Source organism: Bradyrhizobium sp. CCGUVB23 (assembly GCF_024199885.1).
Classification (GTDB): domain Bacteria; phylum Pseudomonadota; class Alphaproteobacteria; order Rhizobiales; family Xanthobacteraceae; genus Bradyrhizobium.
The window spans coordinates 9973665-10030207 of the sequence record NZ_JANADQ010000001.1; the positions used below are offsets into that span (position 1 = coordinate 9973665).

A 56543-nucleotide genomic window follows, 5' to 3' on the forward strand; every position below is an offset into this window, starting at 1 on the left:
GGCAATTGCGCGAGCTCTTCGTCTGGCGGCGCGACGTGCGGCGCTTCCGTAGAGATCCGCTGCCCGAGGGCACGCTGGAACGGCTGATCGACATCGCCTGCCTGTCGCCATCGGTCGGGCTCAGCCAGCCCTGGCGCTTCGTGATCGTCGAGGATGAGGCACGGCGCCGCGCTATTGTCGACGACTTCAAGCTCTGCAATGCCGATGCGCTCAAAGCCTATTCCGGCGAGCGCGCCGCGCGCTATGCCGCGCTCAAGCTAGCTGGCCTCGAAGAGGCGCCCGGGCATCTGGCGGTGTTTTCAGAAAACGCCTGCAAGACCGGACATGGCCTTGGCCGCGCGACGATGCCGGAGACGCTCGACTATTCGGTCGTCGCGGCCATCGTCTCGGCCTGGCTCGCCGCGCGCGCCGACGGCATCGGTATCGGCTGGGTGTCGATCCTCAACCCGCTCCGCGTCCGCGAGATTCTCGACGTGCCGGAGACTTGGAAATTCATCGGCTATCTCTGCATCGGTTACCCCGAGGCCGAGCTCGATCGTCCCGAGCTCGAGCGCGCGGACTGGGAACACCGGCGGCCATCGGCGGACGTCACGATCCGGCGCTGAGGTGCCCGGCTACGGCAGATTGTCCCGCAAGAAGATGTCGATGCGGATACGCTCCTGGTCGGCACTGATCGGCTCGCCCGAGCAATGCGCGAGCAAGACGCGCGCAGCGGAGCGCGCTTCGTGGCCGGGATCCTGGTTGATGATCGCATCGATGGTGCCGCGCACCAGAAAGCGCCCCGTGAACTGGGTGAGTTCGTGGGCAATCCAGACCACATCGCGGGCACGACCCGAGGCTTCCAGCGCCTCCGCGATGCCGCGATTGCCTGCGCCACAGGAATAGATGCCAAGCAGATCGGACCGTCGCGACAAGAGCTCTGCTGTGAGGACGCGCGTGCGCTCGCTGTCGTCGCGCCCCTCCAGCACCGGCAGCACAACCAGATCCGGATATTCGCTCGTCAGAATCTGGTGAAAGCCAAACTGTCTCTCGGTGTGATCGCGTAGCGACAGCGAGCCGGCAATGACGGCGACGCTGCCTTTGCGTCCCGACAGGAAACGTCCCATCAGGGTTGCGGCCGTGCGACCGGCGGCCGGATTGTCGATGCCGACATAGTGCAGGCGCCGCGCGCTCGGCGCGTCCGAGACCAGTGTCACCACGGCAACGCCGCGGGCCGCGAGATCATCGATCGCCGCGCGCACCCGAGGATGATCGAGCGCGATGACGGCGACGCCGTGATAGGCCGGCGACAGCTCCTCCAGCGTGTGGGCCAGCACGTCCGGATCGAGCACGTCGACGTGCAGGATATCGATGAATCCGCGCTGGCTGGCGAGCCACTCCGCGGTGCGCTGCACCTGCTCGGTCAAGTTGGTCATGAAGCTGTTGCTGCCGGTCGGGAGCACGAAGGCGAAGCGAAATGTCTGGCCACGGGCGAGCCGTGCGGCGGCGATATCGGCGCGGTAGCCGAGCTTTGCGACCGCCGCCTCCACGCGCGCCACCGTTTTGGCCCGCACGCCTTCGCGACGGTTGACGACGCGATCGACCGTTGCGAGCGACACTCCGGCCATGCGCGCGACGTCTTCCAGCGTCGCGCGCATGGCCGGATGTATCTCGCCGCCCGTCATCCGCGCGCCGCCCACAACATGCCGCGGATCATCATGGTCCTGATCTCGGGCACGTCGAGTTCATAGGCACGGTGGCCGAGCGAGGAATAGAACACCCTGCCCTCGCCGTAGCGCTTCTTCCAGACCACCGGCATCACCACGCCCTCGATCCAGGGCGCGTGCTCGCCGGAAAACGTCGTCGTGGCCAGCACCTCGTTGGCAGGGTCGACATGCATGTAATACTGCTCGGATCGATGCTCGAAGCTCTTCAGGCCCTTCATGATGGGGTCGTCCGGCTTCGTCAAGTCGACCCTGTAGTCGATGATGTTGCCGGGATGGGCAACCCACTGGCCGCCGCAGAGGAATTGATAGTCGACCGATTCCCGGAAGGCGTCGCACATGCCGCCATGATGGCCCGCGAGCCCGACGCCGCCGCGCACGGCCGCGCAGAGGTTGAGCGCCTCCGGCTTCTCGATCTTCGACATGGTGTAGATCGGAATGATCAGCGAGAGATCGTGGATCGCGGGATCGGCGAACGCCGCCGTCGTGGTCTCGATGCGGACCTCGAAGCCTTCCTGCTTCAGCCAACCTCGTATCATCGAGGCGCAGAGATCAGGATCGTGTCCCGGCCAGCCACCCCAAACGATCATTGCCTTGCGCATTGTCATCATCCTCAGTCGATCTGTCCGGTCTCACGTCCGGCCGGCAACATCGCCGGCCGCTCGGCGCGGCTCTCGATTTTGACGCGGCGCCCCTCATCGGCGGAAGTCTGGAACGCTTCCATCACCTCCAGGACGTGGAAGGCGAGCGCGCCGCTGGCGCGGTGCGGCCGGTTGGTGACGATGGCGCTCGCCATATCGGCGACGCCGATCGAGCGGAATTCACCTTCGACATGACCGTGGGTCAGCGGCACTGTCTCCCACTCGCCGCCGGTCTTCGCCACCTGCACCTCGCCGCCGAAGCGGTTGGGATCGGGGACCAGCATGCTGCCCTTGTCGCCATAGATCTCGATCGGCGTATGCCGGTGCTTCGGCACGTCGAAGCTCATGGCGATCGAGACCACGGCGCCGCTTTCGAATTCCAGCGTGCCGGCCACGTGGGTTGCGACCTCGACCGGGATCATCTGGCCGTTCATCGGCTGGCTGGTCACGAGACGCTCGGATTTCGGCCGCGCGGTCGAGCCCATCACGCTCGCGACGGGGCCGAGCAGCTGCACGAGGTCGGTGATATAGTATGGCCCCATGTCCAGCATCGGCCCGCCGCCGCGCAAGTAATAGAAGCCCGGGGCCGGATGCCAGCGTTCGTGGCCGGGGCACATGAAGAACGCGCTGCCCGCGACGGGCGTGCCGATGGCGCCGTCGTCGATCAGCTTGCGCGCGGTCTGATGGCCGCCGCCGAGGAAGGTGTCGGGCGCGCAGCCGACGCGCAGGTTCTTTTGCGCGGCGAGATCCATCGCCTTCCGCGCCTCGGCCACGTTGACGCCCAGCGGCTTCTCGGAATGAACGTGCTTTCCTGCGTTCAGCACCGCGAGGCTGACGTCGGTGTGCGCGAGCGGAACCGTGAGATTGATCACGATCTCGATATCGTCGCGCTTGAGCAGCTGGTCGACGCGCATCCCCGGCAGCCCGAACTCGGCGCCGCGCTTTTCCGCCACTTCGCTGCGCATGTCTGCGAGCGCCTTGACATCGAGGACCGGGAAGCGCTGCGAAGCCTTGAGGTACGCGGTGCTGATATTGCCGCAACCGATGATGCCGATGCCGACTTTTCTCATTCTTGTCTCCGTGAAGTGTCGTTCATCCCTTGACTGCGCCTGCGGTGAGACCGGCGACGATGTGCTTCTGCGCCAAGAGGAAGAGGATGATCGTCGGCAGGATGGTCAGGGTGATGAAGGCGAGGATCAGGTGCCACTCCGACGAGTATTCGCCCTGGTAGACCATGATGCCGAGCGGCCATGGATACAGCGCATCGGTGTTGAGCATCACCAGCGGCAACAGATAGGCGTTCCAGCTATTGACGAAGGTGATGGTGCCGACGGTGGCCAGGATCGGCCGCGACAGCGGCAGCGTCACGTAGCGGAAGAATTTGATGTAGCTGCAACCATCGACCAGCGCCGCCTCGAGCAGCTCGTAGGGGATATCCTTGAAGAAGCGTCTGAGCAGCAGGATGCTCATGGCGAGGCTGAAGGCGACCTGCGGCAGCACGACGCCGAGATAGGTATCGAGCAGCCCGAGATCGCGTACCTTGATGAACAGCGGCAGCACGGCGGTTGCGGCCGGAAACAACAGTCCCAGCGTCAAATAGCTCAGCAGCATCGAGCTGCCGTAGAACCGGACATGGGCGAAGGTGAATGCCGCCATCGACGCGACGATCAGGGTCAGGGTCACCGTCAGCGTCGATATGATGAGAGAGTTACGCAGGAGCTGCCAGTAGCGCTGCGAGAACAGGATGTCGGCGTAGTTCTGCCATTCCCAGTGCCGCGGCAGACCGAACGGATTGACGCGCAACTCGCCGAGCGTCTTGAAGCCGCCGAGCACGGTCGCAAGCAGCGGCACCGCGACGAAGATCGCGACAAGGCTGAGGAACAGCGCCTTGTACAACACGGCGGGATCGAACGGCGCGCGGGTGATCTCGACATTACTCATCGCGCATGAACCATCGCTTGTAGGTGAAGGCGAAGGTGACACAGGTCATGAACAGGATGACGCCGATGGCGCTGCCAAAGCCGACCCGCATGCGCGAGATGCCGTTGTTGTAGAGGAAGCTCACCATCGTATTCGAGGAATCCGCCGGCCCCCCGCGCGTCAATGGCATCACCAGGTCGAACAGTTGCAACGACCCTATGATGGCGAAGAATACCGAGAGGCGAATGGTCGGATAGAGCAAGGGAATCACGACGTGGCGCAGCGTCTGCGAGCGCGTTGCGCCGTCGATGCGCGCCGCCTCGATCAGGCTCTTGTCGAGACTCTGGAGCGCGGCGATGAAAAGCATCATGTGGAAGCCAAAGTACTTCCAGACGATCACGATCAGCACCGCCAGCATCGCGGTGTCGGTCGAGGCAAGCAGATGCGGGGCCTCGCTACCGAAGGCGCGCCAGATCGAGGCGACGAGGCCGTAATCGCCGTCATAAACGAATGAGAAGATCAGCCCGGTCGCGATCTCGGCGAGGATGTAGGGCATGAAGAACAGCATGCGCAGCGCGACCGCACCGCGGAAGCGCTCGGCGAGCATGAGCGCGAGCGTCAGCGCCAGCGGTAACTGGACGAGCAACGAGACCGCGATGATCAGGCCGTTGTTGCGCAGCGCAAGCCAGAAGGCGCGCGTCTGAAACACGAAACGGTAGTTGTCGAGCCCGATCCAGTTGGTCGGCCGGCCAAAACCGTTCCAGTTGAAGCCGGAATACCAAGCCGCCTCCCCGATCGGCACCACGACGAACAGGGTGAACAGCAGCAGCGCCGGCGGAAGGAACAGCACGAGCACGGTGAGCCGGCCGTCCCAGCTCGGTCCGCGCGCCGCGATTGGCGCAATCGCGGGCTCGACCGCGTCCATGGCGGGCGATGTCGCCATCCGCCGCGCCACGGTCAGTTGCCCTGCTTCCAGGCTGCCTCGATCGCCTTGGCCGCGTCCTGCGGGCTCATGCTGCCGCCGGCAATCTCCGCCGTGACGTCGTTGACGACGCGACCGACGGAGGGACCGAGGCTCTGGTCATAGAAGTTCTGGTGGTAGTTCGATTTCGCGAGATTGTCCGCGATGCGCTTCATGAACGCGTTGTTGAGCCCGACCTCGGCGCCCTTCACCACGGGAATAATATAGTTGCCTGCGGCAAGGCGCGTCTGCACGTCTTTTGAGACGAAGTATTTGAGGAAGTCGACCGCCTCCTTCGGCGAGCCCTTGGTGACGAGCCAGCCGGTGATGCCGCCGAGCGTATCTGATGGCGCGCCCTTGCCGCCGGGCACCACCGGGAAATCGAACCAGCCGATCTTGTCCTCGCCGAGGCCCACCTTGTCGGCGGCAAGTGCGCGCTGGAGATGATAAACGCTGCTGATCGCCAGCGTCATCGCCGCCTTGCCGTCGCCGAAATAGCCTACGGCTTGCGGATTCTTGAAGCCGAGGAAGCCGTTCTGGAACGGCTGGAGGTCCACGAGCTGCTTGAACAGCTCGCCGGATTTCTGGAACGTCTCGCCGGCAAAGCCGCCGTTTTCGCCGCGCAGCGCGGCATCGAAGGCCGGCTTGCCGCCGATCCGCACCGCAAGGTGCGTCCAGTAGAAATGTAGCGGCCATTTGTCGGCGCCGCCGACGACGATCGGCGTCACGCCCGCGGCTTTCAGCGTCTTCACCGCCGCGAGCAGATCGTCCCAGGTCTTGATGGAGGCCGGATCGACATTAGCCTTCGCCATCAGTTCCTTGTTGTAGAGGAAGCCGACCTGCGACAGCGCCGTCGGCAAGCCGTAGACGCGGCCATCCCTGCTGAAGGCGGCAAGCGCCGCCGGCGTCAGCGTGTCGGAATAACCCTTCACCTGGTCGGTGATGTCGTCGAGGACATCAGCTTCGATCTGTGCCTTCAACACGCCGCCCGACCAGCTGTAGATGATGTTGGGCCGGTCCTTGGACTGGAGAATGGTCGGAAGCTTCGCCTTGTACGCCTCGTTCTCGAGGAACTGCATCTCGATCTTGACGCCGGGATGAGAGGCCTCATAGGCCCGCGCCACCTCTTCCCAGATCTTGACCTGCGCGGGATTGACCTCGATGTGGAGCCATTTCACCGTGGTGTCGGCCATCGCCGCGCCTTGCGCGAGAAGCCATGCGGTAGCAGCGAGTCCCAGCTTCCTGAGCAGCCTCATCAGCATTCCTCCCGACTGTTTTGGTCTTGCTTATGTCGTTGGGCAATGCTGCCCTCATTTTTTGAGGTACGCAACTAAAATTCTGATCTATGCACCTCACCGACGGTGTGGCTAAGGTTCCTGGCGAGTCGTTTTTGCCGGGCGAGCGCTGCCCGGATAATAGTGCCGGGAGGACAATCATGGCCGCCATTTATCCGGACCTTGCAGGCAAGGTCGTTCTCGTCACGGGCGGCGCGTCTGGCATCGGCGAAGCGATCGTGCGGCGCTTTGCGCAGCAAAAATCCGTCGTCGTGTTCTTCGATATCAAGGCCGATGACGGCACGCGGCTGGCGCGCGAGCTTGCTGACCAGGGCCTCGCGGCACATTTTTGGCATGTCGACCTCACCGATATCGCGGCCTTGCGCGCCGGCGTCACGGAAGCCCGCAAGGCGCACGGCCCGATCAACATCCTCGTCAACAATGCCGCGCATGACGAGCGACATCCGACCGAGGAGGTGACGCCGGAATATTGGGACGACCGCATCGCCGTGAATCTGAAGCATCAGTTCTTCGCGGCGCAGGCGGTCCTGCCGGACATGAAGGCGGCTAATGCCGGCGCCATCATCAATTTCGGCTCGGTCTCCTGGATGGCAGGACAAGGCGGCATGGCCGCCTACACCGCCAGCAAGTCCGGCGTGATCGGCCTCACCCGCTCGCTCGCGCGCGACTACGGCCCCTACAACATCCGCGTCAATGCAATCGCGCCCGGCTGGATCATGACCGAGCGCCAGGTCACGAAATGGCTGACGCCGGAAGGCGTGGAAGAGCTGATGCAGCGCCAGTGCCTGAAGCGCAAGCTGATGCCGGACGAGATCGCGAAGGTGACGGTGTTTTTGGCCTCCGACGAAGCCTCGGCCTGCACCTCGCAGCATTACGTCGTGGATGGCGGCTGGGTCTGATCGAGCGATCCACCTTGCCGAGGATGGGATGAGCCCGCACATGGATACGTCCTTTCTCTCTCGTGCGCCCTTTGGTCTCGATGCGCGCGCCGTCGCGTGGGTCGAGACCACCTATCGCGCGCTGAGCCTGCAAGACAAAGTGGCTCAGCTCTTCAACCTTCTGTCGCGCGGCACCGATCCCGGTGAGCTCGACAGGCTCACGCGATTGCGACCGGGCGGAATCACGCGGTACTTCGGTCGCGATGGCGAGGCCGAGCGCGCGCGACTAGTGGCCGCTCAGAAGGCCGCACCGATCCCGCTCCTGGTCAGCGCCGATCTGGAAGGCTCGCGCATGAGCCTTCCCTTTGGCACACAGCTGCCGAACCCGCTCGCACTCGCGGCGATCGATGACCCCGCGGTGACCGCGGATATCTCGCGTATCATTGCCGAGGAGGCCGTCTCCCTCGGCGTGAACTGGTCATTCGCTCCGGTGATCGACATCAATCACGCGTTTCGCAGTTCGATCGTCGGCACGCGAAGCTTTGGCTCCGATCTCGAAACGATCCGCCGTCATGCGCTGCCCCACATCGAGGTCCTGCAAAAGCATGGCATCGCCGCGACCGCCAAGCATTGGCCCGGCGAAGGCTACGACGACCGCGACCAGCATCTGCTCACCACGATCAATCCGCTCTCCATGGAGCAGTGGGAGGCGACGTTCGGCAGGCTCTATCGCGCGGCGATCGACGCCGGCGTGCTCTCCATCATGTCCGCCCATATTGCGCTGCCTGCGTACGTCAGGAGCCAGCTATCCGATCCGGGCGTCGAGGCTTTCAGGCCGGCCTCCATCAGCAGGCTTCTCAATATCGAGCTGCTTCGTCACAAGCTCGGCTTCAACGGCCTGATCGTCTCGGATGCCAGCGAGATGGCCGGCCTCACCTCCTGGTGCCGCATCCGCGCGGCCAAGTCGCAGATCATCGCCGGTGGGTGCGACATGATCCTGTTCTCGCGCGCGCCGGAGGAAGACATGGCGGAGGTGCGCGCGGCTGTCGAGGATGGCCGCCTGCCGGCCGAACGGTTCGAGGACGCGGTGCTGCGTGTCCTCGCTCTGAAGGCGGCGCTCGGTCTCCACGAGATGGCAACCGTTGGGCCGACCGGAGCGATTGCGCGGGCTTCCGACAAGGTCATCGCCGACGCGGCCTTGCGGCGGGCGCCGACCCTGGTCAAGGACACTCTGGGCCTCCTGCCCATCAGTCCGCGGCGGCATCGGCGCGTGCTGGTAATATCCGGCGGAATCATCAGTCCGCTTCATGACTCACCGCACGAATTCAGCCTGCCGGATATGCTGGCCAGGGAGGGATTCGAGGTTACGCTGCACACCCAGCAGCCCGCGGTCGATCCGGCCGGTTTCGATCTCGTCCTCTATCTCCTTGGAGAAGAGACGTTGCTTACGCGCGGGCGCATTTTCCTCGATTGGGCACGGCTTGGCGGCGATTTCGTCGGTGCCATGCGGCGCTATTGGCACGACATTCCGACCATCATGGTCTCGTTCGGCTATCCCTATCACCTCTATGACGCGCCCCGCGTGCCCGTCTACATCAACGCCTATTGCACGATCGACGAGATGCAGGCAGCCGTCATCGACCTGTTGATGGGACGACATCCCTGGAACCGGAACAGTCCCGTTGATCCCTTTTGTGGCCTCGAGGACGCGAAGTACTAACCTCTATTTCACTCCGCGTTCGCCCGCTCCAGCGGCGCTGCTGCAACGCTCGCCTGCGGCCGCGCCTTCGCCGTCGTCGCGCGGCGACGCTGCATGAGATACTGGTCGCCGAGCACGCCGATCAGGATCACCGTGCCCATGACGGCAAAATTCAGCGAGCTCGGAATGCCCAGGAGATTGACGAGATTCTGCAGCACCTGGAGCAGCACGGTGCCGAGCACGACACCGATGATCGAGCCCTCGCCGCCGCGCAAGGAGCAGCCGCCGAGCACGGCGGCGGCAATCGCGTACAGCTCGTAGAAGGAGCCGTGCACCGCCGGCGAGATCGAGCGGGTGTACATCGCGATCAGGATCGCGGCGAACGCGGTCAGCCCCCCGCAGATGATGTAGGCGGAAATCACGACGCGATCGGAACGGATGCCGGAATAGCGCGCCGCCTCCTCGTTCTTGCCGACGGCGTAGAGATAGCGGCCGAACACGGAACGGTGCAGCAGCACCCAGGCGATGGCGGCGACGATGAAGAGCGCGACCACGCTGTGCGGCAAGGGAAAGCCGAGCACATTGGTGCGGCCCGCGGTCAGCCATTCCAGCGTCGGAAAGCTCGCGCCGAAGCCGAAGCCGGCGGTGGCGTCCTCGGTATAGTAGCGCGCTGCGCCGCGATAGATCAGAAGTCCGCACAGCGTCACCACGAAAGGCTGGATGTGCATCCGGGTGACGAGCGTGCCGTGCACGAGGCCGATCGCGAGCCCACCGGCGATGATCGCGGCAAAGGCGAGCATCCAGTTGACGTCGTGATTGACGATAAGGTCGATGAAGAGCACCCCTAACAGCGCGATGACCGAGCCGACCGAGAGCTCGATTCCGCCGATGATGATGACGAAGGCTTCTGCGATCGAAAAGATGCCGAACATCCCGACCTGGTTGGCGGTGTTCGAGAGATTGCCGACCAGGAGGAAACGCGGGTTGATGAAGGTGACGACCGCACCGACCACGAGGATCAGGATCAGGAGGCTCAGATCTTTCTTGTTCAAGGTCCCCTCGCCTCAAATTGTGTGGCCGACCGCCAGTTGCAGCACATTGTGCTCGCTGAACTGGCTGCGATCAAGGAAACCCGAGATCGCCCCCTCATGCATGACGGCGATGCGGTCGCTCACCCCGATCACCTCCTCCATGTCGCTGGAGATCATCAGGACCGCGACGCCCGCATCGGTCAGGCGGCGCAGCATGTCGTAGATCTCCTGCTTGGCGCCGACGTCGATGCCGCGCGTCGGCTCGTCGAAGATCAGGACTTTCGGCCGCATCGACAGCCATTTGGCGAGCACGACCTTCTGCTGGTTGCCGCCGGACAGTGAGCCGACCGCGGTTTCGACGTCGGGCGCGCGGATCTTGAGGCGCTCGCGCTGGCGACGGGCGTTCTCGGTCTCGCGCGCGGTGTTGACGAGCCAGAGGCGCAGATATGAGGACAGATCCGGCAGCGAGATGTTTTCGGCGATCGAGAAGTCGAGCAGGAGGCCGGAACTCTTGCGGTCCTCCGGGACGAGATAAATACCGTGCTCGATCGCGGCGCGCGGGCTGGCAATGCGGATCGGCTCGCCCTCGAGCCTGATCGCGCCACCGCGCAAGGGATCGACGCCGAAAATGGCCCGCGCGAGTTCCGTGCGTCCCGAGCCGACGAGGCCGGCAAGCCCCAAGATCTCGCCGCGGCGCACCGACAGGCTGACGGCGCGCTCCGGATAGGTGCCGGTGACGGCTTCGACGATGTCGAGCACGGCCTCGCCCGGAGGCGCTGCCGGCGGTACGTAGAGCGATTTGAGGTCGCGTCCGATCATCAGGCGGATCATCGCCGCCGGCGAGAGCTCTGCTCGGGTCAGCGCGCCGACCATGCGCCCGTCGCGCAGCACCACCGCGCGGTCAGCGCACTGCATCACCTCGTTGAGGCGGTGCGTGATGAAGATGATGCTGACGCCGTCGGCCTTGAGGCCCGCGATGACGCGTATCAGGCGGTCCGTCTCGGTCAAGGTCAGGCTCGAGGTCGGCTCGTCCATGATGACGAGGCGCGCATCGAGCGAGAGCGCCTTCATGATCTCGACGAGCTGGCGCTGGGCGAGCGACAGCTCGGCGAGCGGCGCGTCGGGTTCGAAATCGGCGCCCAGCCGTTCGAGCAGCGGTCGCACCTTTGCATAGAGAGCCTGCCGGTTGATCAGCCTGAGCGGCCCACCATGCACCGGCTCGCGGCCGATGAAGACGTTGCCGGCGACGTCGAGATTGTCGAAGAGGTTGAGTTCCTGGTGGACGAAGGCGATTCCGGCCTGGATCGCCTCCGCCACGGTGAACCAGCCCCGCTCGACGCCATCCACCCGGATCAGGCCGCCACTCGGCTCGACGACGCCGCCGAGCACGCGCATCAAGGTCGACTTGCCTGCGCCGTTCTCGCCGATCAGCGCGATCACCTCGCCCGGCGCGACCTTGAGGTCGACGTGGTCGAGGGCGACCACGCCGGGATAGGTCTTGCTGATGTCGACCAGCTCGAGGAACGGCTCAGGCATTGGCGGCTGCGAGCAGCGCTGACACTCCTACTTCTTGAGCATCGCTTTCATCGAGGCCATGAAGTCGTCGACGTTCGCCTTGTCGATGACCTTCCCGGGAACGATGATAATGCCGTTCGCCGGAATCCCCGACTTGTCGCCGCCGATGTAGGCGGCCATCAGCTTCATGCCCTGATAGCCCCACTCGAACGGCTGCTGGACGACGGTGCCGGCGATGCTGCCTTCCTTGACGCCGCCGAGCGTGATCGGATCCTCGTCGAAGCCGATGATCTGGATCTTGCCGAGCTTGCCGGCCTCCTTGAGCACCTCGTAGATGCGCGGCGTGTTGTAGGAGTAGAAGCCGACGAGGCAGCTGACGTCGGGCATGGCGGCGAGGATGTCCTCGACGTTTCGCTTGGCCCGGGTCTGGTCGATCTCGTCGCCGCGGACGTCCACGAGCTCGACCTTCGAGCCCTTGATCGTCTCCTTGACGCCCTCGATGCGCTCGCGGGCGTTGTCGGCGCCGGGCAGACCGACGAAGCCGACACACTTGCCGCCGCTCGGCAGCGCCTTCAGCATCAGCTTGCCGGCTTCCTTGCCGAGATCGGTATTCGACGAGCCGATATAGGCCACTCTCTTCGAGGCCGGAGCGTCGCTGTCGGTGGTGAACAGCACCGTCTGCGAGGCGACCTTGTTCAATTGCTCGGTCTGGTTCTTGGGATCGACGGCACTGACCATGATGCCGGCAGCACCTGCCGCGACGAGGTCGTCCATCACCCGCTGCTGCACGGCAGCCGCGGCCTGTTCCGGGTATTTGAACTGAAGCTCGAAATTGGGCAGTTCGCCCTGCGCCTTCTTCACGCCGGCCTCGGCGATTTTCCAGAAGTCGGACGCGCCGTTGACGACGAAGGCCAGAACCTTCTTGTCCGCCGCGTTGGCCGAGCCGAGACCCAGCGCGACCGCGAACGCAACGGATACACCTGCAACCAAGAGACGCTGCATACATCCCTCCCTTTTAAGCGGTTGACCGTCGATCGCGGCCAACTCTTCATGTCATTTACGCAATCGCCCTGTTTCCCCCGCCACTGGACCAACGAAGCCCGGCTCCGGATCAACGGAGGTCGCGGCGCCGTCGGCTTCAGCCTTCAAGGAAGAAAAATGAGGCACGCACCTCAAACGTACCAGAAACCCTCCGGACGTGCAACCGAGGGCCCGTTCGCTTTGATCGGAGCAGGCAAATCAGCCGAAAGCCCGTAGCCCGGGCGAGCGAAGCAACACCGGGACGATCACACGCGGAATCCCGGGTATCGCTTCGCTCACCCGGGCTACGATTTCTACTTTGCATGGGGTTGTTTTCGCGAAATGAGAAATCGCGTGCGCCGCCCGGCCAATCCCGCCAGCACCGGGCAATTCGCGTCACCCAAAATATTCATATTGACGGAATTCGGAATTATCGTATTCTAGGTTCACTTGGCGTCCGACACGCCCCGATAGCTGCGAACGAACATTCACAGGCGCGATCCCCCACCATTTGTTATCACGGCGCTTTCGCGCTATTCACTCCGGCTGGAATAGGCCATCGTGCAACCCATTACATGATCGGGCAGTCCGCGCGTCCCCTCGCCCCGGTGGCGGTCGACCGCCGAAACTTCATTCGCCTCGCCGGAGCATCGGCCGCGGGATGGTTTGCGCTCGGCGCATCGCCGGACCGGGTCCGCGTCGTCGCCTCCCTGATCGGATTGCCGCTCGGCGATCCCCTGACCAACCGGAGTGCGCCGGAGAGCGCGACCTCGCGACTGAGCGCGCTGATCCAGGGCATGACCGAGCGCGGATGGGTGGAAGGCGTCAATGTCCGCTACGAGACCCGTTCGAGCTTCGGCGGCCCGGCGCAGCAGGAAGCTGCGATCCGGGAAATCCTAGCACTCAAGCCGGACGTGATCCTGACCTCGTCGACGATCGAGACCGCAGCTCTGACGGCGGCCAACAAGACGATCCCGATCGTGTTTGCCACCGCCAACGATCCCGTCGGCAACGGCTTCGTCGAGAGTCTCGCGCGCCCCGGCGGCAACGTCACCGGCTTTACCAACAGCACCGCCGAAATGGGCGGCAAATGGCTTCAGCTCCTGCGGGAAGCAGCTCCCGCCATCGAGCGCGTCGGCGTGCTTTTCAATCCGGAGACCGCACCGCGCGCAGGGCGCTTCTTTCTCGACTCGATCGAATCCGAAGCCGCATCGACGGGCGTGACTGTCACGCCGGTGCCGATCAACGACGCAACCGGAATCGACCAGACCATCCGCGGCTACGCCGGTGCGCCCGCGGGCGGGATGATCGCGCTCGTCGACAGCTTCCTGGTCATCAACCGGCGCGCCATCGTCACCGCCGCCGCGCAGCACCGCGTTCCGGCAATCTATCCCTTTCACTATTTCATCGACGTCGGCGGGCTGATGAGCTACGGCGCCTCCCTCGAGGTGCGCTCGGCGGACTATGTCGACCTCATCCTGCGCGGGACCAGGGCCGGCGACCTTCCGGTGCAGTCGCCGCGCAAATACGAGCTTTTGATCAACCGCAAGGCTGCCGATGCCCTGGGGCTGAAGCTGCCAGCCACTTTGCTCGCCCGCGCCGACGAGATCCGCGAGTGAACGAGCCGGCCGACCAGGACACCTCGCGCACGCCTCCGAGCCGGCTGTTCCGCAAATATCTCTATTCGTTCGTCGCGCTTGCTTTCGCGGCGCTCGCCGTCAACACCGCGCTCGAGGTCTGGTTCTCCTACCGCGAGCAGCAGCAGCTCCTCGCGGCGACCCAGCGCGAACAGGCCGCATCGGCGGCGATCCAGATCGGCCAGTTCATCGGTCAGATCGAGAGCCAGCTCAGATGGCTGTCGCGTCTGCCGCCGGATCTGTCGGCGCAGGAGGACGAGCGGCTGAACGCCATCCGCCTCTTCCGCCTCTCGCCCGCCATCGCCGAGATCGCAACGCTCGATGCCCTCGGACGCGAGCAGGTCCGCGTGTCGCGCCGCCTCGCCGACAAGGTCGGCAGCCAAGCCGATCTTGCGGCCTCGCCGGCCTTTCTCGGCGCCAGGGCGAGCGGCATCTATTACGGACCTGTCTACTTCTTCGGCGATACCGAGCCGTTCATGACGCTTGCCGTTCTCGGCGGCGGCAACGATCCGCAAGTCACGGTCGCCGAGGTCAATCTGCGCTTCATCTGGGACCTCGTCGCCAGGATCAAGGTGGGCAGCACCGGCAAGGCCTATGTCGTCGACCGCAAGGGACAGTTGATCGCACATCCGGACTTGTGGCCGGCGCTACGCCACACCGATCTTTCCGGCCGTCCCGACGTCCAGGCGGCGCTTGCCGGCACCCCGCCCGCCGCGGGAGGACTCGTCAAGGAAGACCTGTCGCAACGGCGCGTGTTGTCGACTTACGCAACCGTCCCTCCGCTCGGCTGGCTCGTTTTCGTCGAGCTGCCGATCAGCGAAGCCTATGCGCCGATCTACGCCTCCATCGGGCGCTCGACGTTCTTGCTGGTCGCCATGCTCGCATTCGCCGTTCTGGCGGCGTTCCTGCTCAGCCGGCGCATGACCGTCCCCATCCAGATGCTGACGCAGGGCGCAAAACGGATCGGCAGCGGCGATCTCTCCTTACGGCTTGCCATCAGGACCAATGACGAGCTGGAGGCGCTCGGCGACCAGTTCAACGTGATGGCCGCGCATTTGCGCGATTCCTACGCGACGCTGGAGCGCAAAGTTGCAGAACGCACGGCCGAGCTCGAAAAGGCCCGCGATCATGCGCTCGCCGAGCACGATGCCGCCGAGCGCGCGCGCAACGCCGCCGTAGAGGCCAACGAGACCAAGTCGCGCTTCCTGGCCGTCGTCAGCCATGAGCTGCGCACACCGCTCAACGGCGTCATGGGCGTGTTGCAACTGCTCGACGACGGCAGCCTGAACGAGGCGCAGCGGCGACACCTCGCGACTGCGGCCGGATCCGGCGAAACCCTGATCGCATTGGTCGATGCGATCCTGGAGTATGCGCGGCTGGAAGCGAGCACGGAAGCACTTGAGACCCGCGATTTCCGCCTCGATCAGCTCATCCAGACGGCCGCTGAGCTGATGCGTCCGCAGGCGGTGGCGAAGGGGCTGGCATTCGAGCTGTCTTGCGATGCGAGCCTCAATGCGCATGTGCATGGCGATCCGGTGCGGCTCAATCGCGTGCTGCTCAATCTCATCGGCAACGCCGTCAAGTTCACCGCGAAGGGCAGCATCACGCTCAAGGCCGCGCTCGCGCAGCAGCAGGATGCCCTGCTGCTGCGCGCGTCTGTCGCCGATACCGGCATCGGCATCGCATCCGCCATGCACGAGCGGATCTTCGAGGATTTCGTGCAGGCCGACGACAGCATTGCACGACGCTTCGGTGGCACCGGGCTAGGACTTGCGATCGCCCGCCGCCTGACGCGGTTGATGGGCGGGGACGTGACGGTGGAGAGCACGCCAGGCTCCGGGAGCGTGTTCCACCTCGCCGTCCCGCTCGGACTTGTCGAGTCAGCGACCTCACAGGGTGTTCCACGCGCGCCGTCGCGCGCGCTGCGCGTGCTGCTGGTCGACGACGATCCCGTCAATTGCGAGATCGGCGAAGCCATGCTCGGGCGGCTCGGGCATCATGCCGTGATTGCCACAGACGGCGCGTCCGCGGTCGAGCGGGCCCGCGAGGCGGCGTTCGACGTCATCCTGATGGACCTGCACATGCCCGACATGGACGGCGTGGAGGCCGCGGCGCGCATCCGCCAGCTTCGATTGCAGCAGACACCGCGCATCATTGCGGTGACCGCGGATGTGTCGCGGAATGCGCGCGAGCGCCTCGCCGGTGCCGGGATCAACAAGATCGTCGGCAAGCCGATCCTGATCAAGAACCTGTGCGACGCGCTCGAAGACGATCCGCAAGAGGGATCGGAGACAGCCCGGCTGGCCGCGGGCACGCTGATCGACGAGCGCTTCCTGAGCGATCAAAAAGAGCTGCTGGGCGCACAGCAGATCGCCAAGCTCTGCGAGCTGCTCGAGGAGACGAGTGAGACGCTCGCTACCGACATCGCCAGGGCCGCAGCCGCAGATGATCGCGCGCAGCTTGCGAAATGCGCGCACCGGCTTGGCAGCGCCGCCAGCGCGCTTGGCCTCGTTCGCCTGTTCGAAGCCTGCAACGCGATCGAGCTTGCGGCCGCATCGATGTCGATTGTGGAGTGCCGGACCGCAGGCCGTGAGCTGGACACGCTCCGGCAGGCATCCCTGCACGCGCTGGCCGGTCTGATCGGCCCCGAAAGAGAGCGCACCAGCGCCGGAGCCCCAGCGGTCCAAAAAGAGGCCCGCCAACCGGGGCGGGCAGGATTTTTAAGGGAGGAAGCGCCCTGACAAGGGAGCGCTATGCAATCTCTGCGATTCGATTGGAAACGGTAAGATCGTATAACTACTGTCATCTGCGTCTGCCTTGCTGCTAGCGGGCCGGCCGCAGGACCATCGCGACTGCCGCGCAGGCCGGATCGGTTCCGCGGGCTCAACAGGGGATTTTCATGAGTTTTTCCAGCGTGTTCGCGCGCATCGTCGCGCTGATCGGCGGAGCTGCGCTCGTCTGGCGGCGGATGTCGGAGACCCAACCACAACCGGCCTGGGGCGGCGCGCCACAGATTCCGGAAGCCAAGCCGCAAGGCGCCATCCCGACGCTGAAGATGCCGACCGCGCGGGGCTGGCGCGATGGCGAGAAGCCGGTCGCCGCGCCCGGACTGAAGGTCAACGCATACGCGAGCGGGCTCGACCACCCGCGCTGGATCAACGTGATGCCGAATGGCGACGTGCTGATCGCCGAGGCAACGCAGATCGCGGGCGCGCCGAGGAGCGTGTTTCACTATGCGATGCAGGCGACGATGCGGCGCGCCGCAGCGCTCGGCGTCAGCGCCAACCGCATCACGCGGCTGCGTGATGCGGACGGCGACGGCGTTGCCGAGCAGCGCGGAACGTTCATGGAAGGACTGAGCCAGCCGTTCGGCATGGCGCTCATCGGCGACACCTTCTATGTCGGTAACACCGACGGCGTGGTCGCGTTTCCCTATGTCGCGGGCGCGGAAAGCATTAAGGCCTCGGGACGCAAGCTCATCACCTTCAAACCAGACGGACACTGGACGCGCAGCCTGCTGCCGAGCGCGGACGGCAAGAAGCTCTATGCCGGCGTCGGCTCGCTCAGCAACATCGCCGAGATGGGCATGGAGGTCGAGGAGGGCCGCGCCGCCGTGTATGAGCTCGATCTCGTGAACGGCACGAGCCGCATCTTCGCCGGGGGCCTACGCAATCCCGTCGGCCTCGCCTTCGAGCCGAACACCGGCATGCTCTGGACCGTCGTCAACGAGCGTGACGGGCTGGGTGACGAGACGCCGCCCGACTACCTGACCTCGGTGCGCGACGGCGGCTTCTACGGCTGGCCTTACTGCTATTGGGGCCAGACGGTCGATGATCGCGTGCCGCAGGATGCAGCGATGGTCGCAAAAGCGCTCACGCCGGACTATGCGCTCGGCGGGCACACGGCCTCGCTCGGCCTGTGCTGGATGCCGGCCGGCACCCTGCCCGGTTTTCCCGACGGCATGGTCATCGGCCAGCACGGCTCCTGGAACCGCTCGACGCTGAGCGGCTACAAGGTGGTGTTCGTGCCGTTCGAGAACGGCAAACCTTCTGGTCCCGCGCGCGACATCCTGTCGGGATTCCTCGCACCCGACGAGAAGGAGTCCTATGGCCGGCCGGTCGGCGTCGCGCTCGGGCCTGACGGCTCGCTGCTGGTGGCCGACGACGTCGGCAACGTCATCTGGCGCGTGACGGGCGCGTAAGCGCGCTCACGTCCCCACGCTGAGCGTGGCGCGCTGCTTGCGCAACAGGGCGATCACGGACAATGCCGTGATCATGCCGGTCTTCGGGTTCTCCGAGGGGATGTTCTCGATTCCCATCGAGAAGCGCGCGGAATCCGCCTCCACCTCGATGCGGTGCACGTTGCGCGTCACGCTCGGATCGGCCCAGATCTCGACCATGGTGCGATCGGGACCGACGCCCGCCAGCGACAGCGCGACCGCGACGTTGAGATTGGCCGGAAAGCCCTTGGCCGCCTCTCGTGCCGTGCCCGCGAACAGCCTGAGCGGCTCGCGCAAATTGTCGATGTCGATGCCGTTCTGCACGATGAACGGCGCGCCCTTCAATCCGTCGATCGGCTTGCGCGTGACCATCTTGACCGAATGGATGGTGCCGACGGCTGCCGCATTGACCGCATCGAGCCCAATCAGCGCACCGGTCGGCACGATGATGCGGCCGCGATTTGCCTTGGCGAGATCGATGAGGTCGGAATTGTCCAGGAGCGCACCGACGCTGACGACCACCGCCGCCTTGCCTCGCCTCACCACCGGCTCGACGATGCTGCGCAACAGATGGCTCGGCGCGCACTCGACGACGATGTCGGCGGCCTCGGCGAGCTGCTCGATCGGCAAGATGGCCGGCGGCTGGCGCAGGCTGCTCAGAAATGCGCGGTGCTTGTCGGGGTCGCGTGCTGCAATCGCCGACAGGACGAGACCCTCGATGCCGCGATCGAGCTCGACGGCGATCTTCGTGCCGATCGAGCCCAATCCAGCGATCGCAACCCGCACGTCCTGCTGCTGATGATCGGCCATGCGCAACACCTCTCTGCCGCGCCTTTCATAGCCCGGCAGCCTCATGCGCGCAAAGTCGCTTCAAGCGGCCTCGGCTCACTGCTCGAAGGTACGCACGCCGTGAATGCCGGCATCGGTGCGGATCATCCGCCCTTTCTTGCCGTCGGACGTGACGAAGATATCCCAATGCGCGGTGCCGCCGGGCTGGCCGTCCATGATCAGGGCGCCGGTACAATCGGCGTTGATGGTGTACGTGCCCTGAAGCGTTTCGCGCACCGGGCTGTTGGTCTGGCGGATCGAAGTCTGCTTGCCCGAGAACCTGCCGCTGCCGTCGAAATTGAAGACACCGTAGTGCACGTTGGTGCCCTGTCCGTCGAAGACGTAGGCGCCCTGCAGCTTATCCACCGCGCATCCAGCAGCGGCGTAGGTGGGAGAGATCGAAGCGCACGCCAGGATCAGGCCGCCGACCGCGCCTGCCAACATTCGATTGAACTGCATGTTTGCCCCACTGCTCAGACGTTGAGAGCGCAAGCACACGCGCAAATTGAGGCGCAAAAAGGGAGACCACTCGAAGCCCGCAGATTTGCGGACAACGCAGCGCAGTGCGCGTGTCAGTTACGCCCCGACAGCGCGCGCAGGCGCGCGTAGGCCGGTCGCGCGAGGCAGCCGTCGAGCCACCGCGCCAGATGCGGACAGGCCGACAGATCGAGCCGGGAAATCCTGCCCCAGGCAAGGATGGAGGCGACGTTGAGGTCGGCAACCGTGAAGCCGTCACCAGCGAGATGGCCGCGTGCGGCGAGCGCCTTGTCGAGGATGCCGAGCGGCCTTTTCAACAGGAGTTCGGATCGCGTGGCATGCGAGGGGTCGCGGCAAAAGTCCGGTAACAGCGCGCGATGCATCAACAGATCGAGCAGCAGGCCATCCAGCTCCAGCATCGCCCAGATGCTCCACTGCGAGGCAAGGCCGGTGACCTCCGGCCCGCAATGCATGGGCCCACCATACTTCTGTGCGAGATAGAGATTGATCGCCATGGATTCCCACAGCACGAGATCGCCGTCGACAAGCGTCGGTATCAACGCGTTCGGATTGAGACGGAGATAGTCCGGCGTTTGCAGATCAGCGGGGCTGGTGCTCCTTTCGACCAGCTCGTAGGGCTCTCCGATCTCCTCGAGCATCCAAAGGCAGCGCGTCGCGCGCGATCGCAGATTTCCGTAGAGCTGAAGCATCGTGGCCTCCACTGGCGGATGGAACGCGTCTTGAATAACGGATCGACCATATCCGAGATCGCACGAAAGGCGTATGCTCCTCCCGCACCTGTTCGGCCGAACAGTTATCGCAGCGGGAGGACCTCAATGCCCGAGAGCGTGATGTTTCACGATGGAAATCGGCAGTTGCAGGACCAGTTCGACAGCCGGCGGATTTCCGACCGGCTGGAGGAGAAGTTGACGCGGACAGAATTTTCCGACGACGACAGGCTGTTCATCGGCAGCCTGCCCTATTTCTTTCTGGCGACAGCGGATGCGAAGGGGCAGCCGGATTGCTCGTTCAAGGGCGGGCTTCCCGGCTTCGTGCGCGTGACCGGGCCGTCGGAGATCGCCTTTCCGGACTATGACGGCAACGGTATGTTCAAGAGCCTCGGCAACATCGTCGTCAACGCGAACGTCGGCCTGCTCTTCATCGCCATGCACGACAAGCCGCGGCGCCTGCGCGTCAATGGCACGGCGAAGGTGAGCGATCGCGATCCGCTTCTGGCCGAGACCGTCGGCGCGCAGCTCATCGTGCGCGTCACCGCGCGCGCGATCTTCCCGAACTGTCCGCGCTACATTCCGACGATGCAGCTCACCGGGCCATCGATCTACACGCCGCAGGCCGGGTGCGACGCTCCGGAGCCGAAGTGGAAGGGATTTGCGGACTTCAGCGATGTCGTCCATCCGCGTCAGCCGACGTTCAAGGGCTGATGACGGGCGATGATGGCCGGGACAAGCCCGGCCATGAAGATCACATCAACGTCGGTGTGCGAGCGCTACTCCCACGACCAGGCCGAGAAATCGTTCTCGAACTGCGGGACTTCCTTCCAGACACCCTTCAGCTTCTTGCTGGTAACGGTGACCCATTGCGGCTGGAACAGGAAGCCGGCAACCGCATCGGTTGCCAGCATGCGCTGCGCATCGCCGAGCAATTTTGCGCGACCGGCCTCGTCCGGCGTCGTCACGATCTGCTTGTAGAGCGCGTTAAAGGCCTCGTTGTTGTAGCCGAGATAGTAGTCGGGCTCGGTCAGCTTCACGAGATCGAACGGCTCGACATGGGAGACGATCGTGAGATCATAGTTGTGCGGCCCGTTCGGCGCGAACACCTGGGACAGCCACTGCGCCCACTCGACGTTCTCGATCTTGGCGGTGATGCCGACCTTGGCGAGCTGGGCCGCGAGGATCTCGCCGCCCTGCCGCGCGTAAGGCGGCGGCGGCAGCTTCAGGCTGATTTCGAGCGGCGCGGTGACGCCGGCTTCCGCCAGCAGCTTCTTCGCCTTCTCGGGGTCGTGAGGATTGACGCCGGTGGTGTCGACATAGCCGAGCGAACCCGGCGTGTAGAAGCTGCCGATCGGCGTGCCGTAACCTTCGACCGAGCCGTCGATCATCGCCTTACGATCGATCGCGGCGAGGATGGCGCGGCGCACCCGCACGTCGTCGAGCGGTTTCTTCTTCTCGTTGATGGCGACGATGGTCTTGGCCTTGGAGCCACCGACCAGCACGGTGAAGCGCGGATCGGACTTGAACTGAGCGACGCCGCGAGTCGTGACGCGCGGAAACGCGTCGACGTCACCGGACAGCAGGGCAGCAATCTGCGCCGCGGGATCGCCGATGAAGCGGATCGTCACCTTGGAGAGCTTGATCGCCGGGGCATTGCGATAGTCCGCCCATTTGTTGAGCGTGATCGAGGAGCCCTTGACCCAGGCGCCGAGCTGGTACGGCCCGGTGCCGACCGGCTGGGTCACGTTGGTCGCCGCGCTCTTCGGCTCGACGATCGAGGCGCTCGCCTGCCCGAGCAGGAACGGCAAGTTGGGCTCGGAATATTTCGCCGCGAGCACGACTGTGTCGGCGTCCGGCGCGTCAACCTTCTCGAAGCTCTGGAACAGGCTCTTGTCCTTGTTGGTGCTGTTCGAGGCCGCGTTGCGTTCGAACGAGAACTTCACCGCCGCGGAATCGAATGGCTCGCCGTTGTGAAACTTCACGCCCTTGCGCAACTTGAACGTATAGGTCTTCAGGTCGGGCGACGCCGTCCAGCTCTCGGCGAGCAGCGGCGACACCGAGCCGTCCTCGTTGATCTTGGTCAGCGTCTCATAGATGTTGTAGAGCGTGACTTCGGCAATCGCCGCCGCGGCTGCGTTGGTGGGATCAAGTCCCGGCGGCTCCAGCGTCATGCCCATGACGACGCTGTCCTTCTTGCCCTGCGCCAGAGCCGGCAGCGACGCGGCGGCGAACGCGGCAGCTAGTGCGACGATGGTGAATCTCTTGAACATATTTTCTCTCCCCGGCCGGTAACCCGATCAATCCATGCCAATCCGCAGCCTGACGCTAACCGACCTCCGCGGTCACGGCCGGCAGCGCCATCACCTGTTCCGCCTTGTGGCAGGCCGCAAGATGCGTCTCTCCGACCCTGCGTAGCGCAGGGGCGGCCTCGCGGCAATGCTGGTCGGCGAGCGGACAGCGGGAAATATAGGGGCATCCGGTCGCAGCTGATGATTGCGAGGCGATCGCCTGCGCGCCGCGGCGGCGGCGCACACGCCCGGCGCGCGCGCGCGGCACGGCATCCAGCAGCGCGCGCGTATAGGGATGGGCGCAATGTTCGAACAGGTCCTCCGGACGGCCCTGCTCGACGATCCGGCCGAGATACATCACCGCGACCTCGTCGCAGAGATAGTCCACGACCGCGAGATCATGGCTGATCAGGATGTAGCTCAGGCCGAACTGCTCCTGGAGGTCCTGCATCAGGTTCAGGACCTGCGCCTGCACAGAGACGTCGAGCGCGGAGACCGGCTCGTCGGCGACGATCAGCTTTGGCTGGGTGATCAACGCGCGCGCAATCGCGATGCGCTGGCGCTGGCCGCCGGAGAATTCGTGCGGATATTTGTCCATGTCCGCATCGCGCAGGCCGACCTGCCGCAGCACCGCTGAGACCCGCGCGCGCAGCGTCGCACGATCGGTCCGCTCCAGTGCGGTGAGCGGCTCGGCGACGATGCGCGCGATCGTCTGGCGCGGATCGAGCGATCCGTACGGATCCTGGAACACCATCTGAAAATCGCGCCGCGCGCGGCGGAGCTCATCTGCGGGCAATTGATTGAGGTCGCGGCCGAGCAGCTCTACCCGCCCCGACGTCGGCCGCTCGAGCGCCATCACCACGCGGGCAAAGGTCGACTTGCCCGAGCCGGATTCGCCGACCACGCCGAGACTTTTCCCCGCCTCGATCCGTACGCTCACGCCGTTGAGCGCCAGCACCTGGCCGGGCGGCCGGAACAGGCTTTCGCGCGGCAGCGTGTAGCGCTGCACGAGGTCGTTCACGTGGAGAAGCGGCTGTGAGGTGGCGGTCATGCGGACACCGCCCCTACGCGATCAGCCATCGATACGTCCGTCCTGATGCAGCGCACGCCATGGCCGGGGCCGACGTCCACCACCGGCGGAGGCGCCGCGCGACAACGATCGATCACCAGCGGACAGCGATCGGCGAAGGTACAGCCGGACGGCAGATCGGCAAGCTCGGGCACCGTGCCGGTGATGGTCTTCAGCCGCGTTCCCTTCCGCGCGCCGAGCTGCGGCCGGGCGCGGAACAGGCCTTGCGTGTAGGGATGACCCATGCGCCTGAACACCTCGTCGGTCGGTCCGCTCTCGACCACGGTGCCGCCATACATCACCATCATGCGCCCGACGTTCTCGGCGATGACGCCGAGATCATGCGAGATCAGGATCATGGACATGCCCCGCTCCTCGACGAGCTCGGCAATGAGGTCGAGGATCTGCCCCTGGATGGTGACGTCGAGTGCCGTGGTCGGCTCGTCCGCAATCAGCAGATCGGGTTCGCAGGCGAGCGCCATGGCGATGGTGACGCGCTGGCGCTGGCCGCCGGAAAACTGGTGCGGATAGGCATCGACGCGCTTTGCCGCGTCCGGAAGCCCGACGCGGTCGAGCAAGGCGATCGCCTCGGCGCGCGCCTGCGCCGCCGAATAATTCTTGTGGCGCCGGAGCGGCTCGGCGACCTGATGCCCGATCGTGTGCATGGGATTGAGGGCGGTCATCGGCTCCTGGAAGATCATGCTGATGCGGTTGCCGCGCAGCTTGCAGTAATCCGCGTCCGAAAGCTTGACGAGTTCGCGGCCATCGAGGCGGGTGCTGCCGGTGACCACCGCGCTATCAGGCAACAGGCCCATTAGCGCGAGCGCGGTGACCGACTTGCCGCAGCCGGATTCGCCGACCAGCCCCAGCGTCTCGCCGCGCCTGAGAGAAAAGCTGATGCCGCGCACGGCCTGCGCCGGGCCACGGCTCGTGTTGAGACGGACGCCGAGATTGTCGACGTCGATCAGCGGCGCGTTTGCGGGATTGCCCATCGTCACCGCTCCCGCGCTAGACGGGGATCGAGCAGATCGCGCAATCCGTCGCCGAGGATATTGAGGCCAAGGACGGCGACCGCGATCGCCGCGCCCGGATAGACCGCAAGCATCGGCGACTGGAACAGCAGCGTCTGCGCGTCGTTCAGCATGCGACCCCAGGACGGCTGCGGCGGCTGCGTACCGAGCCCGAGATAGGACAGCGCAGCTTCGGCCAGGATCGCGAGCGCGAACTGGATCGTCGCCTGTACGATCAGGATCGACAGGATGTTCGGCAGCACGTGCTCGATGGTGATGCGAAAAGCCCCCTTCCCCGACGCGCGCGCCGCCAGCACGAACTCGCGCGCCCAGATCGCGTTGGCCGAGCCGCGGGTGACGCGAACGAAGACCGGGATCTGGAAGATGCCGATCGCGGTGATCGAGGTCAGCATGCCGGGACCGACCACCGCGGCGAGCATGATCGCCGACAGCACGGCCGGAAACGCGAAGGTAAAATCGCTCATGCGCATGATGAGCTCTTCCGTCCAGCCTTTGCGCGCGGCGGCGATCAGTCCGAGGCAGACACCGAAAGTCAGCCCGATTCCGACCGCGATGATGCCGACCAGGATGGTCGAGCGCGCACCGACCAGCAGCAGCGAGACGATATCGCGGCCGAAGGAGTCGGTGCCGAGCCAGTGCGAGAACGACGGCGGCTTGAGCTTCGAGGCGATGTCGATTTCGTAAGCCGACCAGGGCGTCCACACCAGCGAGAGCAGCGCCGAACCGATCACCAGGAGAACCAACGCGCCGCCCAGCACGAAACTGCGATGGCGGAACGCGCGGCGCCAGAAGCCGGTCGCGGGCCGCGAGGGAGCTGAAGTCGTCGGCAGGCCGACGGCAGCGGTCAGTGGATCGCTCACAGGTCGTGAACCTTGATGCGGGGATCGATGAAGGCATAGAGCACATCGACCACGAAATTGACGATGACGACCATGGCAGCCAGCAGCATCACGCAGTTGCGCACCACGATCAGGTCGCGATTGGCGATCGACTGGAAGATCAGCCGGCCGAGGCCGGGCAGATAAAAGACGTTCTCGATCACGATGGTGCCGGCGAGCAGATTGGCGAATTGCAGGCCCATCACGGTCATCACGGGGATCATCGCGTTGCGCAGCACGTGGCTCCAGAGCACCTCGCGCTTGCCGAGCCCCTTGGCGCGCGCGGTGCGGACGAAATCCTCGCGCAGGACTTCCAGCACCGCCGAGCGCGTGACGCGGGCCAGGATCGCGGCCTGCACCACGGCGAGCGAGATCGCCGGCAGCAGCAGCGATTTGACGCCGGGCCAGATGCCGTCGTCCCAGCCGGCAAAGCCGCCGGCCGAGAGCCATTGCAGCTTCACCGAGAACAGCAGGATCAGCAGAATAGCGAACCAGAAGTTCGGCAGCGCGATGCCGACCTGGGTCAGCGACATCACGCCGACATCGCCGAGCCTGTTGTGGTTGGCGGCGGTGTAGATGCCGGCGGCGAGCGCGAGCGTCACCGTGATCAGCATGGACATGATCGCGAGCGGAATGGTCAGCACCAGCCGCTCCCCGATCAGGCCGGCGACGGGCGTGCCGTAGACATAGCTGTTGCCGAGGTCGCCCACCGCCATGCCCTTGACCCATTGCAGGTAGCGCACGGTGAGCGGTTGATCGAGGCCGAGCTTGATGGTCAGCGCCCGCACCGCATCCGGCGAAGCATCGGCGCCCATCAGCATCTGCGCGGCGTTGCCAGGAAGCGCGTCCAGCACCAGGAAAATGATCAGGGATGCGCCGACCAGCGTCGCCAGCAAGGTCACAAGCCGCCTTAGGACAAATACGCTCATGCGCTCTCAGGTTCAGGCTCGGGAATTCAAGGCTTCCCCCGGCACGATCAACATGTCCCGGCGCCGGACGCAAGTGCCTTGGTGCAAGTGTCTTGGTGCATGTGTCCCACCTCAGCCGGGCCGGCGGGACAAAAGATCGTGCGAGGCCTCGAACAGCGCGCTCACGCGCAACAGCTCGGCATCGTCGCGGAAGCGGCCCACGAGTTGAAGGCCGATCGGCAGCCCGTCCCGGCCGAACCCGCAAGGCAGGCTGATCGCGGGGTGACCGGTCATGTTGAACAGCATGGTCCAGGGGAACCAATGCGGCCGGACGCTGTCAAAACTCCGGCCGTCGATCTCGATGGTACCGAACAGGTCCTGGTCGATCGGCAATGCCGTCCGGGTCAGGGTCGGCATCGCCAGCAAATGGCCCCGCGTGAGCAGCGATTGCACACGGCGGAATAACGCCGTGCGCGCGAACATCGCCTCCTGGTAGTCGACGCCGCTCACCTTCGTCGCGAGCGCGAGTTGCTTGAGGAACGCTTCGCTCAACTCGTCCTTGTGGTCGGCCGCGAGCTTGGAGAAACGCGTCCGCCAGACGGTGTGGTTGATCGCGCGCCAGATCGGCTCGATGTCGAACCCCTCGCCGGAGAACTCCTCGAGCTCCGCGCCGAGACCCGCCAGCTGGTCGAGGCTTGACTTGAAGGCATTGGCGACATCGGCCGAGACAGGTCGTCCGGGCGGCGACAGGCAGTACATGATCCTCTGCCCGCGCAGATCGCCGAGCTGCGCGGCCGTACCAATGAAATCGGGCGCGGGAAGACCGATCGACCAGGGATCGCAGGCATCCTCCCCGGCCATGGCCCGCATCATCAAAACGGTGTCCGCGACGGTCCGCGTGGTCGGCGTGACATAGGTCTGGTTGCCGAAGGCATCCTGCACCTGGCTGTGCGGAATGACGCCATTGCTCTGCTTCAGGCCGACGACGCCGTTGCAGGCCGCGGGAATCCGGGTAGAGCCGCCGCCATCGGTTGCGATCGCCAGCGGCGCGATGCCGCCAGCAACCGCCACCGCCGCGCCGCCGCTGGAGCCGCCAGAGGAGCGCTCGGCACTCCAGGCGTTGCGAGTGCGGCCGAACAGCGGCGAGTCGGTCAGACATTTCGAGCCGAATTCCGGCGTCGTGGTCTTGCCGATCAGGATCGCGCCGTGGGCGCGCAGCCGCGCCACCGCCACGGCGTCCTCCTCCGGCACATTGTCCTTGTAGGGAACGGCGCCGAAGGTGGTCTTCACGCCCTTGGTGTTGACGATGTCCTTGACGGTAACGGGAATGCCGTGAAGCAGGCCAATCGGGTCGCCCGCCATCACCTTGCGCTCCGCCTCGCGCGCCTCGACAAGCGCCTCGTCGGCGCACAGGGTGATGAAACAGTTCAGCTTCGGCTGCAATGCTTCGGCGCGGGCGAGCACAGCCTTGACGATCTCGACCGGCGAGGCCTGCTTGCGGGCAATGAGGTCGCGCAGATCAACCGCGGACAGCAGGCAAAGGTCGCCGTTCATTATCAAACCATGCTCCGGAAAGCCGGCCCGCGTTGGCCGATGGCATTGACAGCGAGAATGGCACCCATGTTAACTCGCCGTCCAATACGATTTTGACGGCCAACCCATACGTTTTCAGTATGCCTATGGATCTTCGCCGGCTCCGCTACTTCGTGGCGGTGGCCGAAGAGCGCAGTGTCGGCAAGGCCGCGGAGAGGTTGCGGATGGCGCAGCCACCGCTCTCGGTGCAGATTCGCAAGCTCGAGGCCGAAATCGGCACGCCTCTGTTCCATCGCGGCACGCGCGGCATGGATCTGACCGAGGCGGGGCTCGCGCTGTTGTCGCGGGCAAGCGAAGCCCTTGCGCTCGCCGCCGAGGGCGTCGAGGCCGCGCGCGCCGTGGCGGCCGGACGGCGCGGTCGCCTCGCGGTCGGATACATGTTCGTTCTTGCGAATGCAGTCCTGCCGCGACTCGTTCCGGAATTGCGCCGGTCGCTGCCGGGGGTCGATCTCGACTTCGTCGAATTGAGTGCATCGACGCGCGAGAGCATGCTGCTCGACCGGACCGTCGCCGCCGCCCTGAGCATGCCCGCGATCCGCCATCCGGAAATTCAGGCAAGCCAGATCGGCAGCCAGCGGCTGATGCTTGCGGTTCCGGCGCGTTCGCCGCTCGCTCGGCTTGCGACCGTGCCGGTGACGAGATTGCAGGGGCGACCACTCATCGCGCTGCCGCGGCCGGATGAAGAGCCGACCTCCTCTGCGGTCGCGGCGCTCTTGCGACGGCACCAGGTGGTGATGCCGATCGCGAGCCGGGTCGAAACCGTGTACTCCGCGCTCAGCCTCGTTCTGGCCGGCGAAGGCGTTGCGATCCTGCCGGCCTGCGCGCAGCTTGCTTCGCCGCGCGGCATCGTCTTCAGGCCATTCCTCGACGCCGCCGATGCCATCGAGATCGCAGTCTGCTGGCGGCGGGATTCGCTGAGCCCGCTCATCCAAAACTTTCTCAAATGCGCCGAGAAGGCGGTCGCGCGGATCTGACGCGCGAAGAGCTACCAGCGCCAGTCGATCTCGCTCAGGCGCGGCGGATCGGCGCCGGGCCGAGTGCAGGTGAAGCCGGCGCAATTGGCCGCGAAGGACAGCGCGCGGCGCAGCTCATCGGCGCCGATGTCCGCGAGTTGCTGCCGACGCAAGCGCGCCTGCTTGTGCAGGGCGAACAGCAGCGCCGCTTGAAAGCTGTCGCCAGCGCCGATCGTGTCCGCGACCGTCACCTTGGGCGCGGCGACATCGATCTTCCCCGCCGTCTTGTGCCAGGCGACGGCGCCGTCGATGCCACGGGTAATGACGACGAGGCTCACGCCTTGCCCAAGCAACGTATCGGCCCTCTGCTGGTACGGCTCGTCACGATAGAGATAGGTGAAATCGACGTCGGACATGCGGACGATATCGGCGTTCGCAGCGAATTCGGCCATGCGCGCGGCATAGGACGGCTTGTCCTTGACGAGGTTGGGCCGGCAGTTCGGATCGAACGAGATGGTGGAAGACGCCCGCGCGTCTGCAATCAGCGCCCCGGTCTCGGCCGCACCGGTGTCGTTGACCAGCGTCGTCGAGCCGACATGGAGCGCTTCGATGGTCTCGAACGGAATGGACCCGCGCCGATAGGTCCAGTTCCGCGTCGCGGTCTCGGCGTCGTAGAAGGCGTAGTGCGACTCGCCGGCAACGATGCGCACGAAAGCGAGCGTTGTCTGATGATCGCTGCGCGCGGCGTAGCGGAGATCGACGTCGGAGGCTTCGGCATGCGCCGCGATCATCTGCCCGAACATGTCGGTCGAGAGGCCGCCGACGAAACCGGTCGGCGCGCCCAGCCGCGCCATGCCGATCGCGACGTTGAGACAGGAGCCGCCGACCGCAGGCATCACGGCCTCGCGGCCGTCGGCTGCGCGCGTCGGCACGAAATCGATCAACGCATCGCCACAACTGAGCAGCATCACCCGTACCCTTATCCCGCCCTTATCCCGGCAGCGTCAGCTCGAAGCCGGCCATAGCTTCGCGGCTGCCGCAGTCGACCTCGCGCAGCATCTTATAGGCCTTTCGCTTGCGGCTGTGAAACTCGGCCATGCCGGGCGCTGTAGGCTCGCTGAGGCGGCCGAGCGCCGACATTTTGGCCATGGTCTCGCCGATCGAGGCGAAGGCGCCGCCGGCGACCGCGCCAAGCATGGCGGCACCGAGCAGCACCGGCTCCCTGGTCTGCGGCAGCGCGACGGTCAGCCCCGTTGTATCCGCCATGATCTGCCGCACCAGCGGGCTGCGGCTCGCCCCACCGCCCATGATCATGATGCTGGAGTGAACACCGTGCGCGGCAAAGGCCTCGTTCACTTCGGCAAGACCATAGGCAAGGCCGCAGAGCCCGGCGACGAACAGGCGCTCCATCGCGCCGATGTCGGTATCGAGATCGAGGCCCGCGATCACCGCGCGCGTATCGGGATCGGCGTAGGGCGAGCGGTTGCCGATGAACTCCGGAAGAACGTGGATATCGCGTGCCAGCAGCGCGGCACGGCTCACATCGCCCGCGCGCGCGATGATGCGCTTCTCCAGGAAGTCGATGATATCAAGCCCGTCCTTGCGTGCGGCCGTGCTTGCCTCGGCATATCCCGCATGGGACCTGAGAAGGTGGTCGATTGCAGCTCCCGCAGCCGACTGCCCGCCCTCGTTCAGCCAGAAATTCGGCACCATGCCGGAGTAATAGGGCCCCCACACGCCGGGAACGAAGCACGGCTCCGTGGTCGTCGCCATGATGCAGGCGGATGTCCCCATGATGTAGGCGAGGCGGTCGCAGACATCGGCGGTGCCGCCCGAGACATCCCGTCCGCCGATCGCGCCGATGCCGCCGGCGTGGGCATCGATCAACGACGCGCCGACCGGGGTTCCGGCACTCAATCCCAGATCAGACGCCGCCGTCCGGGTCAGGCCCGTCCCGAGCCGCGTCCCGGGCGCGACGATCTCGGTGCCGATGCGGGCGTATTTCTCGGCGACGAAGTCCGACAGACCGATGCGCTGGAAGAACGGCGCGCTCCAGCCGCCACCGTCATGCGCCAGGTAGTTCCATTTGCAGGTCACCGTGCAGGTCGAGCGCTGGAGCGAGCCGGTCGCGCGCCAAGTCAGATAGTCCGCAAGGTCGAAAAAATGGCCGGCGGCATCAAAACTCTGGCGCAGATGCCGCTTCAGCCACAAGAGCTTCGGCATCTCCATCTCGGGCGAGATCGAGCCGCCGACATAGCGCAGCACATCGTCCTGCGTCTCATTGATCAGACGCGCCTCGGTCGTGGCGCGGTGGTCCATCCAGACGATGACATTGCGCTGGCTGTCGCCGGAGGCGCTGACCGTGACCGGCTCGCCGTCCTTGCCGAGCACGACCAGCGAGCAGGTGGCATCGAACCCGATGCCCTTCACGGAGTCGGGCGTGATGGCGGCCTCCGCCATGGCTGCGCGGACGGATTTGGAGCAAGCGTCCCAGATGTCCGACGACGATTGCTCGACGATATCGCCGGCCTCGTGCCAGATCCTGATCGGATGCCGCGCGGTCGCCAGCAGATTCCCGGCCTCGTCAAAAACCCCTGCCCGCGTGCTGGTCGTCCCGACATCGACACCGATATACGCCTGCGGCATTGTCGCTCCCGTCAATTTTGACGAGGAGCCTACCAGCAAGTGTAACCGCCATCCACTAGCACGATGCTGCCCGTCATCAGGCTCGCGGCCTCGGAGCTCAGAAACAGCACGACCGAGGCGATCTCCTCCACCTGCCCCATCCGCGCCATCGGAGTTCCACCGATCCAGGCGTCATACATTCTGGGATTGCTTTTCACGAAGGCGTTCAACGGCGTTTCGATATAGGTCGGCGCGACCGCGTTGACGCGGATGCCGCGCGCCCCCCATTCCGCGGCAAGCGATTTTGTCAGATGATGCACCGCGGCCTTGGAGGCGTTGTAGAAGGACTGCTCCTGCGGCTTGTTGACGATGAAGCCCGACATCGAGCCGACGTTGACGATGGTTCCCGCTTTTGCTTTCAGCATGTGCTTGCCGAATTCGCGGCAACACCAGAAAGTCCCATTGAGATTGACGTCGATGACGTTGAGCCAGTGCTCGTCGGTCACGGTCTCCGCCGGGGTCTCGCTGCGGGCAATGCCGGCATTGTTGACGAGGATATCGACCTTGCCGTGACGGGCGACGAGATCGTTCGCCACGTCGGCGACGCGCCTGGTGTCGGTCACGTCCATGACGACGGTCTCGGTATCGTAGCCCTTGGCCTTGAGGCCGGTTTGAGCGGCCTGGGCAACCTTGCCGTCACGGTCGGCAATGATCACCTTCGCGCCGGCTTCCGCCAGCGCCTCTGCGCAGGCGAGCCCGATGCCCTGCCCGCCGCCGGTAATGATCGCGGTCTTGCCGTTCAGCTTGAATTTTTCCAGGTACATGTTGCTCTTCCCGTTTCTTGTTCGCCCAGCTTGTCAGCCCCGGATCGCGTTGCCGCTCTCGTTGAAGCGGTGAATGCGCGCAGGTTCGGGCACCAGCGACACGCGGTCGCCGGCATGCAGGCTCAACTCGCCGATATAGCGGGCGGTGAGCATGCCGAGCTGGCCGGCGTCGACATAGAGAAAAGTGTCGCTGCCGAGATGCTCGGCGACCGCAATCGTGCCCGGCCAGCCGCCTGCACCATCGCGCTCGATCTTCAAATGCTCGGGCCGCACGCCGATGGTGAACGCGCCGCGCTGAAGGGCAGACTCGCCGGTGACGAAGTTCATTTTTGGCGAGCCGATGAAGCCCGCGACGAACAGGTTGGCGGGCTTCTCATAGAGATCGAGCGGCGAGCCATATTGCTCGATTTTTCCGCCATTGAGCACCACGATCTTGTCGGCCATCGTCATGGCCTCGACCTGGTCATGGGTGACGTAGATCGCGGTGGTGCCGAGCTGCTTCTGAAGCCGCGTCACCTCGATCCGCATCTGCACGCGCAGCGCGGCGTCGAGGTTCGACAGCGGCTCGTCGAACAGGAACGCCTTGGGTTCGCGCACGATCGCGCGCCCGATCGCGACGCGCTGGCGCTGGCCGCCGGACAGCTCGCGCGGCTTACGCTCGAGATAGGGCGTGAGGTTCAGGGTCGCGGCCGCCGCTTCGACCTTGCGGTTGATCTCGTCCTTTGCGAGGCCCGCCATCTTGAGTCCAAAGCCGATATTGCCGCGCACGCTCATATGCGGGTACAGCGCGTAGGACTGGAACACCATGGACAGACCGCGCTTGGCGGGCGGAACCGCGACGACGTTCTTGCCGTCGATCAGGATCCGTCCATCCGTCACGTCTTCGAGCCCGGCGATCAACCGCAAGAGCGTGGTCTTGCCGCAGCCGGATGGACCGACGAACACCACGAAGGAACCGTCCGCGATATCGAGGTCGGCGCCCTTGATAATGTGCACGGGCCCGAAGGCTTTCTGCACGCCTTGAAGTGTGATTTGACCCATGATGCGACAGCCCTTTCGCTACTTGACCGCGCCAAAGGTGAGCCCGCGCACGAGCTGCTTCTGGCTGAACCAACCGAGGACGAGAATAGGCGCGATTGCCAGCGTCGAGGCGGCCGACAATTTTGCCCAAAACAATCCCTCGGGACTCGAATAGGAAGCGATGAACACCGTCAGCGGCGCCGCCTCTGATGTCGACAGGTTGAGCGTCCAGAACGCCTCGTTCCAGGCGAGGATAAGGTTGAGCAGCAAGGTCGACGCCAGGCCAGGGATTGCCATTGGCGTCAACACATAGACGAGCTCGCGGCCGACGGTGGCGCCGTCCATGCGCGCCGCTTCCAGGATGTCGCGCGGAATCTCCTTGAAATAGGTGAAGAGCATCCAGATCACGATCGGCAAATTGCCGAGGCACAGGATGAAGATGAGGCCGATGCGTGAATCGAGCAGGCCGACGTTCTTGTAGATCAGGTAAATCGGCACGAGCACGCCAACCGGCGGCATCATCTTGGTCGAGAGCATCCAGAGCAGGATGTCCTTGGTGCGCTTTGTGGGCGAGAACGCCATCGACCACGCGGCCGGAATGGCGATCAGCAGCGCGATCAACGTCGAGCCGCCGGCGATGATGATCGAGTTCAGCGCATGGTGGAGGTAGTCGCTGCGCTCCTGCACCGTCGCGTAATTTTCGAGAGTCCAGTGGAAGAACAGGAATGAAGGCGGAATGGCGAAGGCCTCCAGCTCGGTCTTGAAGCTTGCGAGCACCATCCAGAGGATCGGGAAGAAGATCAGGAAACCGCAAAGCCAGGCGCCTGCCGTAGAGACCGCGACCCGCTGCGTCGTTGCGATGCGTGCCATGGTCTAAGCCTCCAGATTGCGGCCGACGATGCGAACGAGGAAGAAGGCGACGATGTTGGCGATCACCACCGCGACGAGGCCGCCGGCCGAGGCGCTGCCGACGTCGAACTGGATCAGCGCCTGCGAGTAGATCAGGAAGGCTATGTTGGTCGTCTGGAGGCCGGGTCCGCCGCCGGTGGTGACGAAGATCTCGGCAAACACCGTGAGCAAAAAGATGGTCTCGATCAGGACTACCACCGTGATCGGCCGCGCGAGATGCGGCAGCGTGATGTAGATGAAGGTCGAAACCCCGCTCGCGCCATCCATCTCGGCGGCTTCCTTCTGCTCCTCGTCGAGCGATTGCAGCGCGGTCAGGAGGATCAGGGTCGCGAACGGCAGCCACTGCCAGGCGACGATCAGGATGATGGCGAACATCGGCATGTCGTTGAACCAGTCGATCGGCGTCAGCCCGAACACTTTTGCAAGCCAGGCAAACAATCCGGAAACCGGATGCATCAGCAGGTTCTTCCAGACCAGCGCACTCACCGTCGGCATCACGAAGAACGGCGCGATCACCATCAGCCGCACGATGTTGCGACCGACCACGGGCTGATCGAGCAGGAGCGCCAGGGGAATGCCGAGCAAAATGGTCAGCACCAGCACCGAGCCGACCAGCACCAGCGTGTTCTGGAGCGAGGCCAGAAAGGCCGGATCGGTGAGAAAGTAGCGGAAGTTTTCCAGACCGACGAACGCTTCGGAGCCGGGATCGAGCAGGCTGTAATGCAGCGTCGAGAAATAGAGCGTCAGCGCGAGCGGGACGATCATCCAGATGAACAGCAGCCCGACGGCCGGGGCCAGGAGCGACCGCGCAAGATACTGCGTCTGCCGGGTTGCCATTGTCAGCTTCTCCTCTTCCGGGAAGAAGGCGGCCATCCATCCCAAGAGGTGGATGGCCGCAGGTTAGGCTCTCAGGAGGGTGAGCCTTGGTCTTACTTGATATAGCCGGCGCGCTTCATCTCGCGCTCGGTCGTTGATTGCGCCGCCGAAAGCGCGGCATCGACGGTGGTCGATCCGGACAATGCGGCGGAGAACTGCTGCCCGACCTGCGTGCCGAGACCCTGGAACTCGGGGATCGCGGCGTATTGCACGCCGACATAAGGCACCGGCTTCACGGTCGGCTTGTTCGGGTCCGCCGCATCGATCGAGGCCAGCGTCAGCTTCGCGAACGGTGCAACCTTCAGGTAATCAGGATTCTGGTAGAGCGAGGTCCGCGTGCCCGGCGGCACGTTGGCCCAGCCCTCCTTGGAAGCCACGAGCTTGGTGTAGTCCTTGCTCGTCGCCCAGGCGATGAACTTCTCGGCAGCGTCCGTCTTCTTCGAGCCGGCCGGGATCGCCAGACTCCAGGCCCACAGCCAGTTTGCGTTCTTGCCGAGCCCGGTGTTCGGCGCCAGCGCAAAGCCGACCTTGTCGGCGACCTTCGATTCCTTCGGATTGGAGACCATGGACGCCGCAACCGTCGCGTCGATCCACATCGCGCACTTGCCGGCGTTGAACAGCGCCAGGTTCTCGTTGAAGCCGTTCGAGCTCGCGCCGGGAGGGCCGGCTTCCTTCATGAGATTGACATAGGTCGTCAGCGTCGTCTTCCATTCCGGCGAGTTGAACTGCGGCTCCCACTTCTCGTCGAACCAGCGCGCGCCGTAGGAGTTCGACATGGCGGTCAGGAACGCCATGTTTTCGCCCCAGCCGGCCTTGCCGCGCAGGCAGATGCCGTAGACGCCGGCATTCTTGTCGGTGAGCTTCTTGGCCGCATCGATCACGAAATCCCAGGTCGGGCTTTCCGGCATCTTCAGGCCGGCCTTTTCGAACAGATCGGTGCGGTACATCATCATCGAGCTCTCGCCGTAGAACGGCGCGGCGTAGAGCTTGCCGTCGACGGAGACCGCATCCTTGATTTTCGGCAAGAGGTCGGCGACGTCGTAGTCGGCGCCGAGATTCGCGAGCGGCACCAGCCAGCCCTTCTTGGCCCAGATCGGCACCTCGTAGGTGCCGATGGTGAGGACGTCGAACTGCCCGCCCTTGGTGGCGATGTCGGTGGTGACGCGCTGGCGCAGCACGTTCTCCTCGAGCGTCACCCACTTCACGTTGATGTCCGGGTTCTTCGCGGTGAATTCGCTGGTCAGTCCCTGCATGCGGATCATGTCACTGTTGTTGACGGTGGCGATCGTCAGGGTCGTTTCGGCCATCGAGGGAACGGAAAACAGCAGTGCAGACACGCCGCAGACGGCGCCTAGGACTTTTTTCACGGTGACCTCCCTTAACTCGCGTTTTGAGCATATGCCCACGCGTTGGGCGTATGTTCAACTCAGGCCGGCGCTTTGTCAAGCAGGCGCGCGCGCCCTCCCCTCAATTCCGGGTGGTGCAGTGCAAGAGAGATGGTGGTGGAGATGCGCCGCGACGCCGCGGCTTCAGCGCTCGAGGATCGCGCGGGCGGTCGCTTCGTCCGTGATCAAGCCGTTGATCAGGCGGCCGTTCAGCGCGGCCGAGATCGCCGACACTTTTGCCGCGCCGACCGCAGCGCCGATCGTCGTGGTCTTGACCGGCACCTCAGGCGGGATGCTGGTGAGGCGCTTGTTGGTGCCGCCCTTGAGCAGGCGGCCCTTGGCGTCATAGGCCCAGCCGGTGATCTCGCCGATGGCGCCGAGCCGCATCATCTCGAACAACTCGTCGCGGGTGACGAAGCCATCAACGTGGACCTGCGCTTTCTGGTCCATCTGGCCGATGCCGACGAGCCGCAGGTCGGCTTTGGTTGCGATCGCCTTCACCTTCGCGATCGGCTCGATCCGGCCCATCTTGTTGCGCTCGTCCTCCGAAGACATCAGGAACGGCAGCGGCATCGGATAATGCCGCGCGCCGGTGCGGTCGGCCAGGCGCCCGACGGTGTCGTAGAAGCTCGCCGAACCATCGGCGGAGATGTTGCCGACCAGCGAGACGATCTGGTGATTCGGTCGCTCGATCGGGGTGACGCGCTCGACCGCCGCGCGCACCGCGCGCCCCGTCCCGAGCGCGACGATGACGGGGGTCTCCGAACGCAGCGTCGAGTCCAGGAGGTTGGCGCAGCGCTCGGCGATCCCTGCGGTCGCCTGCGGCGCCGCCGGGTCTGTCGGCACCACCTCGCAATGGGCAAGCTCGAAGCGCGCCTTCAGCCGCGAGGCCAGTTCCATGCAGGCGGCAATGGGATGTTCGAGGCGAAAGGTGATCAGGCGCTCGGCCAGGCACAACGAGACTAGCCGCTGCGCCGAGGCGCGCGAGACCTGGAGCATTCTGGCGATCTCGTCCTGCGTGTGACCGGCAATGAAGTAGAGCCAGCCGGCGCGCGCGGCATCGTCGAGTCTGGATTTTTCGTTCTCCACCGCCATGGCCGGCGTCACGCGTCCTTCCAGAAATCACTCATCTGCGCGAAGACCCGATCGGCTCCGGCGGCGGTCAATATAGCGCGGCCGTCGCGGGCGCGATAATGGCTGCCGCCGACAAATCCCCAGACCGTCATGCCGGCCGCCTTGGCCGCCTGCACGCCGCTGACGCTGTCCTCGATGACCAGCGCACGCGCCGGATCGGTGCGCATCTTCTCCGCGGCATAAAGGAAGAGATCGGGCGCCGGCTTGCCGTGTCGCACCATCTGCGCCGTGTACAGCCGGTCGCCGAAATGCGGCTTGAGACCGGTGACTTCGAGGGAAAGCGAGACGCGATCGATGTCGCTCGACGAGGCGACGCAAAACGGCCTGTTCAACTCCGATACCAACGCGCCGATCCCGGGGATCGGCCGCAATGCACTTGCGAAGGTGCTCAGCACCCTCGACTTGAAGCGAGGCAAGAAGCTTTCCGGCACGACCTGTCCGAGATCCCGATAATGCTGCTCGATCGCCTTCGTGCTGCGCCCGAGGAACAGCTCGAGCGCCTGCTCCGCACTGAGCACGATGCCGAATTCGGACAGCACTTCCGACAGGCAGCGACAGCTCAGGAGCTCGCTGTCGACCAGCACGCCGTCGCAGTCGAAGATGATCAGATCGGGCCTGGTAGCGTCCATCGTGACATTCGATCATATACTCACGCGCTGAGCAATAGCTCACCGTGCGGCGTTGCGCCCGAGGCAGGAAACGGTGGCTGGGGGAGTGCATGCGAGGAACGTCAGCGACGAAGCCATGAGGGGAGCAAGGTGGGAGACCCACATTGCGTAAGACGCATGTCACTTGCAGGCGCGGGTGGGCACCGCCCGACGACAGATGATGGGAAGCCCCCGCCCCTCAAATCCGGATTCGTCACAGTTTTGTTTTTTGCGGCGCCACCGAATTCGCGGCAGCGAGCGCTGCCCTGCGATCATGAATCAGATTCTCGAGACGATGGGCCGCAACATTCAGGGTGGCAGCATCCAGAGCTTGTTCATCGTCGTCCGTCCTGGCGCGTTGCGCGCGCAAGACCTCGTCGATCTGATTTTCGATCTCCAGCAATTCCGAGGCGTTTCCGACGTGCCGTATCCGTTGCCCCAACGCATAAAGCGTGTCGAGCGCCGGCTCGCTCGGCTTCAGCTCGCCGGATCGGAGAAACCGCCAGGCCGCCGCGAGCACTGTGACGAGCGCGCCAAGCGCCATTGGTGCGAGAAAGATGGCGTTGCTCCACTTGTCCAGGAACGTGAGCTGATTGCCATTGTAAAACTCCGCCGCTCCGGCATGGACGGGAAGAAAGGCGCCGGCATCGGTGTCCGGCGCCTTGAACTGCGCAAGAATTGGCAATTCGGCCAGAAGGTCCCTGCGAGCGGTCGTAATGGCTTGCGTGAAGCCGGCAATCATATCGTTGTCGAGACTCTTCTTGCCGACCAGATAGAAGGCGGTCTGAAGCGTGGTCACATCGTCTTCGGGAACGGGAGGGGATCCGCGCAACGTGCCCTTGGGGATGTCGAAGCTCTCGTAGGCTCGTTCCTTCTCGGCAATTGCTCCTGCGCTCTCGATCGGAATCAGAACCGGGGCGGTCTTCGCGTTCTGAGGGAACAGCCCTCGCACCAGCGACAGGTATTTGTCGCTCAGCGGCATCACGAACAGGACGGCACGTATCTCCTTGGTTTCGAGCGCCCGGCGGACCTGATCGAGCGCAACGCCCTTGAACGCAACGTTGGCGCGGTCAAGGTCATATGTCCTTCTCAAGACGTCGACGAGTTTCTGATTGGTGTCGCTACCGACCACCCCCACCGTGGTGCGCTTCAGGCCCGCCATGTCGGTGATCGCGGAGCCCGGAGGCGCAACGAGCATCGCCACCGCCTGGGCCAGGACCACAATGGCCTGCGCATGCGAGAGGTCGCCGACATCGCCGCGAACGACGGCAAGGTCCGTCTTGCCGGAGGAGAACGCTGCCGCGGATTCGATCAGGCCGCTGGTCTCCACCACCTTGAGCCGCACCGGCGCGTTATTGACGACAAGTCTACTCGCCAACGCCGATACGATTTTTGGCGCGTCGCCGTCCAGCGACCCGACCGCGATCGATAGGGTCACCGGCCGGACGTACCAGCGGTACGCGATGAGGCTTGCAGCGGCGGCGAGGATAACCAGGCCCGCGACGACCGCGATGCGCAGCCAGATTGGAAGCTTGATCGTACCCTTGCCCAATCTCGACACGTCCTCGATGTTGAAGGTGACCATTCACTAAGGGACGACCGAGCGCCGTCTTGCGACACGAGCAGAGGCGGCTCTTTGAGCCGCCCCTTGTCGTCGCCATACGGGTTTCCTACTGACAGACGTGCATCAGGCCGTCATCGCCTTTGATCAGGCTGCCTGGATCACAGACGATTCCATAGCGCGCCTTGTAGCCAGCCCATCCGTTGACGCCGTACCAGGGACCGTTCGCGGGATAGGCCCTTTGCAGGTAGAACGGACTGGTCTGGATGGCGCCGCCGCCATAATAGGCATTGGCCGCCAAAGCCCCGCTACCGACGTAGGGCCGGCCGCCATAGTAACCGGTACCACCCCAGCCCCAAGGCTGGGTGGCGGCGACGGTTGCCGTGCCAGCCGCGCTTGCAAGGCCGGCGTAGTTGACCGCCATCGGGCCTGCAATGCCAGCCGAGTCGTACTGGTACGCGGCCCGCCGGTTTTGCCGGCGTGCAACACCCGCAACGCTCACTGGAGTGAGCGGACGACCGACTCGCGCCTGAGCACTGTCGATCGATAGCGAGACGCCGCGTTGCTCAGTCCAGCTGAAGGAGAGCAATGTCGCGCACGCGAAGGTCGAGGTCGCTATTGCAATTTTTTTCAAACTCATCTGGTTCATGGATTGGCTCCACGGTTTCCTGCCCGTCGGAAACGATGTGCCCTCGCGATCGGTGCGCGCCTTGCGCTAGATCAACGTTTCCTCACGCGAGTTTTCTTGCCCCCAATCGGGCCAGCAGCACTGACGCACCGGCCTCTTGCGGCTTTCCCGGGCCTTAATGTGCCACCTGCCGGTAGATCGCCGGCAGTGCCGCAGGCAGCCGGCGGATATTGCCGACGATCGCGTAGCCGCCACGCCCGAACAGGGTCGGAAAATAGGATTGCGCCGTCGCGTCGACCGTGACGCCGAACACGGCAATGCCGAGCCGGCGCGCCTCCTGCACGGATTTACGGGTGTCCTCGATCGCAAAGCGCCCCTCATAGTGATCGACATCGTTCGGCTTGCCGTCGGTCAGAACGAGCAGCAGCTTCTTGCGCTGCGGCTGGCGGGCGAGCCCGGCCGCTGCATGGCGCACCGCCGCGCCAATGCGGGTGTAGTAGCCAGGCTTCAGCGCCCCGATCCGGCGCTCCACTGCCCCACTCATCGGCTCGCCGAAGGCCTTGATCGTCTCGAGCCGCACCCAGGAGCGCCGGCGCGAGGTGAAGGTCAAAATGCTGTGGTGATCACCGCAGGCCGAAAGTCCATGCGCGAGTACCAGAAGCGCCTCCTTCTCGACGTCGAGCACGCGGTGACCATCAACCCACGCGTCCGTCGACAGCGAGACGTCGACCAGCAGCGTGACGGCGAGATCATGGCCCTGCGGCCGCATCGCCAAATGGACGCGGTCGAGCGCGCCGCTGCCGGCGCGAAGGTCGCAACGCGCGCGCACCAGCGCGTCGAGATCGAGGTCGTGCCCATCGGCTTGCGCGCGCATCAATTCGTGGCGCGGCCGCAACACCTCGAACCGGCGCCGCACCTGGCGGATGTGGCAGCGCATGGTCTCATCCGGCGCCCAGCTCTCGCCGATCTCGGACGCCGCAGCGGCAAGGACGCGGCAATGATCGGGCAGATAAGTTCCGCTACGATAATCCCACTCGGGATAGGTGAGGTCCGCGTTCAGCCGCGATGCGTCGAGGGCTTCCGGCGGCAGGTCGAGATCGAATTTGAGCCGGGTTGCGGGCTTGCCGCTGCGGCGGCTGAGCGTGATTTCTTCGAGATCGTCAGCCGCCTTCTGTGCGTCCTCATCCTCGCTGTCATCGGCGGGGCGATCGACATTGACCATCTCGGCCATTGCGAGGATCTTTTCGAAGCGGTTGAGCACGAAGGGATCTCGGCGGCTCGCATCCTCGTCGCGCTCGCGTACGGCGAAGCGCTTGCGATCGTCCGCTGGCGCAGGTTCTGCGCCGTGCGCGTGCTCATCGTCGCTTGCGCCCGCGGTCGAGAGCTCGCGCGCCCAGCAATCGCCCCATAGAGGGCACGGCAGAATGGAGCGATATCCCGGTGGCGCCTTTGTCGGCAGCGCGCCCGTGCCGGCCATGGCCTTCCACAGTTCGCCTGAAGGTGGCTTGCGCGCGCCGAGCAAGGCGAGCACGATCTCTTCCATTTCCCGTTCGATGCGCGGCAGTGGCCGGCGCGGACGCGCCAGCGCCGTTGCCGCGGCGAGCTTCGCGTAGTCATCAGCCAATCCGGGAAACTGCGTGAGCACCCACACCGCCGTCTCGCTGGCCCGTCGCAGCGTCAAGAGATCGCGCCGCAGCGGATCAACCTCGTCGATCGCCTCGATCGGCGCGGTCGCGAACCAGGCGGCGAGCCATCGATAGAGCGACACATTCAGCGCGCGGTCTTCGAAAATCGCGATGCTATCAGGCAGAAAGATGGTAGCGGCATCACGCCCCGGCTGCTCGAGGCGCTCATCGCCGAGCCCGATGCGCTGACGCCAGCCGAGCCTGTGGCCGGAGCGGCGCGCGCCGGCGCTCGCGATCTGCACGCCGGCTTCGCCACCGAGCGCGCGGAACATCACGGCGATCCGCGGGCGAACCTCGGCCAGCGAAACCGCATGCTCGGCATGGACCGGATAGCTCGCGGTGCCGCCAACCAGGCGATGCCAGGCACGGCCGACCGTCTCTTCCAGCTCGAGGAAGTCGAGCATCGGCCTCCCCTCACCCGATCACGGCGCGCGCGACGTCGAGCAGCGCCGCCTTGACGTCGGTATCATCGGTCAGCGGTTCGATCATACCCGCCAGCACGGCGTCGGCGATCGAGGCCCCGGCCGCAATCAGTGTCGCGCAATAGACGACCAGCCGGGTCGAGACGCCCTCCTCCAGGTCGTGGCCCTTCAGTGCCCTCAGGCGAGCGGCAAGCTGAACCAGCGGCCGCACGCGATCGGGCGCAAGCCCGCTTTCGACGGAGACCACTGCGATCTCCTGCTCCGCCGGCAGGAAGCCGAACTCGATCGCGACGAAGCGCTGCCGCGTCGACGGCTTCAGCGCTTTCAAGAGGGTCTGGTAGCCGGGGTTGTAGGACACCACCAGCATGAAGCTCGCGGGCGCGACAAGCTCTTCACCGGTGCGCTCGAGCGGCAGGATACGGCGGTCGTCGGTGAGCGGATGCAGGACCACGGTGACGTCCTTGCGCGCTTCCACCACCTCGTCGAGATAACAGATGCCGCCTTCCCTTACGGCCCGGGTCAGCGGACCGTCGGTCCACACGGTGTCACCGCCCCTGAGCAGATAACGGCCGGTGAGATCGGCAGCAGTCAGATCGTCATGGCAGGCGACGGTGTGAAGCGGCAATCCGAGCCGTGCCGCCATGTGGGCGACGTAGCGTGTCTTGCCGCAGCCGGTCGGACCTTTGAGGAGAACCGGCAGGCGATGACGCCAGGCGTGCTCGAACAACGCGCATTCGTTGCCGCTTGCGACATAGGCCGGAAGCTCGGGCGCGGGCGCTGGGACGGCATGGAGTGCGGGTTTCATGATGTCTCTCCGGTATTTCCCTGGAAGGGGCGGCCGCGACTGGCGCGGCCGCCATAAGCCTATTCGGCGGGTTGCAGTGCACCGGGGATGACCGCCTGCTTCTCGCGCCCGGGCACCAGCACGGCCCAGACGAACATCACCGCGGAGATCACCACGAACACACCGGAGCCGAGCCGGATCCAGTAGAAGAACGCAAGCTGGTCCTGCACGTCCATGTAGCTCTGGCCGAGCACGCGCTGGAGATGGACCTGGATCACGCCGGCAAAGGTCAGCGCAAAGGTCATCACCATCATGGCCGTGCACATGATCCAGAAGCTTGTCATGCTGAGCCACTGGTTATACGGCGCGCGCTCCTTCAGCTGCGGGATGGCGTAGGCCATCATCGCCAGATTCAGCATCACATAGGCGCCGAAGAAGGCGAGATGCCCATGCGCCGCGGTCACCTGGGTGCCGTGGGTGTAGTAGTTCACCGAGGACAGCGTGTGCAGGAAGCCCCAGACGCCCGCACCAAGGAATGCCATCACCGAGCAGCCAACCGACCACAACAGCGCGGCGCGGTTCGGATGCTTGCGTCCGGCTTTCCAGGTCATCTGCACCGTGAAGATCACCATGGTGAAGAAAGGCGCGACTTCCAGCGTTGAGAACAGCGAGCCGATCCACTGCCAGTAACCGGGGGCGCCGATCCAGTAGAAGTGGTGGCCGGTGCCGAGGATGCCGGAGAACAAGGCCAGGCCGATGATAACGTAAAGCCACTTCTCGACGACCTCGCGATCGATGCCGTTGAGCTTGATCATGAGGAAGGCAAGCACCGAAGCCATGATCAGCTCCCACACGCCCTCGACCCAGAGGTGGACGATGTACCACCAGTACATCTTGTCGACCGCAAGATTGGCCGGGTTGTAGAAGGCGAACAGGAAGAAGATCGCAACGCCCCACAGGCCGAACAGCAGAATGTTGGTGACCGTGGTCTTGCGTCCCTTCAGTGCCGTCATCGTCACGTTGAACAGGAACATCAGGCAGACGACGACGATGCCGACCTTGATGATGAAAGGCTGCTCGAGGAATTCGCGGCCTTCGTGATAGTGGAAGAGATAGCCGACCACCGCGATGCCGGCGGCACAGAAGAACATCCAGAACTGGATTTTTGCGAGTATCGGGCTGAACAGCTCGGTCTCGGTTTCCTCGGGCAGGAGATAGTAGGTCGCGCCCATGAAGCCGATCAGCGACCACACGATCAGCGCATTGGTGTGAATCATCCTGACGATGTTGAACGGCAGGACGACGGACAGGGTGTTGGGAAGGACATAGATGGTTCCCGCGACGAGGCCGAACGTGACCTGCGCCAGGAACAGCGTCAGCGCGCCGTAGAAATACAGCATCGCGACTTTCTGGGTCTGATATTTCATCTCAGGCTCTCTGTCTTGAGGGATTGTTGAGCGCTCAACCGGCCTTGTTCGGCGGCCAATCCTGGCGCTTGATGGTGCTCACCCATTGCAGGAAGTCGGCGAGATCGTTGAGCTCCTGGTCGGTGAGGTTGAACTGCGGCATCTGCCGGCGGCCCGGCGCACCGGACGGCTGCGACTGCATCCAGGCTTTCAGCGTTTCGCGGGCACTGGCGGGATCTTCCTTGCCGCCCCAGCGATCCCAGACATTGCCGACCTCGGGGGCGAAATAGGCGCCCTCGCCCAGCAGAGTGTGGCAATTGATGCAGGAGTTCTTCTCCCAGACGTGCTTGCCGCGGGCGACCGACGACGTCAGCGTGGCTGCGTCCGTCGAGCTCGTGACCATGTAGTAGTGGCTGTGCGCCGTCAGCCCCAAGAAGATGGCGAAGAAAAAGGCCGATCCGCCGTAGAAGACGTTTCGGGCGGCCGACTTGGTCAGGCGTTCAGCCATTGCCAATCCTTTCCGGTTTTAAGTCCTGTCGAGAAAAGCGGTGACGATATTTTGCCGATTGGGCGCCGGAGCTCTTTGTTGCGGCGCAATGAGCGCGACGATGCGCAACGATCAGACCAGGGCGACGGCCGCGGAAGCGAGCCAGGCGAACAGCACGAGGATGACGATCCAGGCGCTCATCAGGCCGCGCCACAGCGCCGGCGCGGCGCGCAAATCGAGATAGTCGAGCACGATCCGGCGGCCCTTGACTGCGGCCAGGGCGAGCAACACGGCGTTGGCAAAGAGTGCGCGCGGCACGAGGCAGGGCACCAGCACGGTTGCGATCGCAAGGGCGATCAGCACGGCCCAAGTCACATTGAGTCGATTCACGTCGAGACGGTTCATCACCGCACCAGGTAGACGATGGGGAACATGACGATCCAGACCAGGTCGACCATGTGCCAGAATGCCGTTCCTGTCTCGACGCTCGCAGCTTCCGCACGCCGGCAGACCACGGCGAGGATCACGATGCCGAGGCCGACATGCAGGAGGTGAAAGCCGGTCAGGAGGAAATACAGCGTGAAGAACGGGCTGGTCTCGAGACCGTTGCCGTGGCCGATCTCCTGCGCATACTCCATCAGCTTGATCGCAATGAAGACGCCGCCAAGTGCCATGGCACCGAGCAGCCAACGGCGCGCGATCCGCCTCGTCCCGTTCCGCGCCGCCAGCGTGCCGCGCGCGGCCGCCCAGCCGCTGGTCACCAGGACCACGGTGTTCATGCCAGCAAGCCCCGAATCGAGCGCCGCCTGCCCGGAGGCGAACAGCGCTGGCTGCACGAGCCGGGCGATTGCGAAGGCGCCCAGGAACAGCCCGAAGGCAGCGAGCTCGCTGAAAATCAGCACCCAGATCATGGGATCGCCGGGCAGATCCTCGAGGATGCCCCAGCCACTTCCCTGCTGCTCGTAGTCCGTCGCCGACATCTGGTCTCCGCAAGGCGCGATGCCGGGGTGCAATATCGCGCAGGAGCGCGTCGCAATTTGTCGGCGGACAAACCGGAGGCAGCTTTCGTGCTGTTTGCGCCGTCGCAACCTCCGTGACGGCGGCAGTCGGTAGAGTGACCGTCGAGGTTCCATCATTTTCGCGAAGGCCAACCATGAGCGAGGCGCAACTTGGTCTGATGACCGCAACCCCCATCATCATCCTGTTCGCCGCAGCGCTCCGGCGGATGGGCGTGCTGTCGACGGCGGCGACCGTATCCGCGGTGTGTCTGTCGGTCGCGATCGCGGTGGTGCTGTTCACGACGCAGTAGAGCGTCGGTTCCTCATCCGGAGGGGGACAGACCGCACGGGCGCCGGTCTCCACTGCCACCGGATGGTGCCACTCATCCTCCTTGGCTTAGCGCCGCAGCGCGCTAATATTCGTCATCGCTCGCTACCCGATGAGTCCGCCATGCCTCAGATCATCAATCTTGGCGCATTGCAGCTGACGTTTCTGCAGAGCAAGGACGACACCGGCGGCAGTCTCGATCTGTTCGAGATGACGCTCCAGCCCAACGCGCGCATGCCGATCCCTCACTATCACGATCGCTGGGACGAAACGATCTACGGCCTGAGCGGCATCTCGACCTGGCGGATCGATGGAAAAGACACCGACGTGGCGCCGGGCGAGACCGTGTTCATCAGGCGCGGCGTCGTGCATGGCTTCATCAATCGTTCGGCCCGACCGGCGACCTGCCTGTGTATCCTCAGTCCAGGTGTACTTGGCCCGCAATACTTCAAGGAAATGGCCGCCCTGCTCTCGGCCGGCACGCCCGATCCGGCAAGAATGAAGGAAACGATGCTGCGCTACGGGTTGGTTCCGGTGCTGCCATCCTGACGCAAGAGCGCGGCCCATCCTGCTCGGCGAGGACGAGACAGGTCCCCGCAATCGCCCGTGCTTGATCTCCAGCAACGGCTCTGTTTGGATGAATTCCGTTCGGCACTTCAATTTCGAATAATCTGATTTTTTGGAATCGAAATGTTGTTTGCTGCGTTGTTGATTGCCTTTGCCTCGACCACTCGGTGGGAACCGCCTCGGGGCTGCCGCACACGTGAAAACGCCCATGCCGACGCGCGCTGCGTTGACTCAAGCGCACTTTCATGGATGCTAGCCACCGTCGTTCCTGGGTTGCTCGTTCACCAAGAGGCATCGTGACCGCTCACCGCACCGGTATTGGGAATCGGCTTCTGGCGGCGCTGCCGCCCGAGGATTTGGCCTTGCTCGCGCCCCACTTCCAGAAGGTCTCGTTCGAACCCGATGCCATCCTGGTGCGGTCGGGCGACGAACTCGACCCGGTTTATTTTCCCCACAGCGGCGCGATCGCCTTCATGCTCGAGATGCCGGACGGGCAAACGGTCGCAACCACGTTGATGGGACGGGAAGGTGCTTTGGCCTCGTTCTCCGTACTCGGTCCGTCGCATTCATCCGTCACAGCGACTGCACGCCTGGCCGGCACGGCATCGCTGATATCAGCGGCGAAGTTCCGGGCTGCCTACGCGCGGAGCGCAGCGATCAGGCATGTCGTGCAAGTCCACGCCCGCGCGCTGTTGTTGCAGCTCCAGCACGTGGCCGCCTGCAACGCGCTGCATCGGGTGGATGGCCGCATGGCGCGTTGGCTACTGCAACTGCACGACCGCGTTCCCGATGATCATCTTCCCGTGACGCAGGAGGCGCTTGCGCAATTGCTTGGGGTGCGGCGGACGACCGTGACTCTGACCATGAGCAAGCTTCGCGCTGCGGGCGCCATCCCGTCCGACCGGCGCGGCTTCGTAGAGATCCACCGGGCGCAGCTGGAGAGGGCCGCATGCGACTGCTATGGGCTCATGCAGCGCAAGATCGATCAGATGTATTGCCAAGAATTGTCGGCGCCGCAGCCTGCCTTTGCCCCTTTCCGGGAAAGCTCCGTTGTCGCCTTCGACGAAGCGGGTCCTGAATCCAGAGCCGCTTCGCGCGAGAGAAAATGAAGCGCGTTCTCGATCCGATCAGCCTAACATAGCCAACAATGTCGCACGAGCATTGCCCGTTGGTGTGCCCACGACATTGCGCAAACAGACCAAGATGTAGGGTGGGCAAAGCGAAGCGTGCCCACCTCTTCTGCGCAACGTAGAGAGAAGACGGTGGGCACGGCGCTCGCGCGCCTTTGCCCACCCTACGCCACCGTCGAATTGGCTACCGCCGCTGGTTGTACACGTCGATGCAGACCGCGCCGAGCAGCACCAGGCCCTTGATGACCTGCTGGTAATCGATGCCGATGCCGAGGATGGACATGCCATTGTTCATCACGCCCATGATCATGGCGCCGACCACGGCACCACCGACGCGCCCCACGCCACCATAGGCCGACGCGCCGCCGATGAAGCAGGCGGCGATGACGTCGAGCTCGAAGCCAAGGCCCGCCTTCGGCGTTGCGGTGTTGAGCCGCGCGGCGAAGACGAGGCCGGCGAGTGCGGCCAGCACGCCCATGTTGACGAAGGTGAAGAAGGTCAGCCCCTCGGTCTTGATGCCTGAAAGCTTTGCCGCCTTGGCATTGCCGCCGACCGCGTAGATCTGCCGCCCGATCACGGTGCGCCGGGTTACGAAGCCATAGAGCGCGATCAGCGCGCTCATGATCACCAGCACGTTCGGCAGGCCGCGATAGGTCGCGATCAGATAGGTGAAGTAGAGCACCGCACAGGCCAGCACGACGTTCTTTCCGAGGAAGAACGCGTAAGGCTCGACCTCGATGCCGTGCGACTGCTCGCGCGAACGGTTCTTCGCGGCAGCATAGACCAGTCCGAGGGCCAACACGGCGCCGATCAACATCGAGGTCGGGTGCAGCGTGCCGGCCTCAGGCAGGAACTCCGGAATGAAGCCCGAGGACAATTTCTGGAACGTCGACGGGAACGGTCCGAGCGACTGGCCCTGCAACACCGCGAGCGCCAGGCCCTTGAACACGAGCATGCCGGCCAACGTCACGATGAAGGACGGGATCTTGAAATAGGCCACCCAATAGCCCTGCGCGGCACCGATCGCCGCGCCCAGCAGCAGGCAGGCGATGAAGGCGACCGTGTAGTCGACCTTGTAGCTCACCATCAGCAGCGCGGCCACGGCGCCGACGAACCCCGCGACCGAGCCGACCGACAGATCGATATGCCCGGTGACGATCACGAGCAGCATGCCCAGCGCCATGATGACGATGTAGCTGTTCTGCAGCACGAGATTGGTGAGATTGAGCGGCTGCAGCAGCGTGCCGCCGGTCATGGCCTGGAAGAACAGCATGATCGCGACCAGCGACATCAGCATGCCGTAGTTGCGTAAGTTGTTCTTGATGAAGCCCGTGTGCCGGCGCTCTTCAGGCAGCGAAACCGTCTTGTCGGTCATGGCTGCATTCCTCCCATCTCCGCGGCCACAGGCACGCCGTTCCCATTGTTTCTCTCATTGCGCATGATAGCGCGCATGATCTTCTCCTGCGTCGCCTCATGGCCCGCGAACTCGCCGACGAAAGCGCCGTCGTTCATGACGCAGATGCGGTCGCAGATGCCGAGCAGCTCCGGCATCTCCGACGAGATCACCACGACGCCCCGGCCGGCCTCCGCCAGCTCGTTGATGATACAATAAATCTCATATTTGGCACCGACGTCGATACCCCTCGTCGGCTCGTCCAGGATCAAAACCTTGGGGTCGGTCATCAGCCATTTCGACAGCACGACCTTCTGCTGGTTGCCGCCCGAGAGCTGGCCGGTCTCCTGGTAGACGTCGGAGCAGCGGATGCGCATCCGGTTGCGGTAGTCGCTTGCCACTTTCAGCTCGGCAATGTCGTCGATCACCTTGCCGGGGGCCACTTGGTCGAGGCTGGCCAGCGTAATATTCTTGCGGACGTCGTCGGCCAGGATCAGCCCGAGCTGCTTGCGGTCCTCGGTGACATAGGCAAGGCCGGCATCGATCGCCGCCGCCACGCTCGGCAGGACGATCTCGTTACCCTCGAGGCTGATGCGGCCCGTGATATTGGTGCCCCAGGAGCGGCCGAACAGGCTCATGGCGAACTCGGTGCGCCCCGCCCCCATCAGCCCGGCGATCCCGACGACCTCGCCACGCTTTACGCCGAAATTGACATTCTTGATGACCTGCCGGTCGGGATGGATCGGATGGTAGACCGACCAGTTCTCGACCTTGAGGACGGGCTCCCCGATCTTGGCGCTGCGCTCGGGGAAGCGGTGGGCGAGATCGCGGTTGACCATGCTGCGGATGATACGGTCCTCCTGGACCTGCTCGGTCCGGCAGTCGATGCCATCAACGGTGCGTCCGTCGCGCAGCACCGTGATGTGGTCGGCGACCTTGGCAACCTCGTTCAGCTTGTGGGAGATCAGGACCGAGCCGATGCCCTGCTCGCGAAATTTCATCAGGCGCTCGAGCAGAGCGGCGCTGTCGGCCTCATTCAGGCTGGCGGTCGGCTCGTCCAGGATCAGCATGCGCACGCGCTTGGAGAGCGCCTTGGCGATCTCGACCAGCTGCTGCTTGCCGACGCCGAGATCGGTGATCAGCGTGTCCGGCGACTCCTTCAGGCCGACCTGCGCCAGGAGTTCCCGCGTCCGGCGGTAGACCTCGTCGCGGTCGATGACGCCCATCTGCGACGGTGGATGCGAGAGGAAAATATTCTCCGCGATCGACATCAACGGGATCAGCGCCAGCTCCTGGTGGATGATGATGATGCCGAGCGCCTCGGAATCGTTGATGTCGCGGAAGTGTCGCTCCTCGCCCTCGAAGACGATGGTTCCCTCATAGCTGCCGTGGGGATAGACCCCGCTCAACACCTTCATCAGGGTGGATTTTCCGGCGCCGTTCTCGCCGACCAGGGCATGGATCTGCCCGGCCTGAACCGAGAAATTGACGTCACGCAGCGCCTGCACACCCGCAAAGCTCTTGCTGACGCCGCGCATTTCCAACATTGCCGTCATGGCTTCGTGTCCCGTCTTTTAACCCACCTCACCCCGCTTGCGGGGAGAGCATAGGCCGCCTTTGGCGGCCGTTCAAAAACGCCGAAGCGATCGGGCGAGGAGGAGCTTCCGCAAGAGCAACTCTCGCCGCCCCGTAGAGACTTCCCCTCACCCCAATCTTCTACAACGGCGGCCCAAAGGCGGCCTATGCTCCCTCTCCCCGTAAGAACGCGGAGAGGGAGCAGGCGCAGCTTACTGGAATTGCGACTTCTTGTAGTAGCCGCTGTCAACCAGGGTTTTCTCCCAATTGTCCTTGTAGACCACGACCGGCTTGAGCAGGAAGGACGGCACGGTCTTGGAGCCGTTCTCATAGGTCTTGGTGTCGTTGACCGTGACCTGCTTGCCTGCCAGCGCCGCGTCGACCATATCGGCGGTCACCTTGGCGAGGTCGCGGGTGTCCTTGAAGATGGTCGAGTACTGGTCGCCGCGCAGCATCGCCTTGATCGAGGGCACCTCGGCGTCCTGGCCGCTGATGATCGGCATCGGCTGGTCGGCACTGCCGTAGCCCACGCCCTTCAGCGACGAGATGATGCCGATCGAGAGGCCGTCATAGGGCGACAGCACCGCGTTGACCTTCTTGTTGCCGTAGTAGGCGCTGAGCAGGTTGTCCATGCGGGCCTGCGCGGTGGCGCCGTCCCAGCGCAAGGTCGCGACCTTGTCCATGCCCATCTGGCCGGACACGACGACGAGCTTCTTGCTGTCGATGTAAGGCTGCAGCACCGACATCGCGCCGTTGTAGAAGAAGTAGGCGTTGTTGTCGTCGGGCGAGCCGCCGAACAGCTCGATGTTGAAGGGACCCTTGCCATCCTTGAGGCCGAGACCCTGCACGAGCGATTCCGCCTGGAGCACGCCGACCTGGAAGTTGTCGAAGGTCGCGTAGTAGTCGACGTTCGGCGTGCCGCGGATCAGGCGGTCATAGGCGATGACGGTGATGCCCTTGGCCTTGGCCTGCTTGAGCACGTCGGAGAGCGTGGTGCCGTCGATCGCGGCGATCACCAGCGCCTTGGCGCCCTTCGTCACCATGTTCTCGACCTGCGAGAGCTGGTTCGGAATGTCGTCCTCGGCATATTGCAGGTCGGTGTTGTAACCGCGCTCCTTCAGCACCTTGACCATGTTGTTGCCGTCATCGATCCAGCGCGCCGATGATTTCGTCGGCATCGAGATACCAACGGTCGGCTTGTCCTGGGCCAATGCCGGGGCCGATGAGGCCATCGCGGCGGCGCCCGCGAATGCGAGCGCGAGTACGGTCGTCTTCAGTTTCAGCATGCTTCACTCCCTTGGGGTGTAAGAACGTTTGTAGTTACAGCAAGAACTCAGGTGTGTTGTGCCTTTAAGTGACTCCTTGGATCTCCTATTCGAGCGTGACGTCGGGCTCCGCGCGACCGCGCGCAGCAGCCTCGAGGATGAAGGTGCAGCCGGCTTGCGGATCGGCGGCGCGTGCCGCCGCATCCATATCCTGCCACGCCGAGGTGACAAGAAGGCGTGACAGATCGGGACCGATGAAGGCGGGACAACTCGACTGCTGTGCCGGCACCGCCAGCGAGCGCAAGCGCTCGCCTTCGGGACTATAGACGTCGACGCAGGCGCCGCCCCAGCGCGCGTTCCAGATCAATCCGTCAGCATCGACCACCGAGCCGTCGAGACCGCCGACGCCGGTGTGGCGCACCAGCACCTCCGGCTCACCGCGCGGCAACCCCGTCGCCGGATTGAGCGAAACGCGATAGAGCACGTGACGCGCGGTGTCGGCGAAGTACCCGATGGCGCCGTCCGGCGAAAAGCAGATCGAGTTCGGAATGCTGATGCCGGGAAACAGCGTCGAGATCTTGCCGCGATGGAGCGCGTAGATCGCGCCGGCGCCCGCTTCAGCCTTGCGGCCCATGGTGCCGATCCAGAACGTGCCGGACTGATGCACGCGTGCGTCGTTCGACCGCGTCGTCGGGTTATCGGCCTCAAGCGGACGATAGAGCGTCATCGCGCCGTCGGCGAGCTTGCGGACGTAGAGGCCATCCTCGGCCACGATCAACTGCCGCTCGGCATCGATGCGGCCGAGCGCGCTCGCCATCCGGCCGAGGACATGGACGCGAATATTGCGACTCGCGAGATGGGCCTCATAAAGGCGGCCTTCACGGATGTCGAACCACCAGGCGGTATCGGTGGCGACGTCATAGGTCGGGCCCTCGCCGAGATGGCAATGCTCGGTGCAAAGTACGGAGGTCGGCACCTGCTCGGTCATGACGAGCTCACCCCAAATCGATACACGGTGTGGTGCTTGTAAACGCTGCCGGGCGCAAGACGCGAGCTCGGAAAATCCGGCCGGTTCGGCGAATTCGGCCAGATGTGCGGCTCCAGGCACAGCGCGTCGGACTGCCGATACAACCGGCCGCCTTTGCCCGCCACCGAGCCGTCGAGGTAGTTACCGGAGTACACCTGCAAGCCCGGCTGATCCGTGAATAGCTCCATGACGCGTCCCGAGCGCGGCGCCTCCACGCGCGCGGCGAGACGCAAGCCGCCGTCAAGCGGAAGGCAGAACGTGTGGTCGTAGCCCTTGCCGTTGCGCAGTTGCTGATCGTTCTGACGGATACGCGCACCGACCGGCGTCGGCGTCCGGAAGTCGAAGGGCGTGCCGGCAACCGCGTGCGGCGGCCCGGCCAGCGGGATCGCGGTCGGATCGATCGCCAGGAAATGATCAGCTGCGACCATGAGCTTGTGATCGAGGATCGGCGTCGCCGACGTCGCGCCTTCGAGGTTGAAGAAGCTGTGATTGGTGAGATTGACGATGGTCGGACGATCGCTCGTCGCCTCCATGCTGACCGACAGTTGGGCGGGACCGGTCACCCGATAGGTGAGACGAACGTCGAGCCGGCCCGGGTAACCTTCCTCACCGTGCTCGCTTGTGTAAGTGAGCGTGACCGCAGGCTCCGCGCCGTCAGCGAGGTCGGCGATCTGCCAGAGCTTGCGGTCAAAGCCGTCCAGGCCACCGTGCAGCGCGTTCGGGCCATTATTGGCGGCGAGCTGCACCGTCTCGCCATCGAGCACGAAGCGCGCGTCCGCGATACGGTTGGCATAGCGGCCGACGGTCGCGCCAAAAAACTTCCGTTCGGCGAGATAGCCGGCAAAGTCGTCATAGCCGAGCACGACGTCGTCGGTGCCGCCCTTGGCATCGGGCGCGATCAGCGCCTGAATCACTGCACCATGAGTGATGATGCGCGCCTCGAAACCACCCTGCCCGCACAGCACCACGCGCTCGACGGCGCGGCCATCCGGCAGCGTTCCGAAGACGTCCCTTGTGATGCGCGCGCTAGCCATGATCATTCCACGAACGGTTCGACGACGTTGCGCTTGCCGAGCATGAAGGCGTCGGCGACGAGACGGAACGGCGTCAGGTCGACGTCACTCTCCCCCGTCGCCGCAAGCTCGACGAAACGCCGGTAGAGCCCGCGATATTCGGCTTCGGGCTCCTCCGCAAGCACTTTGCCGTCGATGGCCATGCGGGCGCCGCCGCCCGACAGCGTCATTCGGCCCTGATCCGTCTCGGCCACGATGTCCCAGCTCTGCGGGCCGGTCTGGCGGAAGTCGAATTCGGCCGTGATTGGCAGGCCGTCGACATCGGCAAGCGTCAGGTTCGCCGCAATCGGCGCCTCGCAATTGGCCGGGAAGGATAGTTGCGCCGCGGTCACGAACACCGGACGCGGCAGGATGCGGGTCAGGATCGAGAGTGCGTTGATGCCGGGATCGAATACGCCGAGCCCGCCCGGCTCCCAGATCCAGCCTTGTCCGGGATGCCAGACGCGGACATCCTCCTTCCACGCGATGTGCACGGACTTGATCCGGCGCGCGGCGAGCCATTGCCGCGCCGGCTCGACAGCGGGGGCAAAGCGCGAATGCCAGGTCGCAAACAGCGCCCGCTTCGCATCCTTCGCCATCGTGACCAACGGATCGAGTTCGCCGAGGCTGAGGCCCGGCGGTTTCTCCAGCATCACGTGCTTGCCGGCGGCAAGCGCCGCGAAGGCCTGCGCGCGCCGCACCTGCGGCGGCGTGCACAGCGACACCGCATCGATCGGCGGGCCCTTTGCGAGCAGCTCCTCGATGGTGGCGAAATGCGGCAGGTCCGGCAGCGAGGCATTGCGGCTCGCGATGGCGGCAAGGGTTGCGCCCGGTGTTGCCGCGATGGCGGCGACGTGCTGATCGCGCGCGATCTTGCCGAAACCGACGATGGCGATACGAAGTTCAGTCACGCTTGTTCTCCAGATTGAGCCGATCGCGCCGGCTCGGCCGGCGCCGTCTCGATCACCGTGCCTTCATGGCGGCTCATGCCATTGTGGATGACGAAGACCATGGCGGCCGAGGCGGCCTCGCCGTCGCCCGCCGCGATCGAATCGACGATCTTCTGGTGCCAGAGCAGCACCGTGTCACGATCCTCGACCTCGACCGGCGCGCTGAGCAGGAAGGACGCCCGCAAGGCGGCTTCGATGACATGGCCGATGGAACGCATGAACAGATTGCCCGACGCCCGCGCGACCGCAACGTGCAAGGCGAGGTCCGCGTCGGCGAAGCCGGCGGAATCAGATGCCTCGCGCCGCATGCGGTCCATGCTGCGCTTGAGTTCGGCGAGGTCCTCCTCCGAGCGTCGCGCAGCCGCGAGCATCGCCGCGCGCGGTTCGACCGCGAGACGGATCTCTGCGAGGTCGTTGAGGAAGCGCTTGTCGATGCCGGCGTCGAGATGCCAGGCCAGCACATCTGCGTCGAACATGTTCCAGGCGCCGCGCTCGCGCACGACGGTGCCGACCCGCGCCTTGGTGGTAAGCAGACCTTTTGCCACGAGGGTCTTCACGCTCTCGCGCAACACCGGTCGCGAGACACCGAA

53 protein-coding genes (2 of these 53 cut by a window edge) are annotated in these 56543 nt (G+C 64.6%); 11 read left to right on the forward strand and 42 right to left on the reverse strand.

All coding sequences use genetic code 11. The features are described from left to right. Positions 1 to 605, forward strand: partial view of a 5,6-dimethylbenzimidazole synthase gene (gene bluB / locus NLN62_RS46960; protein ID WP_027521112.1) — the 3' portion only. 28 nt of this gene lie to the left of the window's left edge; 605 of the gene's 633 nt are visible here — the last part of the coding sequence; its start codon lies beyond the left edge, outside the window; the stop codon is at positions 603 to 605. 9 nt (positions 606 to 614) lie between these two features. Here bluB and NLN62_RS46965 read toward each other — a convergent pair whose 3' ends face one another. From NLN62_RS46965 to NLN62_RS46990, 6 genes are read right to left on the reverse strand one after another with little or no spacing between them, the layout of a single operon-like run. After that, entirely contained in the window at positions 615 to 1664 is a 1050-nt protein-coding gene (locus NLN62_RS46965) for a LacI family DNA-binding transcriptional regulator (RefSeq protein WP_027521113.1), read from the reverse strand. Continuing rightward, positions 1661 to 2305, reverse strand: a complete 645-nt coding sequence (locus NLN62_RS46970) for a ThuA domain-containing protein (protein ID WP_027521114.1) — start codon at positions 2303 to 2305, stop codon at positions 1661 to 1663. The genes NLN62_RS46965 and NLN62_RS46970 overlap by 4 nt, the downstream gene beginning before the upstream one ends. A gap of 11 nt (positions 2306 to 2316) precedes the next feature. Further along, positions 2317 to 3414 carry a Gfo/Idh/MocA family protein gene (locus NLN62_RS46975; protein WP_254113193.1) on the reverse strand — a complete coding sequence of 366 codons (1098 nt, stop codon included), beginning with the start codon at positions 3412 to 3414 and terminating at the stop codon, positions 2317 to 2319. Positions 3415 to 3436: 22 nt separating this feature from the next. Next, on the reverse strand, positions 3437 to 4285 hold the full coding sequence (locus tag NLN62_RS46980; protein ID WP_035661108.1) for a carbohydrate ABC transporter permease: 849 nt from the start codon (positions 4283 to 4285) through the stop codon (positions 3437 to 3439). Continuing rightward, positions 4278 to 5219: a carbohydrate ABC transporter permease gene (locus NLN62_RS46985; RefSeq protein WP_254113194.1), complete on the reverse strand. Its 942-nt coding sequence runs from the start codon at positions 5217 to 5219 to the stop codon at positions 4278 to 4280. Before NLN62_RS46985 ends, NLN62_RS46980 begins: the two co-directional genes overlap by 8 nt. A gap of 2 nt (positions 5220 to 5221) precedes the next feature. Continuing rightward, entirely contained in the window at positions 5222 to 6481 is a 1260-nt protein-coding gene (locus tag NLN62_RS46990) for an ABC transporter substrate-binding protein (protein WP_254113195.1), read from the reverse strand. A 179-nt stretch (positions 6482 to 6660) separates the two neighbouring features. Here NLN62_RS46990 and NLN62_RS46995 point away from each other — a divergent pair, with 179 nt between their 5' ends. Then, entirely contained in the window at positions 6661 to 7419 is a 759-nt protein-coding gene (locus NLN62_RS46995; RefSeq protein ID WP_254113196.1) for an SDR family NAD(P)-dependent oxidoreductase, read from the forward strand. A gap of 40 nt (positions 7420 to 7459) precedes the next feature. Then, entirely contained in the window at positions 7460 to 9118 is a 1659-nt protein-coding gene (locus NLN62_RS47000) for a glycoside hydrolase family 3 protein (protein WP_254113197.1), read from the forward strand. An 8-nt stretch (positions 9119 to 9126) separates the two neighbouring features. Here NLN62_RS47000 and NLN62_RS47005 read toward each other — a convergent pair whose 3' ends face one another. From NLN62_RS47005 to NLN62_RS47015, 3 genes are read right to left on the reverse strand one after another with little or no spacing between them, the layout of a single operon-like run. Further along, complete coding sequence (locus NLN62_RS47005; RefSeq protein WP_027521121.1) at positions 9127 to 10149, reverse strand: ABC transporter permease; 1023 nt, start codon at positions 10147 to 10149, stop codon at positions 9127 to 9129. Positions 10150 to 10161: 12 nt separating this feature from the next. Further along, on the reverse strand, positions 10162 to 11664 hold the full coding sequence (locus NLN62_RS47010; RefSeq protein ID WP_254113198.1) for a sugar ABC transporter ATP-binding protein: 1503 nt from the start codon (positions 11662 to 11664) through the stop codon (positions 10162 to 10164). A gap of 27 nt (positions 11665 to 11691) precedes the next feature. Then, a complete protein-coding gene (locus NLN62_RS47015; protein WP_027521123.1) occupies positions 11692 to 12645 on the reverse strand; it encodes a sugar-binding protein in 954 nt (317 codons plus the stop codon). Positions 12646 to 13238: 593 nt separating this feature from the next. On the opposite strand from NLN62_RS47015, the gene NLN62_RS47020 reads away from it, so the two are divergent. The 3 genes from NLN62_RS47020 (at position 13239) to NLN62_RS47030 (ending at position 18501) form a co-directional block, all read left to right on the forward strand. Continuing rightward, complete coding sequence (locus NLN62_RS47020) at positions 13239 to 14282, forward strand: ABC transporter substrate-binding protein (RefSeq protein WP_254113199.1); 1044 nt, start codon at positions 13239 to 13241, stop codon at positions 14280 to 14282. Continuing rightward, positions 14279 to 17041, forward strand: coding sequence for a hybrid sensor histidine kinase/response regulator (locus tag NLN62_RS47025; protein WP_254113201.1), 2763 nt, complete (start codon positions 14279 to 14281; stop codon positions 17039 to 17041). Before NLN62_RS47020 ends, NLN62_RS47025 begins: the two co-directional genes overlap by 4 nt. Positions 17042 to 17199: 158 nt before the next feature. Continuing rightward, positions 17200 to 18501, forward strand: coding sequence for a sorbosone dehydrogenase family protein (locus NLN62_RS47030; protein ID WP_027521125.1), 1302 nt, complete (start codon positions 17200 to 17202; stop codon positions 18499 to 18501). 6 nt (positions 18502 to 18507) lie between these two features. On the opposite strand, the gene NLN62_RS47035 is transcribed toward NLN62_RS47030, so the two are convergent. The 3 genes from NLN62_RS47035 to NLN62_RS47045 form a co-directional block, all read right to left on the reverse strand. Continuing rightward, positions 18508 to 19329, reverse strand: coding sequence for an aspartate dehydrogenase (locus NLN62_RS47035; protein WP_254113202.1), 822 nt, complete (start codon positions 19327 to 19329; stop codon positions 18508 to 18510). 75 nt (positions 19330 to 19404) lie between these two features. Then, the gene (locus NLN62_RS47040) at positions 19405 to 19791 is read right to left on the reverse strand and encodes a hypothetical protein (RefSeq protein WP_254113203.1); all 387 of its coding nucleotides are present in this window, start codon (positions 19789 to 19791) and stop codon (positions 19405 to 19407) included. Between the two features lie 128 nt (positions 19792 to 19919). Next, the gene (locus tag NLN62_RS47045) at positions 19920 to 20534 is read right to left on the reverse strand and encodes a glutathione S-transferase family protein (RefSeq protein WP_254113204.1); all 615 of its coding nucleotides are present in this window, start codon (positions 20532 to 20534) and stop codon (positions 19920 to 19922) included. 126 nt (positions 20535 to 20660) lie between these two features. Between NLN62_RS47045 and NLN62_RS47050 the strand changes: the two genes are divergently transcribed. Then, positions 20661 to 21266, forward strand: a complete 606-nt coding sequence (locus NLN62_RS47050) for a pyridoxamine 5'-phosphate oxidase family protein (protein ID WP_254113205.1) — start codon at positions 20661 to 20663, stop codon at positions 21264 to 21266. Positions 21267 to 21331: 65 nt separating this feature from the next. Here NLN62_RS47050 and NLN62_RS47055 read toward each other — a convergent pair whose 3' ends face one another. The 6 genes from NLN62_RS47055 to NLN62_RS47080 form a co-directional block, all read right to left on the reverse strand. Then, the gene (locus tag NLN62_RS47055; RefSeq protein WP_254113206.1) at positions 21332 to 22825 is read right to left on the reverse strand and encodes an ABC transporter substrate-binding protein; all 1494 of its coding nucleotides are present in this window, start codon (positions 22823 to 22825) and stop codon (positions 21332 to 21334) included. A 55-nt stretch (positions 22826 to 22880) separates the two neighbouring features. Beyond that, a complete protein-coding gene (locus tag NLN62_RS47060; RefSeq protein WP_254113207.1) occupies positions 22881 to 23894 on the reverse strand; it encodes an ABC transporter ATP-binding protein in 1014 nt (337 codons plus the stop codon). After that, a complete protein-coding gene (locus NLN62_RS47065) occupies positions 23891 to 24904 on the reverse strand; it encodes an ABC transporter ATP-binding protein (RefSeq protein WP_254113208.1) in 1014 nt (337 codons plus the stop codon). The genes NLN62_RS47060 and NLN62_RS47065 overlap by 4 nt, the downstream gene beginning before the upstream one ends. Before the next feature lie 2 nt (positions 24905 to 24906). Then, positions 24907 to 25803 carry an ABC transporter permease gene (locus tag NLN62_RS47070; RefSeq protein WP_027521131.1) on the reverse strand — a complete coding sequence of 299 codons (897 nt, stop codon included), beginning with the start codon at positions 25801 to 25803 and terminating at the stop codon, positions 24907 to 24909. Further along, a complete protein-coding gene (locus NLN62_RS47075) occupies positions 25800 to 26750 on the reverse strand; it encodes an ABC transporter permease (RefSeq protein WP_027521132.1) in 951 nt (316 codons plus the stop codon). Before NLN62_RS47075 ends, NLN62_RS47070 begins: the two co-directional genes overlap by 4 nt. 111 nt (positions 26751 to 26861) lie before the next feature. Continuing rightward, positions 26862 to 28283 (reverse strand): amidase, encoded by a 1422-nt coding sequence (locus NLN62_RS47080; RefSeq protein WP_254113209.1) that lies wholly within the window; start codon positions 28281 to 28283, stop codon positions 26862 to 26864. A gap of 125 nt (positions 28284 to 28408) precedes the next feature. On the opposite strand from NLN62_RS47080, the gene NLN62_RS47085 reads away from it, so the two are divergent. Further along, a complete protein-coding gene (locus NLN62_RS47085) occupies positions 28409 to 29296 on the forward strand; it encodes a LysR family transcriptional regulator (RefSeq protein WP_254113211.1) in 888 nt (295 codons plus the stop codon). An 11-nt stretch (positions 29297 to 29307) separates the two neighbouring features. On the opposite strand, the gene NLN62_RS47090 is transcribed toward NLN62_RS47085, so the two are convergent. From NLN62_RS47090 to NLN62_RS47170, 17 genes are all read right to left on the reverse strand, one after another. Continuing rightward, on the reverse strand, positions 29308 to 30243 hold the full coding sequence (locus tag NLN62_RS47090; protein WP_254113212.1) for a carbohydrate kinase: 936 nt from the start codon (positions 30241 to 30243) through the stop codon (positions 29308 to 29310). A 22-nt stretch (positions 30244 to 30265) separates the two neighbouring features. Beyond that, complete coding sequence (locus tag NLN62_RS47095) at positions 30266 to 31921, reverse strand: FGGY-family carbohydrate kinase (protein WP_254113213.1); 1656 nt, start codon at positions 31919 to 31921, stop codon at positions 30266 to 30268. A 29-nt stretch (positions 31922 to 31950) separates the two neighbouring features. Then, positions 31951 to 32724: an SDR family NAD(P)-dependent oxidoreductase gene (locus NLN62_RS47100; RefSeq protein ID WP_027521137.1), complete on the reverse strand. Its 774-nt coding sequence runs from the start codon at positions 32722 to 32724 to the stop codon at positions 31951 to 31953. A 33-nt stretch (positions 32725 to 32757) separates the two neighbouring features. After that, on the reverse strand, positions 32758 to 33765 hold the full coding sequence (locus NLN62_RS47105) for an ABC transporter ATP-binding protein (RefSeq protein WP_027521138.1): 1008 nt from the start codon (positions 33763 to 33765) through the stop codon (positions 32758 to 32760). An 18-nt stretch (positions 33766 to 33783) separates the two neighbouring features. Then, complete coding sequence (locus NLN62_RS47110) at positions 33784 to 34614, reverse strand: carbohydrate ABC transporter permease (protein WP_254113214.1); 831 nt, start codon at positions 34612 to 34614, stop codon at positions 33784 to 33786. 3 nt (positions 34615 to 34617) lie between these two features. Next, on the reverse strand, positions 34618 to 35490 hold the full coding sequence (locus NLN62_RS47115) for a carbohydrate ABC transporter permease (protein ID WP_027521140.1): 873 nt from the start codon (positions 35488 to 35490) through the stop codon (positions 34618 to 34620). 92 nt (positions 35491 to 35582) lie between these two features. Further along, positions 35583 to 36836, reverse strand: coding sequence for a sugar ABC transporter substrate-binding protein (locus tag NLN62_RS47120; protein ID WP_245287949.1), 1254 nt, complete (start codon positions 36834 to 36836; stop codon positions 35583 to 35585). A 222-nt stretch (positions 36837 to 37058) separates the two neighbouring features. Continuing rightward, complete coding sequence (locus NLN62_RS47125; RefSeq protein WP_027521142.1) at positions 37059 to 38009, reverse strand: sugar-binding transcriptional regulator; 951 nt, start codon at positions 38007 to 38009, stop codon at positions 37059 to 37061. 8 nt (positions 38010 to 38017) lie between these two features. After that, the gene (locus tag NLN62_RS47130) at positions 38018 to 38677 is read right to left on the reverse strand and encodes an HAD family hydrolase (RefSeq protein ID WP_027521143.1); all 660 of its coding nucleotides are present in this window, start codon (positions 38675 to 38677) and stop codon (positions 38018 to 38020) included. Positions 38678 to 38909: 232 nt separating this feature from the next. Further along, positions 38910 to 40280, reverse strand: coding sequence for a TAXI family TRAP transporter solute-binding subunit (locus NLN62_RS47135; protein ID WP_254113215.1), 1371 nt, complete (start codon positions 40278 to 40280; stop codon positions 38910 to 38912). A gap of 85 nt (positions 40281 to 40365) precedes the next feature. Further along, positions 40366 to 40905, reverse strand: a complete 540-nt coding sequence (locus tag NLN62_RS47140; RefSeq protein ID WP_245287937.1) for a hypothetical protein — start codon at positions 40903 to 40905, stop codon at positions 40366 to 40368. Positions 40906 to 41059: 154 nt separating this feature from the next. Next, positions 41060 to 42973: a nitric oxide reductase activation protein NorD gene (locus NLN62_RS47145; RefSeq protein WP_254113216.1), complete on the reverse strand. Its 1914-nt coding sequence runs from the start codon at positions 42971 to 42973 to the stop codon at positions 41060 to 41062. Positions 42974 to 42983: 10 nt separating this feature from the next. After that, positions 42984 to 43796 (reverse strand): CbbQ/NirQ/NorQ/GpvN family protein, encoded by an 813-nt coding sequence (locus tag NLN62_RS47150; RefSeq protein ID WP_254113217.1) that lies wholly within the window; start codon positions 43794 to 43796, stop codon positions 42984 to 42986. Between the two features lie 59 nt (positions 43797 to 43855). Further along, positions 43856 to 45202, reverse strand: coding sequence for a cbb3-type cytochrome c oxidase subunit I (locus NLN62_RS47155; RefSeq protein WP_027521147.1), 1347 nt, complete (start codon positions 45200 to 45202; stop codon positions 43856 to 43858). A gap of 34 nt (positions 45203 to 45236) precedes the next feature. After that, positions 45237 to 45689: a cytochrome c gene (locus tag NLN62_RS47160; protein ID WP_254113218.1), complete on the reverse strand. Its 453-nt coding sequence runs from the start codon at positions 45687 to 45689 to the stop codon at positions 45237 to 45239. 111 nt (positions 45690 to 45800) lie between these two features. Then, positions 45801 to 46073 carry a cytochrome C oxidase subunit IV family protein gene (locus NLN62_RS47165; RefSeq protein ID WP_254113219.1) on the reverse strand — a complete coding sequence of 91 codons (273 nt, stop codon included), beginning with the start codon at positions 46071 to 46073 and terminating at the stop codon, positions 45801 to 45803. Further along, a complete protein-coding gene (locus NLN62_RS47170) occupies positions 46073 to 46648 on the reverse strand; it encodes a cytochrome c oxidase subunit 3 family protein (RefSeq protein WP_027521150.1) in 576 nt (191 codons plus the stop codon). The genes NLN62_RS47165 and NLN62_RS47170 overlap by 1 nt, the downstream gene beginning before the upstream one ends. Positions 46649 to 46821: 173 nt before the next feature. On the opposite strand from NLN62_RS47170, the gene NLN62_RS47175 reads away from it, so the two are divergent. From NLN62_RS47175 to NLN62_RS47185, 3 genes are all read left to right on the forward strand, one after another. Continuing rightward, entirely contained in the window at positions 46822 to 46977 is a 156-nt protein-coding gene (locus NLN62_RS47175; protein WP_198031690.1) for a hypothetical protein, read from the forward strand. A gap of 140 nt (positions 46978 to 47117) precedes the next feature. Beyond that, positions 47118 to 47543, forward strand: a complete 426-nt coding sequence (locus NLN62_RS47180; RefSeq protein WP_027521151.1) for a cupin domain-containing protein — start codon at positions 47118 to 47120, stop codon at positions 47541 to 47543. 314 nt (positions 47544 to 47857) lie between these two features. Further along, entirely contained in the window at positions 47858 to 48670 is an 813-nt protein-coding gene (locus tag NLN62_RS47185) for a Crp/Fnr family transcriptional regulator (RefSeq protein ID WP_254113220.1), read from the forward strand. A gap of 205 nt (positions 48671 to 48875) precedes the next feature. On the opposite strand, the gene mmsB is transcribed toward NLN62_RS47185, so the two are convergent. The 7 genes from mmsB to NLN62_RS47220 form a co-directional block, all read right to left on the reverse strand. Next, the gene (gene mmsB, locus NLN62_RS47190) at positions 48876 to 50066 is read right to left on the reverse strand and encodes a multiple monosaccharide ABC transporter permease (RefSeq protein ID WP_027521153.1); all 1191 of its coding nucleotides are present in this window, start codon (positions 50064 to 50066) and stop codon (positions 48876 to 48878) included. Continuing rightward, positions 50063 to 51640 carry a multiple monosaccharide ABC transporter ATP-binding protein gene (gene mmsA / locus NLN62_RS47195; RefSeq protein ID WP_254113221.1) on the reverse strand — a complete coding sequence of 526 codons (1578 nt, stop codon included), beginning with the start codon at positions 51638 to 51640 and terminating at the stop codon, positions 50063 to 50065. Before mmsA ends, mmsB begins: the two co-directional genes overlap by 4 nt. Before the next feature lie 231 nt (positions 51641 to 51871). After that, the gene (chvE, locus tag NLN62_RS47200; protein ID WP_027521155.1) at positions 51872 to 52945 is read right to left on the reverse strand and encodes a multiple monosaccharide ABC transporter substrate-binding protein; all 1074 of its coding nucleotides are present in this window, start codon (positions 52943 to 52945) and stop codon (positions 51872 to 51874) included. Between the two features lie 85 nt (positions 52946 to 53030). Beyond that, entirely contained in the window at positions 53031 to 53912 is an 882-nt protein-coding gene (locus NLN62_RS47205) for an SMP-30/gluconolactonase/LRE family protein (protein ID WP_027521156.1), read from the reverse strand. Next, entirely contained in the window at positions 53909 to 54985 is a 1077-nt protein-coding gene (locus NLN62_RS47210) for an aldose epimerase family protein (protein ID WP_254113222.1), read from the reverse strand. Before NLN62_RS47210 ends, NLN62_RS47205 begins: the two co-directional genes overlap by 4 nt. A gap of 2 nt (positions 54986 to 54987) precedes the next feature. After that, entirely contained in the window at positions 54988 to 55914 is a 927-nt protein-coding gene (locus NLN62_RS47215; RefSeq protein WP_254113223.1) for a Gfo/Idh/MocA family protein, read from the reverse strand. Next, positions 55911 to 56543, reverse strand: the 3' portion of a protein-coding gene (locus NLN62_RS47220; protein ID WP_254113224.1) for a FadR/GntR family transcriptional regulator. The gene runs 144 nt beyond the window's last position; 633 of the gene's 777 nt are visible here — the last part of the coding sequence; the start codon falls outside the window, past its right edge; its stop codon occupies positions 55911 to 55913. The genes NLN62_RS47215 and NLN62_RS47220 overlap by 4 nt, the downstream gene beginning before the upstream one ends.

Coding starts and splice junctions, on each gene's coding strand:
- NLN62_RS46995 (WP_254113196.1), top strand. CDS start 6,661: ATGGCCGCCATTTATCCGGACCTTGCAGGCAAGGTCGTTCTCGTCACG.
- NLN62_RS47145 (WP_254113216.1), bottom strand. CDS start 42,973: ATGCTCGACTTCCTCGAGCTGGAAGAGACGGTCGGCCGTGCCTGGCAT.
- NLN62_RS47065 (WP_254113208.1), bottom strand. CDS start 24,904: ATGGGCAATCCCGCAAACGCGCCGCTGATCGACGTCGACAATCTCGGC.
- NLN62_RS47090 (WP_254113212.1), bottom strand. CDS start 30,243: ATGCTGCTCAGTTGTGGCGATGCGTTGATCGATTTCGTGCCGACGCGC.
- NLN62_RS47205 (WP_027521156.1), bottom strand. CDS start 53,912: ATGACCGAGCAGGTGCCGACCTCCGTACTTTGCACCGAGCATTGCCAT.
- NLN62_RS47085 (WP_254113211.1), top strand. CDS start 28,409: ATGGATCTTCGCCGGCTCCGCTACTTCGTGGCGGTGGCCGAAGAGCGC.
- NLN62_RS47100 (WP_027521137.1), bottom strand. CDS start 32,724: ATGTACCTGGAAAAATTCAAGCTGAACGGCAAGACCGCGATCATTACC.
- chvE (WP_027521155.1), bottom strand. CDS start 52,945: ATGCTGAAACTGAAGACGACCGTACTCGCGCTCGCATTCGCGGGCGCC.
- NLN62_RS47155 (WP_027521147.1), bottom strand. CDS start 45,202: ATGAAATATCAGACCCAGAAAGTCGCGATGCTGTATTTCTACGGCGCG.
- NLN62_RS47125 (WP_027521142.1), bottom strand. CDS start 38,009: ATGGCGGTGGAGAACGAAAAATCCAGACTCGACGATGCCGCGCGCGCC.
- NLN62_RS47015 (WP_027521123.1), bottom strand. CDS start 12,645: ATGCAGCGTCTCTTGGTTGCAGGTGTATCCGTTGCGTTCGCGGTCGCG.
- NLN62_RS47035 (WP_254113202.1), bottom strand. CDS start 19,329: ATGGCCGATCATCAGCAGCAGGACGTGCGGGTTGCGATCGCTGGATTG.
- mmsB (WP_027521153.1), bottom strand. CDS start 50,066: ATGACCGACAAGACGGTTTCGCTGCCTGAAGAGCGCCGGCACACGGGC.
- NLN62_RS47040 (WP_254113203.1), bottom strand. CDS start 19,791: ATGTTGGCAGGCGCGGTCGGCGGCCTGATCCTGGCGTGCGCTTCGATC.
- NLN62_RS47115 (WP_027521140.1), bottom strand. CDS start 35,490: ATGGCAACCCGGCAGACGCAGTATCTTGCGCGGTCGCTCCTGGCCCCG.
- NLN62_RS46975 (WP_254113193.1), bottom strand. CDS start 3,414: ATGAGAAAAGTCGGCATCGGCATCATCGGTTGCGGCAATATCAGCACC.
- NLN62_RS47170 (WP_027521150.1), bottom strand. CDS start 46,648: ATGTCGGCGACGGACTACGAGCAGCAGGGAAGTGGCTGGGGCATCCTC.
- NLN62_RS47180 (WP_027521151.1), top strand. CDS start 47,118: ATGCCTCAGATCATCAATCTTGGCGCATTGCAGCTGACGTTTCTGCAG.
- NLN62_RS47080 (WP_254113209.1), bottom strand. CDS start 28,283: ATGAACGGCGACCTTTGCCTGCTGTCCGCGGTTGATCTGCGCGACCTC.
- NLN62_RS47055 (WP_254113206.1), bottom strand. CDS start 22,825: ATGTTCAAGAGATTCACCATCGTCGCACTAGCTGCCGCGTTCGCCGCC.
- NLN62_RS47120 (WP_245287949.1), bottom strand. CDS start 36,836: ATGGCCGAAACGACCCTGACGATCGCCACCGTCAACAACAGTGACATG.
- NLN62_RS47210 (WP_254113222.1), bottom strand. CDS start 54,985: ATGGCTAGCGCGCGCATCACAAGGGACGTCTTCGGAACGCTGCCGGAT.
- NLN62_RS46965 (WP_027521113.1), bottom strand. CDS start 1,664: ATGACGGGCGGCGAGATACATCCGGCCATGCGCGCGACGCTGGAAGAC.
- NLN62_RS47150 (WP_254113217.1), bottom strand. CDS start 43,796: ATGAAACCCGCACTCCATGCCGTCCCAGCGCCCGCGCCCGAGCTTCCG.
- NLN62_RS47130 (WP_027521143.1), bottom strand. CDS start 38,677: ATGGACGCTACCAGGCCCGATCTGATCATCTTCGACTGCGACGGCGTG.
- NLN62_RS47095 (WP_254113213.1), bottom strand. CDS start 31,921: ATGCCGCAGGCGTATATCGGTGTCGATGTCGGGACGACCAGCACGCGG.
- NLN62_RS47075 (WP_027521132.1), bottom strand. CDS start 26,750: ATGAGCGTATTTGTCCTAAGGCGGCTTGTGACCTTGCTGGCGACGCTG.
- NLN62_RS46980 (WP_035661108.1), bottom strand. CDS start 4,285: ATGAGTAATGTCGAGATCACCCGCGCGCCGTTCGATCCCGCCGTGTTG.
- NLN62_RS47030 (WP_027521125.1), top strand. CDS start 17,200: ATGAGTTTTTCCAGCGTGTTCGCGCGCATCGTCGCGCTGATCGGCGGA.
- NLN62_RS47050 (WP_254113205.1), top strand. CDS start 20,661: ATGCCCGAGAGCGTGATGTTTCACGATGGAAATCGGCAGTTGCAGGAC.
- NLN62_RS47135 (WP_254113215.1), bottom strand. CDS start 40,280: ATGGTCACCTTCAACATCGAGGACGTGTCGAGATTGGGCAAGGGTACG.
- NLN62_RS46970 (WP_027521114.1), bottom strand. CDS start 2,305: ATGCGCAAGGCAATGATCGTTTGGGGTGGCTGGCCGGGACACGATCCT.
- NLN62_RS47140 (WP_245287937.1), bottom strand. CDS start 40,905: ATGAACCAGATGAGTTTGAAAAAAATTGCAATAGCGACCTCGACCTTC.
- NLN62_RS47045 (WP_254113204.1), bottom strand. CDS start 20,534: ATGCTTCAGCTCTACGGAAATCTGCGATCGCGCGCGACGCGCTGCCTT.
- NLN62_RS47000 (WP_254113197.1), top strand. CDS start 7,460: ATGGATACGTCCTTTCTCTCTCGTGCGCCCTTTGGTCTCGATGCGCGC.
- NLN62_RS47010 (WP_254113198.1), bottom strand. CDS start 11,664: ATGCCTGAGCCGTTCCTCGAGCTGGTCGACATCAGCAAGACCTATCCC.
- NLN62_RS47105 (WP_027521138.1), bottom strand. CDS start 33,765: ATGGGTCAAATCACACTTCAAGGCGTGCAGAAAGCCTTCGGGCCCGTG.
- NLN62_RS46990 (WP_254113195.1), bottom strand. CDS start 6,481: ATGAGGCTGCTCAGGAAGCTGGGACTCGCTGCTACCGCATGGCTTCTC.
- NLN62_RS47165 (WP_254113219.1), bottom strand. CDS start 46,073: ATGAACCGTCTCGACGTGAATCGACTCAATGTGACTTGGGCCGTGCTG.
- NLN62_RS47060 (WP_254113207.1), bottom strand. CDS start 23,894: ATGACCGCCACCTCACAGCCGCTTCTCCACGTGAACGACCTCGTGCAG.
- NLN62_RS47110 (WP_254113214.1), bottom strand. CDS start 34,614: ATGGCACGCATCGCAACGACGCAGCGGGTCGCGGTCTCTACGGCAGGC.
- NLN62_RS47175 (WP_198031690.1), top strand. CDS start 46,822: ATGAGCGAGGCGCAACTTGGTCTGATGACCGCAACCCCCATCATCATC.
- NLN62_RS47160 (WP_254113218.1), bottom strand. CDS start 45,689: ATGGCTGAACGCCTGACCAAGTCGGCCGCCCGAAACGTCTTCTACGGC.
- mmsA (WP_254113221.1), bottom strand. CDS start 51,640: ATGACGGCAATGTTGGAAATGCGCGGCGTCAGCAAGAGCTTTGCGGGT.
- NLN62_RS47020 (WP_254113199.1), top strand. CDS start 13,239: ATGATCGGGCAGTCCGCGCGTCCCCTCGCCCCGGTGGCGGTCGACCGC.